Below are 42,780 nucleotides of genomic sequence, written 5' to 3' on the forward strand. Positions count from 1 at the left end.
CGACCTCTCACACCACCGTACGTACCGTTCGGTATACGGCGGTTCCATTAAGTTTGACGCAGAAATTCATATCGATTATATAAACTTTTCAACCCTCGGTGACTCCAATACAAGTTATTGAGGGTTTTGTGTAAGATTGGACTACAGGCTATTCTCCAATATTTCTTTCTGGAGTTTCCCCATTCATATGCCTTTTGGTCAGGGACACCTAGACCTTTGAGTTTTCTTACTCTTGTCCTCGGTTTCTTCCATTGTTTCCATTCAAGCATACGGAGTCTCCGTCTAATCCACTCATCAAATTCTTTAAATTTACTTGGTGTATCAGCCAATGCAAAATATCCACACCATCCCGTTAGATATTGATTTAGTTTCTCGATTCTAACTTCCATAGGAATTTGTTTAGAACGGGAGGTTAACTCCCGTATTTTAGCCTTAAACCTTTTAATACTTTCATTGGCTATTCGAACCTTCGGTTTCTTATTGACCGTAAAGCTAAAGCCAAGAAACTTTCGTTTCCACGGGCGATCAACTGCTGACTTTTCTCTATTTACTTTGAGCTTTAATTTCTGCTCAATAAAGCATGTAATTGAGTTCATCACTCGTTCTCCAGCTTTCTTCGATTTCATGTAAATATTACAATCATCGGCGTAGCGGACAAACTTGTGACCTCTCCTTTCTAACTCTTTATCAAGTTTATCCAAAAGGATATTCGAAAGAAGGGGGCTCAGTGGACCTCCTTGTGGTGTTCCTTCTTCTGCATCATAGACTACACCATTCATCATAATTCCTGCTTGGAGATATTTCCGTATAAGTTTCAAGACCAGCCGGTCTTGGATTCTACTTGCTAATATCCCCATTAACTTATCATGATTGACTCTATCAAAGAATTTCTCCAAGTCCATGTCAATCACCCATCTATAACCTTCACTTATATATTCCCTTGCTTTACGAACCGCATCATGACCTCTTCTATTTGGTCTAAACCCATAACTATGTTCTGAGAAGGTTGGGTCAAGAAGTGGGGTTAGAACTTGGGCGATAGCCTGTTGAATGAACCGGTCTGTCACGGTAGGTATTCCTAGTAATCTTACTCCACCGTTCGGTTTCGGGATTTCGACTCGACGGACTGGGTTAGGTTGATAGGTACCTTCCCTTAATGAATCACAAAGAGTTTCCCAGTTCTCATAGAGATGTCTTCGTAGGGATTTTACGGACATTCCATCTATGCCGTGACTCCCTTTGTTCTTCTCCACACGTTTAAGTGCTTCTATTAAGTTTTCCCGTGACAGAATCAGATCCATTAACATGTGATATTTCCTTTCGACGTGAACGTAGAAATCTAATTATGTTATTCCTGCTCCACCCTCATGAAGTCCCCTGTGGAATTCACCACTTCCTCCTTCAAGTAAGTCCTTTCGGATTGTCTGCTTCTATACAGGAATTATATGCCTAGTTCTCGTTCTTCCTAATAGTTCAGTCCTTCCCATTCCATCTCGAGTTGGAATGGTACTATGACCTCGGCTGACTTCTGATTGTTCAGCTGTCCATCGCTGGATAGGTTACCAAGGGAACTTGGCGTTCCAATCAGACCTCCCCGGGTAAGAGTACAGTCTTTCCCTCCATCTATCTGCTTCATTTACTCTGTACCACCTTCGGCAGTAAGGACTTCGTTTTGTTGTGCAAACTCATCCAATGGTACCTAGCCTTATATGAAGTTCGTGTTCCTCAGACCGGAGGTTTGCCGCTCGCTTCCTTCAGATTCTGCGTCACCACAGACACCCTTGCGTTAAGCTAACCATTACTACTGCCTTCATGGTTCGGGACTCTCACCCTATAGACTGCACCCATGCCGGGCGCACACAAAAGGCAATGCCCTTTTTCAAGCATTGCCTGCCATGATTCATCGTTAAAAACAGGTGAACGAAGCAATTCTTCTTGTATCAATACCGAAGATCGTCCAGAACCTGCCGTTCCATCTGAACCCGGCAACAGACCTTGGTCCGACGAAAATAGGATAAAACCAAAAGCTTTGGCCATTGTTGAGCCAAATATACGTATTACGGAACTGGCACAGTCTGATGCCTCCCGGATCTACAGCAAAGGGCGAAGCCGTTGCCTGCTGAGGAACAAAAGATGGAGGAGGAGCTGTCGGGGCCTGCGCATTTGGCGATCCGGGGAATCCTGGCCCTGGAGATCCCGGACCAGGTAATCCCGGCTGACCTGGAAAGCCTGGGAAACCCGGGAATAATCCCGGCGGACCCGGAAGCGAAGGATTTAGAAAGTCTGGGAATTGACGCATCATCTCATAATACATGTAAAAACACACCGCCTTATCTTAATCAACTTCTAACATATTAGTATGTTGACCCTTTCTTTTATGAAGCTTATCCTCCGCGAATTACTGGCCTCTAGTTTTTTCTTTTATGGGCACCTGCACAATCCTGTAGGTGTTTACCTACATATTGTTATACAAAGCAGTCTGCCTTTAAGCAATGGAGGTATCAAGATGAATTTTATTTCTTTTCACGGCACAGTCACAAGGATCAGCGATTTTCCCAGCGGGCAAAACGGAGAAAATGAGGGCTGTTATCAATTAATGTCTGTACAAAACAGCTCAGGAGAAACCGTCAATTTCGTCATCTCGCCCGCCACCTACTTTGTCGACCATTCCATCGTAACAGCAGGCGACAGGGTTACGGGATATTATGATGGAAATACATTCGCACCCCTTATCTACCCGCCGCAATTTCAAGCACTTGTTATCGTCAAAGAAAGCCCACATCAAAATGTAAAAGTAAGTTACTTTAATAATCAGCTGGAGAGCAGTGATGGACAATTGCGATTAAATCTCTCTCCCTATACCCAAATCGTTTTAACCAATGGGCAGCCCTTTTCAAGAACCCCTGCCAACCGAAATCTGATTGTCATCTATGGACCTGTCACAAAAAGCATCCCTGCCCAAACCACTCCCTATAGAATCATCGTTTTGTGCTGACCGAATACGCACACCCCCAGGAGTTACTCTCGGGGGTTGGTGCTGTTATTAAAAAGGCAGTTCGCCGATCCCTTACATATTTTTTCAAAAGCAGAGCCGCAGCCAAAAAGCACCGAGGAATAATTTGTTCGTTTACTATGGTAAAATTAAAGAGAAACTTGGCATCAACCCTTTTGTTCAAAAGCTAGGAGGCTTAAAAATGTCTAACTCTGAAAAGGCTCAACAATTGTATCTGGATTGTGAGAATACAAATCCAGAAGAAAATATGCTTATGCCCTACCGCTTATTCAGTCCGCAGGGACGTTCCATGTACTTCCCTTTCATTCTGGGACGCCTGGTGAATGAATATGCTAAAAACGAATATACAGATGATTGGATTCCGTATGTGCGGGAAGCCTTCTATCTCTCTGCAGGTGAAAAAGCACTGTGGAGCGAATACAAATCAGCCATTTACAAACTAGAGAAAAAAGGCTATTTAGAAACCAAAATGGAAAACAACGTGAACTTTATCCGGATTCACGAAGATGCTTCCGCCTTGTATGAATCGGACAACTATCGTCCAGCGGGAGATAAGGAATCTGCGGACCTAAACGAATAGCACTTTCTCAAAAACCACTCCCTTTAGAATAGGAAGTGGTTTTTTTGTTTACATCTCTATCGTCTTGCCATCGTTCATAGATTTTACGTCCAAGCAGAATTTGTCCTCCGCTCATATAGTGTATAGATTTCTATATCAGTATAAGGAGAGATAAAATGAAAAGCAGACAAAAATGGTGGCCAGGCGGACAAGGCTCTGGTGGGCACGGCTGGCCGGGTCAAGGCGGATTTGGCTCCGGCGGGCACGGCTGGCCAGGTCAAGGCGGGTCTGGCTCCGGCGGGCACGGCTGGCCAGGTCAAGGCGGGTCTGGCTCCGGCGCTCCGGCGGGCACGGCTGGCCGGGTCAAGGCGGGTTTGGTTCTGGCGGACACGGCGGACATGGACAAGGCGGGTCTGGCTCTGGCGGTCACGGCTGGCCGGGTCAAGGCGGGTCTGGCTCCGGCAGTCACGGCTGGCCGGGTCAGGGACCTTGGCCGCAATGGGGATCTTGGGGCGGCCAGGGCCGAAATGATTAGCCCATAAAAAAAGATGGACACGGCCATACAGATATTCAGGCAATAGTGAATATCATATGGAGCCATAAAAAAAACCTCCTGCCTAATGGGCGGGAGGTTTTTCGAAGAAGTGATCTTCCCCCTGTCTTGTAAACGGGAGCCAAACATTCTTCTTATGAAATGTTCTTGTCCTTGTCTTTCCGGGATTTTTCGTATCCATTTTTCCAGAAATCAGCATTCTTAATTTCATACGTAGATGAATTGAACTCTGGATCTTTCCCTTGCTTCAACTGATTTTCATAATCTTTTAGGGCAATACTGGCCGGTTTAAATAACAATAAAATTGCAATTAAGTTCAGCCAAACCATAATGCCGAGTCCGATATCCCCCATTGCCCATGCTGTAGTTGCCGTTTTTACTGATCCGTAGAAAGTAGCACCTATCAGGATGAGTTTTAATACAACAAAAGCCTTTGCTCTGTGTTTGCCGCGTACTAGATAAGCTAGATTTGTTTCTGCAATATAGTAATAAGCATAAATTGTAGTAAAGGCAAAGAAGAAAAGGGCAATAGCAATAAATCCTGGTCCGAATCCCGGAAGTATTGTATCAACGGCCGCTTGAGTGAAGCCAGGTCCTGGCTCAACCCCTTTAAGATTTTCGGTTATAAAGGCCCCTGTTTTTTCATTTATTACATTGTATTTCGTTGTAAATAAAATCATCATGGCGGTCGATGTAACAACTAAAAATACATCTAAATAAATGGAAAACGCTTGGACAAGTCCTTGCTTTGCAGGATGGGAAACCTCAGCGGCTGCCGCCGGGTGGGCACCCGTACCCTGTCCCGCTTCATTTGCATAAAGACCGCGTTTTACTCCCCACATAATGGCTGATCCAATAATGCCGCCAAATACTTCTTCAGCTCCAAAAGCACTTTTAAATATAAGTCCAAATACTTCGGGGATTCTTTCAAAATTAATCAGAACGATTATAATTGCAATTAGCAGATAGCCAGCAGCCATAAAAGGAACGATAATTTCTGCCACTCTGGCAATGCGCTTTACACCGCCAAAAATCGTAAAACCGATGATGGCTGCAACGACTAGACCAGTAATGGTTTTGTTAATACCAAAAGCATTATACATACCGTCTGCAATTGCATTTGCCTGTATTCCCGGCATTAAAACGGACATGGCAAGCAGGGTAGCGATAGCAAAAACAACAGCGAACCATTTCCAGCCAAGCCCCTTTTCTATGTAGAATGCCGGACCTCCCCGATACTCTCCATCCTGCTTTTCTTTATAGATTTGAGCAAGAGTTGACTCCACAAAAGCGGAGGCTGCACCGACAAAGGTAATGACCCACATCCAAAACACGGAGCCTGGTCCCCCAAAGGCAATACCTGTTGCTGTTCCGGCAATATTTCCAACACCGATACGGCCGGATAAAGACATCGCTAATGCCTGGAACGAAGAAACTCCCTCATTGGAACTTTTTCCGGAAGCAAGCAATTTAACCATCTCTTTAATATGACGGATTTGCAGGAACCTAGTGCGAAAACTAAAATACAGACCGCAAAAAACAATGAACGCAACCAATACCGGGCTCCACAACCATCCGTTAATGGTATTTACAATTTGATCGATCATGAAAATCAATTCCCCCCCTATTAATGTTTTTTTTATAACTTATTTTGATTATAAATTATGAAAGAAAAATACACCAAGCATTTTTTAGTATAATGTGAATTTTTCTAACATTTATATAATTAAAATATTCTATCAATAAAAAAACGATAGATTTTCCATACCGCAGCGCCTGAATTATACGGAGATGCCGACAAAAACACCCTCCAAATTGAAGGGTGTTTTTCAATGAATAGCAGGATTCCATCCTTTTAAAATTTAAACACCCTTTACTAACAGTTCGCCTTCTTTTTCTAATGTCCGGTGCAGCACTTCACTAATCCGCTTCATGCCCTCTCTGATTTTGTCTTTCGGCATGTTCGAGTAATTCAAACGGAACGCATGGTTGTTTGTGCCGTTCGGGAAAAATGGAGTGCCGGGCACAAACGCCACATTATTTTCCAGACATTTTGCGAATAATTCCCTCGAATCCACAGACTCGGGGAGCTCCACCCAAATGAATAATCCGCCTTCCGGCTTGCTGCAGGTAATATTTTTCGGAAAATAGGCCTCGATGCAGTCAAGCATCACTGCGCATCTTTCTTTATACACCGCTTTAATGGTCTGAATGTGCGTTTCGATATCGTACAGCTCCATATACTTTGCTGTGATTTTTTGAGCAAAACTGTCCGTATGTAAGTCAGCCGTTTGCTTAAAAGCCACATACTTTTCAATGAAAGGCAGATCTGCACAGATCCAGCCAATCCGAAGACCCGGCGTGAAAATCTTAGAGAAGGTGCTGAGGTAAATGACTCGCCCTTCGGTGTCAAAGTGCTTCAAAGGCGGCAGTGCCTCTCCGGCAAAACGCACCGCTCCGTAAGGATTATCCTCCACAATCAGGACATCATATTGATTCGCAAGCTCAATCATTCTTTTTCGTCTTTCAAGCGCTAACGTCCGGCCTGTCGGGTTTTGAAAATCTGGAATCGTATAGATGAATTTTGCGTCAGGATGCTCTTGCAGCGTTCTCTCCAGTTCTTCCATCACCATCCCGTCCTCATCCATCGCCACTTCTGCAAATCTGGCATTATAGGACTTGAATACATTAATGGCCGCAAGATAAGTCGGACTTTCACAAATAATCGTATCTCCCTCATCGATAAATAATCTTCCGGTAAGATCGATTGCCTGCTGGGACCCCGTTGTGATCAGAACATTCTCCAGAGCCGCTTGGATGCCGACCCCTTTCATTCTCTGAATAATCGCTTCTCTTAAAGGACGATAGCCTTCCGTCGTGCTGTATTGCAGCGAGGCCGCTCCATCCTCCTCCAATACCGCATTGCATACCGTTTTCAGTTCCTCAATTGGAAACAGCTCCGGCGCCGGCAGACCTCCCGCAAAAGAAATAACCTCCGGCCTTTCCGTTACTTTTAAGATTTCTCGTGTTTCAGAAGCTTTTACTAAACGAGCTCGCTCCGCAAATTTGTCATTCATCTATAACCCTTCTTTTTTTATTATTTGTATAAATTATAGCACGATCTATTTTTCCTGCATGCCGATTTCACAGCTGGAATCAGCTGCCAGCCCTTTTACATCCTCCTTATGTCACCCGATTCCCCCTCCATTCAGATGAATTTAAACCATCATAACACGCACAAAAAAGACCATACAATAACAGAATTGTATGGCAAATGATTTAATTGAATTTTCTATTAATTTATCCAAGTCTTATCATTGCTGCATCGCAGGACTTATAAGAGGCATTTGAATCTCTCAATGTAAAAGAATACTTACTATTTCATTATGGGACCCAACCCGCATCGGCATCCCCCAGGTTCCAGCACCAGAAGTCACGATAACATTCGGACTGTCTGCATCCTTACGGTAGTATCCATAGTCAACATCAAATATGGCATTGGTGATGATGCTGCCCGGAAATATCTGCCCTCTGTGTGTATGGCCGCCAAGAACCAAATCAACCTCTTTACCATACTGTTCAAGGTTGACAGGTGTATGATCCATGACCACGATCGGCAAATGCGTATCAAGTGAAGCCAAAATTTCGGTAATATCTTTTCTTTTCATTCCGCCAAAACCGCCAATAGGAGAAGGGTCTACTCGCCCAAACAGCACGAGCCGCCCGTCAATCATGGCATACTCATCATTAAGGAGCTTAATATTGCTTCGCTCGAGAAAGGCAATCATATCGTCAAATGTTTCTCCGCCATCATGATTTCCAAGGCTGCCATATACTCCATATGTCGCCGAAATACTTTTCAATAGATGCACTGCTCTTTCCGGATCTTTTACATCATTATAATCATCGTTAAAAATATCTCCCGCAATACAAACAACATCAGGCTCTTGTTTATTTATATTTTCCACGATGCTTTCAAGGCGTTTCTCGGAATTCACAGCCCCCAAATGCAAATCGCTGATGAGGATGATTTTCATCCCCCCCATTGTTGCTTTTGTCTCAATATCATAGGAAACATTTTTGATTTGAGTGGCGTTATAGATGCCGTAACTGACAAAACTGACCGTTAACACGATGACAGCCAAGCCTGCAAAAAAGTGAATGCGCCGAGGGATCGGAGAAGGAATCATTTTCACACTGCGACCAAGTAAAAGGACCAAGTCCGCAACGAGAAAGAAAAGGAACAAATAGATAAAAATCCCCATCCAGTATGAGCTAATCCAGCTCACTACACCTTCAAGAGCAGCCGGAAGCGGCAGAAAAGCCATAATCAACGACAAGCTGAAAATACTATAAATGACGGTAATAATTATTCCATTTATCTTGGGGAAAAGGAATGCAGTCCATCGAACGATTTTTCTTCCAATATAAAAACTTATTCCCCCGTACACACATAAAAAAAGGATTACACCTAAGATCATGCCGGCTTTGCTCATTCTCTCCCTCCAAATTCTTTGCAGTTAATTCGCTCAATGTTTTCCGAAGCGTTTATCCTAGAAACCTTGCCGGCTTTTCGTTACTTTGATCCTTCGTTTTATAGTATTTATTTAATAAATCCATTAAGAAATTGATATAACTCTTCTAATTCACCCTCTTTTGCGACAATACAGTTTGGATATTGTTTTATTTCCGCCACACTGGATAATTTAAAATCATTGGGAGTCGGCAAGCCTGAAGCACAAATCATTAAATAGTCTGCAAAATGAATGATCCCTGTGATTGCTGATGTTTTTATGGTCATTTGCCCCATTGCTCTCCCTGCAAATAGCCCTTTCATGGCACTTTTCCCGCCAGTTCTTTCTATTACTATTCTACTTTCATCTATTATTACTTTTGTTCCCGATTTTAAATCAAATGTTTTCATCTTTTCAGCCCCCTGCGTATCTCCTGATTAACTATATCTTTTAAAAAGAGAGTAAAGCATTTTCATTAGCAATCCCTTGAAACTTGTCCTTTACTTCCATATGGCAATTCCTAGTATAGATGTAACCCAAGAAGCGATATTTACTCTTCAAAGAAATCCAAATCAATTTTTTTCGTAACGAAAACTTCTTCATCACTGACCCCAACATTATATTTTAACATTAAATCCGTTAACTGCTGGCCATCAATCAGTATTACTCGCTTATCAATAGAAATAGCGTACTCAATTGCACCCTGAGAAAATTTGGCAGTAGTTATAAAAATACCTTTTGATGCTTGTTTACCTACGAGGCTGCCAACAAAGGTTTGAATGTCCGGTCTCGATACAGTAGATTCTTTTTTCCATCTCTTAGCCTGCAGATATATCATATCCAGCCCTAAAACATCTTCCTTTATAATACCGTCTATGCCCTCATCTCCAGCTTTCCCAATAGCTCTTCCTGCATCTTTGACAGACCCGCCGTATCCCATTGATACAATCAATTCAACAATTAATCTTTCAAAAAAGCCAGGTGAACAACTAAGTATTTTTTCTAAAAGCAAATCTTGAATTTCACTTTTTAATAGATTAAAGTTCTCCCCAATTATTTCTAAAGGTGTCTTCTCTTCTGTGTCTTTAAAATCTGAGTCATTCTTTTCTTTAGAAGCAGAATTAATAAATTCATTAAAACTTTCATATTTAGTCAAAAATTTTCGATTGATCTTAGTTATACTTGGATCATTAAGTACTCTTAGTCCTTCATCAGTTATTTGAAAAACAGCTCTTCTAACAGTTTTTATCAATCCTGCTTTATTTAGATATGTCCTTGCCCAACCTACCCGGTTAACCAATAGGGTTTGTTTACCGCTAGGAAGCATCTCTGCAGTATCCTCTTCACTCAAACTGAAATACCGTGCTAGAATTGTATATAAATCTTGTAACCGATACTCTTGCCCATTTTCCAACTGCTTTAAAAACGGATACATAAAATCTTGGTATCCTGGTACCGCCATATGCTCAACCCCTTAATATTATCCTACATTCAATATAACAAAAACTGGTTTTATTATCGCTATTCTTTAGAAACAGAGCAACAGACTTATCTCAAGAAAAGATACTAGCCCTAAATAGTTCTTCATATTCCAAAAACCTCCCACCATATTGGTGAGAGGTTTATATATATATCTTGAAATAAGAATTAACTACTATTTAAATATCTTTTAAAATATTTGATATTTAAAAATCCTTATAAATTTTCCTATATCTAAGTTCTTAATTACTAATTCTTGTAGAATATCTCTGGAAAAGACAGTTAGCTTTCGATTCCAACTTGAAATGCTAAACAGGTATCTAAAAACCTATAATATCCTTCAATAAAAAAATTTATTTATTTTGTTTTTTAAAGATGATAATGGATCCTGCTGTAAACACAATCATTGTGATGATAATCATCCATATACTATATGTTGTGCTGACAAGCTTACTGTTCATTTCATATACAATTCCATAGTGCTTTTTATATTCCAGGATTTGTTCTGGTGTCGCATGGTCAAATGCTGTCTGAACCGAATCCGTCATTAAGACTTTTCTCAATAGAACAGCCGTATGGCTAACAGGAAAGTACATAATAATATTTTGAACAAAATTAGGAACGCCACCAATAGGGACATAGACACCACATAAAAATCCAATGGCTGTCCCCACAATTGTGCTTAGTGTCGAAAAGGCATTTTGTGTGTTAATAAAAAGAACTAAGAATAAGTTAATGGAACTTGATAAGGCAACTGAGAGAATAATAATGCCTACCACTTTTACCAAATCAGCGCCACTCAATATTTCACTGCCTGCTAAGACAAGAAACAGTTCACATCCAACAAATGCTAATAACGAGAAAATAAGGCCAATCACAAATGAGTTAATAACATAACTTAACTGTATCGTGGCTCTTGATAATGGAGCTGTTAATAAATCATAGGTTTTTTTACTTTCTTTATCCTTAACCATAATACCGAATGCACCTAGGGTAGTTGTTACAGCAGTGATAGATAATAACCCTGCAACCATCCATTCGTTCACCATTGCTTTGGATGCATCTGTCGTGCCGACAAGCTGTTCAATTGTATCAATTTGGGTTTGCTGCAAAAACACTGCATACAGCAAAATTACAATAAACACAGATAATAATGACAGAAGCAATAAGGTTCGATCACGACGGTATATTTTATTATTCCTGCTAACCAAATAAAGTAAAGATTTCACTGTGCGGTGCTCCCTTTTTCAATAATATTGATAAAGACGTCATCCATATTTCCTTTTATAACCTCAAAAGATTCTATTTTCCCCTCTAATTCTTTTAAAATATCATATGCATCTAAAGTTGAAGTTAAACGCAAGATATAAATGGAGTTTTTCAATGTATAGGTTAATTTTTTCTCTTTAAGCCACAACTCCGGATTAAAAGCACCCTTGAATGTTAAATGCAAACTATCAAAAGCATGCTTATCCTTTAATTGACTAGGAGTCCCTTCTGCAATCAAACGTCCTTCTTTAATCACCACGACATTATCAGCCACTGCTGCTTCTTCCATATAATGCGTTGTTAAAAAAATGGTCATATTTGTTTCTTCTTGTAACCTCTTAATCGCATTCCAAACAAATAGTCTTGTTTGTGGATCTAAGCCTGTTGTTGGCTCATCCAGAAATAAGATACTGGGTTTATGGATTAGAGCACGCGCAATATCCGCCCGTCTTTTTTGCCCACCCGATAAAGCACCATATCTTTTATCTTTAATATCATAAAGATTTAAATATTCTGACACAAAATGATAGTTTTCCTGAATTTCATGTTTACTTAAATGATAATATTGGCCCCGACTAAGAATATTCTCATAGACCGTTAAGCGTTCATCTAATACACTCTCCTGGAATACAACGCCAATCTTTTCTCGGATATTATTGTTACCTTTTCCTTCGCCAAGAGTATAACCATCGATTATAACCTCTCCCGATGTTTTTTTAAGCAGCGTACATAGAATATCAATAGTGGTAGATTTACCTGCCCCATTTGTCCCCAGAAAAGCAAACAATTCTCCTTTTTTCACGGAAAATGATATCCCTTTTACAGCCTCAACTTCACCATATTTTTTTCGCAAATTTGTGACTTTGATAATCACTTGTTCCTCTAACATTTATTTCACCTCGATAAATAGTCAGCAGGCTAGATTTATATGTATAGCAGAATCATCGATAAAGATGTTCGATCCTTTATTCAATACACCTAATGTTTTTTTATGTTCGATTATAATTCCTTAAAATACTTTTAACTCACTTACACCTTTCTTTGCATAGTTTCGCTGCGATATGATATTCTCCCTATCGTCCTTTTAATTTATCATTAATGCTCCTTACTTCCTGTAAAGTCATCCAATAAATAACTCCGAATATAACAAGATAAATAGCCAGATGAATGGCAAAGAACACAATAAATGCTCCAGGGTTCTCAAGTGGAGCCTCATACCATTTGCCTATTAATCCGCAAATAAAGACAAGTACTAAAGAAATAACATAATGAATACCTAGCTTAGTAACAATTGACCATCGTTCAATGTAAAATATCAATAATGCTACACCGCAGCCAACTCCAAGAGTAATAGCTAAAAAAAATTCTAATAATAGCTTCTGCCCATTAATTGTGTGAGTTGGATTTTGTAATAAAATAATTGTAATAATTGTATATGAAGTGCTTAAACCAATAGAGGCACCCAATAGTGCAGTTTTTATAATATTTTTCATTATGTATCTCTCCCAATTCCTAATCGCTTCTTCAACCCTTTTAAATACATTCGACTTGCATGGGCAGTTGTATCATTATCCATTAAAATTTGCATAATGCCCATTTTTTCCATCTTCATAGATGAAATTTTCGAAACGTTTACAAGTGTAGACTTATTCAGGCGCACAAAATCTTTCTCTAATAACTCCTCGAGCTCATATAACTTACGTTTTGATTCGTATTCATTCTCATCCGTTTGAAAATATACCTTAGCTCCTTGTGAATACACAAAGTAAATATCTTCAATCTTCAACATATAAATATCCTGCTTTAAATAGCCATCAATCACATCAGTACTGGTAGAATTCAAAAACTTCATGAATTGTTCTATTTGCTCGCTATATGCATTTGCATGAATATATACTTCAGGTTCGATGTATTTTTCATCGATATTTAGCTTAATTTGCATAAGTATCCTCCAATTCTTAAACAAAATATAACATAGAATTTTCCAAAATATTAAATCTCCCTATAAGCAGTCAAAAACCAACCATAAGTTGCTAAAAATCAATCATAAGATTTTTATAAATAAGATAAGATACTCCTATTCCACCATCTTATTAGAAACTATTATTTAATAATCAATCCGACCTCCTTAGTCCGGTAACCGCACACAATCACCCTATAACCCCCTTAATAATTTCGGCTCTATACACTAATTGTTTGCATGAAAAATACACTTCTTATACTTGATTTGACTAGAAACAAGCAAAATTTTAACATGTATATTTTTGGACTAAAAGAGGTCCTCGTTGAAAGTGGAATACACGAAGGAAAATTATGAAGATTTACTTGTTGATTCTTTTATCAAGATTACGAAAAACTTACACCACCACATAATCAAAGAAATGAAAAAAGAGGCTTCCCACAATTTGAGAAACCTCTTAGAAAAGAAACACGGCATCATTCCGCTCTCCCCACAAAAAACCCCCCACCAAATTGGTGAGAGGTTTTCTGCGGAGTGGCGATGATTACATCATGCCGCCCATTCATTTTTATATTTAATAGCAAGAAACTGGTTGAAAATATCCTTATTTAATAAGGTTTCGGCAATCTGCTTAATAATAATGTTAAACAGTATCAAAATAAGACGAGGACAAACAAGAGGACAGAGAAGGAGTTACACTTTTATTGACGAATCTCCATATTTAAGTTCTATTTTCAGAATGGAGATGTGAACCTTTTGCGAAAAAACCTTTTGATTGTTAGAAGAGAAAGTCGACTCACCCAAGAAAAAGTAGCTGCTGTTATTAACATTTCTGCTCAAAGCTATTACCTAAAAGAAAATGGCAAACGTGATTTCAGTCTTACAGAAGCTCAATTATTGGCTAAATACTTTAACACAACAGTGGATGAATTATTTGAACAATAAAAAATAAGTACATCATGACAATAAAAAAGATCTTTTTCAGCATTAATTTCTTAAATGTTTAATTTTTGATGACACTCATTCATTGGGTGTTTTTTTACCTTTATAAGTAAGATAAATACGCAAACTTCCATTTTCAAGAACGACTTTTCTTTCATAGTCTTTTAAGGGATCTTCCTCCTCCTCTTCTTCCACTTCTGTGCCTGGTACTTCATATACCCATGCTCCTGCATTGTTAAGTAGTTCAGATAATCCAGGAGGAACTGGTATTTCATAACCATTTAAGGAAATGCCCGTTACGATAACATCAAAATCAACTTTTTTCTTCAACTACAATCACCACTCACGAGGAAACTTTTCCTCATTAATTGTCACATTTCCTGCTGTTAAATCCTTGTACTTGATTTCCATCCCATATTTTCTCGAAAGGATGCTTTCAAAAATAGGCTTTAAAGCAAGAACGGTTTCCTCGGTCAGTTTATAATTTTCAAAACCCATGCATTTCCTCCTTCGTTTATAGTATGTTGCCTTCTTAATTAGCCGGCTGCTCTTTTATCCACATTAGGAGAAAATTTTCAGTTTCAAGAGCTGGGAAGTACCACTTCCCTCCTACCCTTCGTTTTGGAAATCTCTCATCATAAAAGAATTTTTCCTTTATGTTATTTTCACTCATACAAGTCTGTCTACAAAGTTCTTTCATATCCCAGAATGTAAGATGTCTATCCAATTGATCAAGGTGCTTTCTTAATTCCTCTAAAAAAAGCCGCTCTGCCATATCCTCATTAATTTTAACTGTTATCATTTTATACACCCCAAAAATCTTCATAGCTTACTTTATATCCAGCCTCATTTAAAACCTTAACAAGTCGAATTCCATTCTTCATATTAGGTGTATAGTCTCCTTGTTGACACAGTCTGCTGATTGTACTTTTACTAACTCCACTCTGATCCGCAAGTACCTTTTGAGATATAGAATTTATATCTATGAACTTTCCAAATTTGGAACGTGGCTTTCCTAATCCTTTTTCTGTCATATCTGCACCTCACCATTACGAAATATTTCTATACGCCTGTCTAAAAATCCTACAGGTAATTTTTTTTTTATTTGTAGGAAACTTGGACAAGCAGCTGCACATAGGCTTTAGCAAGGTAGCTGATTTGGCAGCTGGCAAAAAGCAATCAAGATTGCGACCAAAGTATCTATCAAGGTATAGCTGCCAAGGTAATGGATGGATAACGCTATATATATCAAGGAAAGTAAAAAGTGTTTAGAAGGAGCCGGGAGGCGAGTGGATAGGGGGAGAGCGCGAGAGGGGTAAAATTAAAATTCCACACTACAAAGGAGAGGAACAGCATGAAATTCTTCAGGAGTATGCAGAGTGCCAGAATAGAGGTCATCCCTTTTAATTCCTTTATAAACAACGAACAATTGGAGAAAAAACCAATTTCTAAGCCATTTCCCCTCTTTTCCTTTATCCCCCTTCATCAGGCCGCCATGATTGATCCGGTCTTTATAGGGATAGCTGCAGGTATTCTCCTGCTGGCCTTAATCGAAAAAGGATTAGCGGATACTGGGAACATTTCCATCGCCGCTTTCATATCCGCATTCCTTAGAATCTCTTTTCCTGCAGCTGGCTTAGGGGCTATCTGGTACCTGGTCAATGATTTGAAGTTTCTCTTCTGGTAGTGACAGACACTTTTGTCCTTAACTGTTAATAAATTAGTTTTCGTCATTTTGACTCAAACTAATTTACATGGGTGGCCCAAAAATGTCTTACCCTTTGGATAAACTAATTCGCCTACCAAAAAGGTAACCCAAAAATGTCCCACCTATAGCCCCGAACCAAAAAAGACCAATAGCTTAGGTTTCTCGGAAAAATCCGATAAACCATGGTTTTTCACTTTTTTGTGAGAAAGGATGATTGGATGAAAACTTGGTTAGCTAAACAGCGTGTGAAGGCTTCTGTTATGAAAGTGTTCCGAAATGGAGGGATTGGTATCCATTACTCTTACAGCTCAAACAGTGGTATCGTGTATCCTTCCATACTATGCATTCGTTTCAATTACTCTGGAATGTCCCTTGATGTTGTCTTTTCCCTTCCGACTGGCATGGATCCGAAAGAGGTTCTAAAAAAAGAGTATTGTTTCAAACAGGTTTTTGGGGAACGTATTGACCTTAAAGGGGATCATAAGCATTTCACATTGACCGTTTATACCGCTGATTCTATCAAGCTGCTCCCTTACTCCTTTGAAAAGTTCGAACCCTTCCTAAAAGGTTCTATCCCTATTATTTGCGGCAAAAGTTCCACTGGAAAAACCGTAGCCTATGACATGGTAAGTCATCCTCACCTGCTTATAGCTGGGGAAACAGGTTCCGGAAAGTCCACTCAGTTGCGGTCAATTTTGACCGGGTTGATTCAGAACTTGCCTTCCGAAAGACTACACTTGTATTTATGTGACTTGAAACGTTCTGAATTTCATGTGTTTCGAAATATAAAGCACGTCCAAGGGGTATACGTATCCCCGGCTGATATCCTCCCGATGTTACTGTATCTACAAGAAGAAACTCGGAACAGAGGCGATTTACTGGATAGTTACGAGGTAGCCCACATTGATGACCTGCCGGACCCGCCTCCCTATATCATCCTTTGTATAGATGAAGTGGCCTTACTGAAGAAGCAGAAAGCCCTCCTAGAGGTTCTGGAAGAGATTAGCTCTATTGGAAGAGCTTTAGGTGTCTTTCTTATTTTGTCCATGCAGAGACCGGACTCAAAGCTTCTGGAAGGTGCTTTAAAAAACAACATGACTGTTCGAATGGGGTTTAAATGCGCGGACCGGATTAACTCCAAGATCATTGGTACTCCGGGTAGTGAAAAGTTGAAAGGGGATGGAATAATGCTACTTAAATTGCAAGGGCAAGAGAAATTAAAGGAGATACAGGCGCCCTATCTGTCCATTGAGGAAGCAAAAAGCATACTGGCTCCCTATAAGTCTCCTACGAACCAGAAGTCCTTTAAACAACCTGAAAAAGACTCTGAGATTATAGACGCCATATTTGAGGTGTTAGACTGATGAGAAAAAGAGACCTGGCCATTGTAAAAGATTTAGAGCGATTCCGCTGCATGACACGTGATGACATTATTGATTTGCATTTTCAAGGCCTGAAGAACCCTGTTACTTGCTGTAATACAGTTCTGAAGAGGTTACGAAGAGACGGCAATATAGAAGTGAACACAGCCCAGCAGCCTTATATCTACTTCCCTTCTCCTTCTCCCATAAAAAAAGACTCAGCAAAAATCCCTCACTTCGTAAAGATCCTTGAATTTTACAAGTGTATAAAAGTTTACGCTTGTCCAGACACATTTATCGTTGAGCCAAAGTACGGAAAAGGTTATATGGAACCTGATGCCTTCATGATATGGAAGCGGGCCCCTTTCTTTGTGGAAATTCAACGGTCCATCTATTCCGAAAAGGTTATGAATGAGAAGTTCGCAAGATATGTATCTTACTTTCAAAGTTGCGAATGGCAACAAGAATCCTGGCAACCAGATCATAAGAACGTCTTTCCTAAAATTTTATTGATTACGGATACAAGATACAATCTACCGCGGCATTCCTCTGTCCAGTTCTTTCAGGTACAAAACTTGGAGCAGTTTCTAACATTTGCAACAAGAGGGTTAGAGACTAAAAAGTCTCTAACTACTGATGGAATCAAGGTTAATATCGGGTATTAAATAAAATTATATATAACTCCTAATTAACCCGTTTTTATATAATTTTAGTTATAAAGAAAAGTTAGAGACCATACACTGTATCATATAAAATAAAAAAGGAAGCGCCCGGTAGCGCTTCAAAGAACAAAAATTCAGATGAGAAAATCAAGTATACTGCAAATAATCGATAAAGATACTTGAATTAATTTTATCCATTCCATAAAATCCCCCCCTTTTTATAACCCTATTAATTGGATGTTAGTTTTATTACACGTGTTAGTCTTTAAGCCAAAAAGAGCCTCCCCCTTAATAAAGGGGAGGCTCTTTTTAATTCCATTTATAAGATTTTTTTAACTTATTTAATTTTGTAGGATATTTAACATAACCATCACGTTGCAAACGGCCTAATACACAACCCGGTGAAATGCCAACTTTATGTGAAAAATCAATTATTGCTGATTCAGAAAAATCTTCTTTGGCAGTAAAATTCGAATACGACCTTTGGGGTATTAAAGTTTGTGCCGCGAAAGCATTTGCCTCTTCTTCCAATTGATCACGATTATCGCTGTATTCTAAAAAGGTAGTTTTTTTACTGTGTTTTAAAATATGAGCAGCTTCATGGAAGAAAGAAAACCAAAAATGGTCATTCGTTCCATGCCGAAAACATAGTTGGATTATTGGTTTTTTTCCAACCCAGGTAGCAGCCCCACTAACACGACTTTTAGGCGGATCTGGTATCAATAAAAATACAACACCTGCTTTACCACATAAATCAGTCAACTTAGGTAAAAATAATGCAGGATCTTCATCTGTAAGTTTTCTGATTTCTTTTAGCGTTTCTTTAAACAATTTTTCATTATAAGGAGGGTATTGCTTTTGCAGAGCTTCGATTTCCCCTTTTCTTAACCAGGCAGCTACAGACTCCGCATTCGCAGGAAAAGCTTCGGATTGGCGAAAGGCTGCATCAGGTTGGGAAAACGTCTCTTTCCATACATTTTTCCATGCCTCAAAACTAGCAACCCCAAAAAAATTCAATACTTCTTGTAATTGCAAAGTCTTATTAGAACATTCCTTTATCCAGTTATTTTGAATCATAAACTTCAAAGGGAACTGTTTTAAATGAGATATATCATCATTAAGATCGTCTTCATGCTTTTTTTTTGCAAGTAAATGCCTGTAGTTACTTTCTAAATTATTCCAGAATTCAGCTGAAACACCAAAAACACTTTCAAACTCTATGGCAGTTTCTTGAGTAATAGGAGCTTTCCCTTTAATTATTTCATTTATATTCTTCGCTGATCTTCCAGTTCTTTCGGCAAGTTCAACTTGTGACATATCATAATGATCCAATAGCTCTTGTATAGTATCTCCAGGAGGGATAATGTAATTTGGATTAAATTCATTGTTTTGGTTATCTACCATGATAATCAACCCCAACTTCTAAAATTTTTATGGCAGTAACTAAAGTACGGTCTAAACCACCATCATCTTTTCTGGGAATTGGACTGTGATCAGGTTCAAAAACCAATCTAAAGGGATGATGTAAATCGATAGCTAATTGCCCTGTTCTGTCCCCATATAATTCATGTAACCGGGGAGGGGGTAAATGACTTATCTGCTCAAGAGTAGGTGCAGCATGAAGTTCTAATAGTCGCTGCTGAAGTTTTTTTGCTGACTGTCTTTCTAATTGTTTATTCATTTCTTTATAATCATTGCACAATTTCTGGACTTTTTTATTCTTGAAAGATATATTCATCAAATACCCCATTTATGAAAAGTATTAACGTAATCGGTTAATTAATACCTATAATTAATATATTCTTTTTATCAAATTTTGTAAATGGAAATCGCTTATAAATTATTTTACAAAATAATTTGAATTATTTATAGAATTTATTATATATTTTCAAAAAAGCACCTTTTATATTTTCAAATCCAATCCCTCTACTTCGCCGTAATCTTTTCCTTTTTTAAACTAGATAATTTTATTCCTGTAGTGCCTCCTATTAAAGATGACTTCCGCAAAATAAAAAGCACCATAGGTGCTTAATCACCAAAATTTATCTTTAATTTTTCTCTCATGATGAGTACAGTTTGATCCTCTTTTGGTTCAATCGGAATTAACCCATATTCCTTTTTGACAGTATTATTAGAAGTGTTTATCTCACTAACTATATAATAGTCCTTATATAAGGCAACAACCCAATACTGGTTCTCATTCGTTTTTAATATGGTTTGATAGCCACCCTTCTTTAAACTGAAATCACTTAAACAATATCCAACTATTCCTGGAGCAGTCAGACCAACAAGCATAAAAAATATTAAAAATACTGGTTGTTTTGTTATCTCGTTTTTACTTAGAACTAAGAAAACCCCAAACAGACCCAAAAAAAGCGTTAGAATTATTAGCCCCTATATAGATTTTCAAAAACCAACTAACTACTAGTAAAATTATTATCATAACCAACAAAGTAATCTTATGTTGCTTTAGCATTGCTTCAGATGCTTGTATCACTAAACTACTAGTGTTTAAAAGTAACACTCCCAATATAATAAGACCACTGGATAAAGTAGTAATATTTAATTCTATAAAGAAAGATGGTATACCTTTATAAAAGTATTCACCTAGATAAAACGAAAACACCATACCATATGATATTACAGTTAATATTAATACAATATCAATCTTAGAAAATATTTGTTTAATAAAATTCATACCTTCCCCTCCTCCTCTAATCCTTTATCTATCCAATAAAAAGGCACCTTCTAAGGTGCCGTTACTTTTGCTCTGACAATATCCGATAAAGATCTTGTATCGCCTTTATATATTCATCATTCCAATGATTGTTTGAATCTCCCTTACTATTAAATTTCAATACAACTTCTCCGTTGTTGCAAATTTTAAAGTCCACACCATCATTATCATATTCAGGAATAGATAAAGATAATTCAACACTATCAAGATTAAAAGGAATTGTATCAACCTTGTACATTTCCTTACTTTCAATAGTAACAAGAGCAAAATGCTTTTCAAACAAAATAATTAATTCTTTATTTCCTTCTCCATTATATATATTTCTTGCGTAGAACCATCTTACGTTATCCTTGTTAATATAATGAGTGATTTTTTTGAGAAACTTTTTATAAGTCAAAGTCTGATTTTCAAATAGGCCACTATTTACTTCATCCTGAAATTTTTGGAATGAATTAACCAACGTTCTTCCTCCTTTTATTAAAAATTTTCTTCGTAATTTAGTTTTTGAATATCAGTCGATATGTAAGGATTTCGTTATTGTCGTCTAGAAATGTTAGATCCTCCTCTGATAATTCCTCGCCAGCCGCAAGCCTTTTTTTTAATCTTCTAATTTCCTCTAAATTTTCTCGTTGAAGGCAGTGTAAGTAATATTTAGCACCGTCAGGATACCTAGTATTTGTGTTAAACTCAACATCTTGAATATCCGGAAAGCTATATGTGTATTCTTCATTTGTTTCCGAATTTCTAACATCAATTAACAACAAGTAACCTGTTTTTGTTTCAAGGACCTGACTCCCTAAAACAAAATGGAGAATTATTTCATCAGGACCAGGTATATTCGGAGAATAACTTAATTGAATACATTTAAATTTCTTTAAGTCTGACTCCAAAAATGGATCAAAAAGTTTCATTTTCTATTTCTCCTTTGCGATTTTTTCAAGCGATATTTATATCGGATTTAATCGGAAACTTTCAACCTATTATTTTACATAAAAAAGCACCCAACTTAATGGATGCTCTTTAAGTATCACCAACCTCTGGCTGCTGATACTCTTCCTACAGATGTAACTTTAATAACATTTATTTTTTCAAAATTGATATAAACTAGATTCCCATTAGAGTCCGTTATCCATTGATTATTTTTTATAACATGATTATCTCTAACATCTATTGGATCTTTACCTTCCACACTTTGCTTTACTGTTTGATCATTTAGATGATAATAAATATTAAATTTTGCCATTATTTCACCCCCCTCAGTCCCTCTCATTCGACAAAAGAAGATGGTTTCCTGCAAGAAAAAGCACTCCAAATGGAATGCTTCCTCTCTCTGTATTAAGTATTAAAGTAACTGCTGACTTTTCTTAATTCATCTGCTTCTTCTTGCAATTTCTGCAACTTAGGTAAAAGAAACAGATTTTCTTTTTCATCCAATAAATCCATAATCGCAATTTGATCCTTATAATTTTCCTTCAACTTGTTTATTATAACGCCATGATTTTCATATATGTTCATAGCCAACCTCCCTTCTGCTCTAACCATTCGACAAAAGAAATCTTGTCCCTTCAAGATACCTCTTTCAGCAGCACTTTTGTTAGAAAGCCCCGTTTTCCATCCAGTGCCGTTAAAATACCTCTCACAAGATAAAGCTGATCATTTACATATATCCCTTTACCAAAGACCGGTATACGATGTTCATTTAACGACATCTTCTCTTCCCTAATCATCTTGCCTTCACAGAAAAACCTGAATAACATGTTCATTCCCCCTTAAAAAGAAATTCGATGCATTCAGGTTTTTATCCTGTTTATACTGTTACCTTACCAGGATCTAAATCCTTACTCCCAAGGCACGTTAGTTCATTTCATCCACATATGTTGCATCATATAATATCTTCTTTAATCAATTTCAATAATTTCACCTATACAACGTGGATCTAATACATATTCAACAATATTGACTTCTTCAGAAACAGGACCATAGGATGGGTCTGCTTCTAATATGGCCAATATAATCTCTGAATCAGCAATGGTCTTATAAATCGCTGTATCGCCATCTTCATTCCATTTATTTTTAAAATATAGGGCAGTTTCCAAGTCAGATGTCCACGGCATACCTCTTTTGCTTTTAAAGGGTGCCCCTCTGTACAAAACGGTTTTATTCTTTGGCCTCTCTAAACCACAATTTGAGAAGAAGCCGACCTCTTTGAAATAAGGTAGCCAAAAGTGATAACCTTCAATCATAGCAAAACCGGCATTTATCCACGCCTCGGTGAGAAACTTCACTTTTTTATTGGCGGGAATATTATCCCAAAATTTCTGCAACACATAACCTTTATCAAAATACGGTGCAGCTCTTAAAGCTTTAAAAGCATCTGGTTCATTAAGCATTCTATTCCGTGCTGCTCTTACACTTCTCATTTCAAAGAAAGTTAAAGTATTTAGATACTCCTGGATCATCCATTTTCTATTCGACAATTTCCTTCCATCAAGTTCAATGTTATGCCCATAAACACTTGCAAGCTCATTCATTAAAGTCATAGCCTTCTCTTCATCTATATTCATAGCCAGAGCGATATCTGAAATCCCCCCACACTTGTTTCTTATTAAGTCCGACACTGCCTGATGCTCTTCAGGTAACACTACTTTATCTCCCGACATATGTTCCTCCTTAATCTGATTTGTCAATTTGCAAACGGTTAATAAAAAACACAAAGCCGCCTACAAAAGCAGCAATTTTAAACCTTTGCTTTTACATATCCTGACTGCAGGATTCCCGATAAAAGTTTTTTAGTATTCTATTGTCATACCACAATTCAAAAAAGGGACAGACTACTTGGTCCATCCCCTCTGTCTATTTATGCACCTGCAGGCTCTTCAGTAATTGCAAGGTCCAAATCATAAACTTGTACTGCTTGATTATCTTTAGGCTTTCCAGTAGCAAACTGTTTGGCGATATATAGGGTTGCATCGTCCATGGCTAATGTTTGATCAAACTTCTTAACTTCCATTTCTCCACCAATTGCCGCGAGGTATTCCCCTTTTACAAAGAATAATACTTTACCTTGAGGAACAAACATAGATTCCGTAAAGATTGGGCTGAATGGAAGGCTGGATACATAGGATCCTGCAGCATTTTGAACTGTTGAATTTGCTTTAATACCAAAGCTGTCAAATGGATTAGTAACCATTACAACTTTTCCGGCAATATTTCTGACTCGATCCTCGCTTCCCACAGTGTGAATAGATAGTTTTTCTACCACGCCTTTTAGCTCATTGATCGTAGTGCGTCCAGGTTTGAAGGTTAAAGTACCTGCAGAAGTTTTATCAGGGTATACCATTACCCCATTTTCTACTGATCCATTTAAATCCTTCAGCAAACCAATAGGTTGATTATCTCCAGTTCCTTCGACAAAACCACGTTCTAAGCCAACTGACATTGCTTCCACAATCATTGTACGAACATAACGTTCAACCCATACTGGCCCTAGCTTCAACATATCATTAGAGATGGGAATAAATGCAGTCAATTTAAGTTGACTGATAGATTCTTTTCGGAAAGTAGCATTTAGTTGTCCTTTAATATCCCCAAAGATCGGACCCCAGACAGCTGCACCTTCTGGATTACCATAAATGAATTCGGTAACAGCTCCAAGGTTTTGAATCCCAATTTGCTGCAGTAATGGATGACTTTGTTGTAAATCTTCAAAAACACGTTCTTGTGTTTCTACAGGAAGAGTTTCATTGTCTTTAAAACCACCTTCTTGAATTACTGCGTTGAAAAACCTTATTTCTTGTCCAGATAATTGATTTGCTCCATGTGATCCAGTATACATTTCTGCCTGAACTTCTTTTCGTATGTTGTTTGTTACCTCTCTTTGTAGTTCATCGAAGTAATTTGTAAAAGCTTCTGTTTGCTGTGATTCGGTACTTTCTGTGTTTGATAATACTTCTGTCAATTTTTTCTTTGCATCGTTCATTTCATTTTTATTATTAAATCTCATTACCATAGTTAACACACTCCTGAATTTTTATAGTTTATTAGAGTAACTGTTTAAAAACGCTCTTGCGATAGAACTTAAACCTGCTTTTTCTTCACTTTTTTTCTCATTCATAACTTTATTTCTGATACCATCAATAACCTTTTGTGGAATCATACTTGGCATAGCACTGTAAGCAGCGATTTTGACGGTATTATCCATGAACATGATTTCATCAACAAAGCCGTTCTCTAATGCCTGCTGAGGATCCATCCATGTTTCTTCGGCCATCATATCTAGCAATTCCTCTTCTGTTTTTCCCGTTTTTAGCATATATGCATTTACGATAGTTTTGTCTGTAACCTTTAACCGCTCTGCAGTTTTAGTCATATCACGATGATCACCATAACCAACTGTGGCAGCATTATGAACCATAATTTGACCAGTAGGCGTAATTCGAACTTTGTTCGTACCTGTTGCAATAAAAGATGCTGCGCTTGCTGCTAACCCTACAATTTGAGATTCAGTATCGCCTGGATAGTTTTTTAATGCCGTATAAATTTCTGATCCATCCCACACGTATCCACCGGGGCTATTGATAGAAACAATTACATCTTCACCTTTTGCATTCTCGAGTTCTTGTATGACTTTACGAGGCCAGGTGGCATCCATTTCGAACATTTCATAAATCCAAGCCTCATCGTTTGAAATTATTGGCCCTTTAACTTCGATTTTGTACGTCATTTTGTTTTTTTCACCTCCTTTTATTGCATTATTTGAAAGGTTCTCTAAGCTCTAAAACTTTGTCATTATTGACTTTTCTGTCCTAACCCCCCCTATACGCGTGAGAAAAGCAGAAAAATTTGGGGAGTAGAGACCCCTGCCCGGTCCCCGGGTTAAAAAATTTCAGTGAAACCTTTTAGGGGGGGATGTTCATCATTCCATAGAATCACTCCTTTCAAGGGAATTTAAATAATTCCTAATGCCGTTGCGAATAACCGGATTGCTTGTTTCTTCTGATCATAAAATTGGTTTTTGGATAGTCCTAAATCCATGCAAATTGTTAAATCATTGACTGCTATATTACCCAGGTACTTTTTTTCTAGGATCATACGTTGCGTGTCATCCAAAACCTCATTTAAAACTCGATTTACATGCTTATACTTTAGTTCCTTTACGCTATCCCTACTGATCATTTCAGGAAAGACTCTACCTACCCCAGTTTCTTTAAGCTCTTTGTTATTCTTCACCAATACTTTTAAGGCTTTATAGAACTTCAATTCTTCAGCAACAATCCTTTTTAATTCGCGATCATTTATAACCTTTGGCTGAATCTCCTGGCCACAATTAATGCTATATAGTTCCTGTTCCATAGCCCTCACCCTTGTGTTATAATTTAGGTGAATTAAGAATTAATTACTTTCGACTAAGTTTTTTTAATGACACCTTTGCTATTGCCGTAGCAGAGGTGTTTCTTTTATTACTTGACTTGTCTTCTATTAATCTATTAACTATTTCATCCAGGTCCTTTAGAGTAACCACACCAGCCCCCTTCAACTTCCCCAGAAGATAAACAAAATACAAGGCCCACATTGAATCACTGTTTTTACTTTCTTCTCTGAATATGTGTTTGATTAAAAATCTTTCTGCATATTTAGGAGAATATTGCTTTCCTAGACGCGTCCGAAGTTGAATATAATCTGTAATTTTTTTCTTTGATTTTGCCATTTAATATCACTCCCATTATTTTTTATAAATATTATGAATTAATTGGTTACTGTTAATCACTCCAATTGAAGGACTCAGGATCCCCTCCTGCAGCTATCCATCTTTGAAACTCAATATCTTTACTTCTTGGATCCTTATTTACAGTCGCTTCCAACTTCTGATTTAATTTGCTTATAGCCTCATCCACCTTTATATTTCGAATAATCCCTAAGGTATAATTTTCTTTTTTTGAATGAAATGCTGAGTTTTCAAGATGTGTTTTAACTCCATACTCCACACGCTTTTCAGGATACTTGTCCCAATCTTGATACATTTTTAAAATGACAGAATCAGATATCTTCCCACTACTTCTGGTATGTCGAATCATTTCTAAGTAATCATCAATGATTTTTAATTGACTGTTAGAATACCTGTGACGCAAATTTTCAATTTGTGAAGGTATATGTGTTTTCTTTTCATTCTTTACTTCTTTATATTCTTGTTTGTGGTCAACTGTTGGTTCATTTGATGGTCTTTTGTTGGTCATTTGTTGGTCAACTTCTTGATATCGAGACCAATTATTTATTGTTACCACGCTGTATTTGGTAGTTTTATTGATGGTCAAATACCCGAGCTTTTCTAGTCTTTCTAGCCACCTATAAACGGTCTTAGGTTCTTTCACCCTGTCTCCCTGTTTTAAGCCATTATTGTACATGTCGAATAGAGTAAACCTGCCTGTTACAAATTGCCCTGGCAGTAAATGAACCATCTGGCGATCCACGACCTGATCTCGTTCTTTATGGGTGGCTTCAGTTAAACAGATAATCCACAATCTAAAAAACTTGTGATCATTAAAAATAGGATTATCTCTAATTTTCCGATGTAGCTTGATCCATCCTTGCATAATCACCTCACCTACTTGCCTATTAACCTCTTTGTATCGAGGCTCAAAATGCTGTTTATAACTTCATTACCAGAAATTTTTTTGGATTTTATTTCAGCTAAAAGCCTCTCCATAATATCTTCTTTATCTACAATTTCCTCTTCACAAAAATGATTCAGATGTACTTTTACGAAGGCATCCTGATAGTATGATTTGCCTTTGCCAACGAGTATCGTATTCAGAACATCATAAATGGTAACTTGTTCACCAAACACTTCAATCAAATCTTGATTGTTTAATTGCATTTCAGAAATGCGGCCTTTTACTTCATGATATAAAACAACTATCCCCTCTTTACTAGCCCCCCAATGAACATCAAGCCGACCTTTTATCGTATTTTCATACATTTTTTACATCCCCTCTTTTTCAGATGACCAACGATCGATATAAGCTTCAACCTGTTTGCGATGAAAGAGCCATTTTGCACCTACCCGAAATTTAGGGAAATTAGGATCTGAAATGAAAAGCTTCTGAACAGTCGGCCAAGATAAAGAAAGCATTTTGCAAAGTTGCTTAGTATCCATAAGCAAAGCCTCTAATTCAATTTGATCTAAGCGTTTTTGAATTTCATCCAGATATAAAGCTTTCAATTCTTCTTGGTTTACTTTTATGTCAATCAATTAAATTCACTCCTTTTAATCAAACTGATGCCTCAATTTCGAAAATATCGTCAAACTCGACTTCTAAAGCATCAACAATTTTTTTTGCTATTGGAGGACTTGGTTTTCTGTTACCATTACAAACTTGAATTGCAGTAACTTCACCGATTTCAGCAACTTTTGCCAAAGCGCGTTTAGTAAAACCTTTTCTAATAAGTGCCCTATGAATTTCTTCAATTTTAGGATTTATTTTCATTCTTTACCCTCCTTTATATTGCTAATAGCAATATTTATATTTAGATACTACATCAAAATATATCAATTTGCAATACTAATAGTAATAAATATTCCAATTTGCTATATTTATTATATAAAGTTATCTAAAGGAGCGATATAAAATGGGAAATGAAGAATTTGGTTTACATCTTCGAAATCTTAGAAAGAAAAAAGGGTTAACTCTTGAAGAACTAGGAAAGTTATCAGATTTATCACAGCCTTACCTTTCGCAAATTGAAAATGGGAAAAGGGCAATCCCCTCACCAGAAATACTTTATAAATTATCTAAACCATTAGGCGTCGATCATGTTCATTTAATGATAAAAGCTGGGCATCTTCAGGGGGAAGAAAATGATTATTTGGAAAGCCCACTTGAAACAGAATTAAGAAAATTAGAAGATGGAAAACTAAAAGAAAAAATGCAAAAAATACAAAATGCTGAAAATGATATCATAAATATCCTTTTTCGACCAAATATTCACTATAGAGGAGTTATTCTTACTAAAGAAGATAGAAGAAAACTCGCAGATATGATAGATATAATGTTACGCAATAAAGAGGAATAAAGGAGGAATAAAAATGTCCAAGTTTAAACAACGAGGAAAATCCTGGAGTTATCATATTTATTTAGGTATAGACCCTTTAACAAAAAAGAGGATGGAAATATCTAAAGGTGGATTTAAAACTAAAAAGGAAGCCCAAGCTGCAGCCCGGCTTGTGGAAATAGAAAAACAAAATGGTACCCTGATTAAAGAGTCGCGGATGTCATTTGAAGAATTTGCTAAGGACTGGCTTAAGTCATACAGCCGCAGCGGGGTAAAAGTAAGCAGCGTAAGAGCCCGAGAAAAAGAAATGAAGCACTTTATAAGTGTTTGGGGTCCCTACCCTATAAGCAAAATCACAAAAAAAATGTACCAGGACAGGATACTCGATTTATTTGAGCGCTATAGCCAAAATTATATGGATGGCATTCACGCATGTGGAAGAATGATTTTTAGGCAGGCAGTAGAACTAGGGTTAATGAAAATCAATCCTACAGAAAATTTCAGGCTCCCTAAGAAGCAACAAACTGTTGAAGAACTTGAGAAAGAAGAAGAGGAAATAAATTTTTTGGAGAAAGAAGAGCTTGCACATTTCCTTAAGTTAGCTCAATCTGATGGCCTGGAAATGGATCATTTAGTCTTTACTGTCCTTTCCTATACCGGATTAAGAATAGGCGAACTATTAGCTCTAAAATGGACGGACTTTAATGCAAAACAAGCAACTTTACGTATAACAAAAACTATTTATAACCCAACTAATAATTTTGAAAAGTATCAGCTACTTACACCCAAAACAGTGGGTTCGAAACGCACAATCGAAATTGATGATATGTTGGTGAAAATGCTGAAAAAACACGAAATCAAACAAAAGGAAATAAAGCTTAAAAACAAACCTATATACAAAGATAATGGATTTATTTTTGCCCGAGATGATGGCCATCCACAATTAAGAAAAGTATTTGAAACAAGACTTCATCGTCTGCTAAAAAAAGCGGAAATACACAAGAATATAACTCCTCACTCGTTCCGGCATACTCATGCATCATTAATGTTTGAAGCTGGTGCAACAATTAAAGAAGTGATGGAGCGTCTGGGACATACTGATCCAAAGACGACAACAGTTATTTATACTCACGTTACCCAAAGCACAAAAGAAAAGACCTCCCACCAGTTCAGCAAACTGATGAAAGGCCTTCTCCATTAGGGTGATCTTTGTCTATTTACGAGGACAAAGACGAGGACATATTTAGTCAATTACCCTCATAAACGTTGATAATTCAACATTTATAAGTGTGTCTTACATCATGCCGCCCATTCCACCCATGCCGCCCATGTCAGGCATTCCGGCAGGAGCTGCGTTTTCTTCTGGCTTGTCAGCTACGACTGCTTCTGTTGTCAGGAACATAGCCGCAACAGATCCAGCGTTTTGAAGGGCAGAGCGTGTAACCTTAGTTGGATCCACGATACCAGCTTCGATCATGTTTACCCATTCGCCAGTGGCAGCGTTGAAGCCTGTGCCGACGCCTTCGCCTTTAAGGCGTTCAACGATGACAGATCCTTCAAGGCCTGCGTTGTGAGCGATTTGGCGGACTGGCTCTTCGATCGCACGAAGAACGATTTTCACGCCTGTTGCTTCGTCGCCTTCAGCCGTTAGCTCGGCAACTTTGTTGTATACGTTAAGAAGCGCAGTACCGCCGCCGGCTACGATACCTTCTTCAACTGCAGCGCGAGTTGAGTTCAAGGCGTCTTCGATGCGGAGTTTGCGTTCTTTCAATTCTGTTTCAGTAGCAGCACCGACTTTGATTACCGCTACGCCGCCAGCCAATTTCGCAAGGCGTTCTTGTAATTTTTCGCGGTCGAATTCAGAAGTTGTTTCTTCCATTTGAACGCGGATTTGGTTCACACGGCCTTGGATAGCAGCTGTGTCTCCAGCGCCTTCAACGATTGTAGTGTTCTCTTTAGTAACGACGATTTTAGCCGCACGTCCAAGAGAATCGATTGTTGCAGATTTAAGGTCAAGACCGACTTCTTCTGTGATGACTTCGCCGCCAGTAAGTGCTGCGATGTCTTCAAGCATTGCTTTACGGCGGTCACCGAATCCAGGAGCTTTAACAGCTACTACATTGAATGTTCCGCGAAGTTTGTTCAGTACAAGTGTTGCTAATGCTTCGCCTTCTACGTCTTCAGCGATGATCAATAGCGGCTTGCCTTGCTGAACCACTTGCTCAAGAACAGGAAGGATTTCTTGGATGTTGCCGATTTTCTTGTCAGTGATCAAGATGTATGGGTTGTCTAGGACAGCTTCCATCTTGTCAGAATCAGTTACCATGTAAGGAGATGCATATCCGCGGTCGAACTGCATACCTTCTACAACGTCAAGCTCAGTTGTGAATCCTTTAGATTCTTCGATAGTGATAACACCGTCGTTGCCTACGCGCTCCATTGCTTCAGCGATCAATTGACCGACTTCTTCGTCAGCTGCAGAGATTGCCGCAACTTGTGCGATGGATTCTTTGTTTTCAACTGGTTTAGAGATAGCTTTCAATTCTTCGATAGCAGCGTTCACTGCTTTTTCGATTCCTTTGCGGATTCCCATTGGGTTCGCACCGGCAGTTACGTTTTTCAATCCTTCGCGGATCATCGCTTGTGCAAGAACAGTGGCAGTTGTTGTTCCGTCCCCTGCTACATCGTTCGTTTTGCTTGCTACTTCAGCAACCAATTTCGCACCCATGTTTTCGAAAGCATCTTCAAGCTCGATTTCTTTCGCGATAGTTACACCGTCGTTTGTGATCAGCGGTGAACCGAATTTCTTTTCAAGTACGACGTTGCGTCCTTTTGGTCCAAGCGTTACTTTTACTGCGTTTGCAAGAGCGTCCACACCGCGAAGCATGGAACGGCGAGCTTCTTCACTAAATTTAATTTCTTTAGCCATAATATATAGTACCTCCCTAATCATTTTAGATAAAATTTTCGTTCAGTTAAGTATTTGTTAAGATTAACCGATGATAGCCAAAATGTCGCTTTCACGGAGAATTAAGTATTCAGTACCTTCATATTTTACTTCAGTACCTGCATATTTTGAGAAGATAATGCGATCGCCTTGGGCAACCTCTAAATTAACACGTTCGCCGTTTTCAAGAACACGGCCTGTACCGACTGCGACCACTTTGCCTTCTTGCGGCTTTTCTTTCGCTGTGTCCGGTAAAACAATACCGCTTGCCGTTTTTTCTTCAGATTCAACTAGTTCAATAATAACGCGATCACCTAATGGTTTTAACAAGTGAAACGACCTCCTCAAATTTCGTTTAAATAATTGCTATGATTATTAGCACTCAACTCCAACGAGTGCTAACACAATTATTATATTAAATAAATCGTCTCTATTTTGCAAGTATCTTCCTCATTTTTTTCGCAGATTTTTTTATAAAAATCAGGCAGGCTTCAGGAATAAATCGACGGCTTTTGGAATAGGATTTTTCGCTCTCAATAATTGGTGTTCTCCGCTGATTTTTGGTACCCTATTCTAATAGAGCATATTGTTTGGCACTTTAGGAAATTGAGCTTAAAGGGGATTTCGGTATTGAAAAAAGAATATTGGTTTGTCATGATCGTTTACATCATTGCGCAGCTGTCCAGCATTGTCGGAGTACCAATTCTGCTGGTGGCATTTGACATGGGCATTGCGCAGGCCACTGCCTGGTGGATCTTTGGAAGCTTCGCTGTGGCTGTGCTGCTGACTCTTCTCCTTTTGAGGAAGGAGATGACGGAGAAGAAGCGGGATCTGCAGGCGCCAATCGGGATTTCTCTGTTTTGGGCGATTGCCGGGATTTTTCTTGCCTTCTTCGCACAGACGGCTTCCGGGATGATCGAGCAGGCCATCGGCATCGATCCTGGCTCGGAAAATACCCAGCACATTACAAGCCTGATTGAACAGGCGCCTATGATGATTGTGGCCACCGCTTTATTCGGGCCTATATTGGAAGAAATCATTTTCCGGAAAATCATCTTCGGTTCATTATATAAGCGGTTCAATTTCTTCCTGTCCGCTTTAATCAGTTCAGCCATATTCGGGCTGGCGCATTTTGAGTTGGAACACCTTCTGTTATACACAGCAATGGGTCTGACCTTCGCTTTTCTGTACGTTCGGACAAAACGGATCTGGGTCTCGATTGTTGCGCACGTCGCCATGAATTCAATCGTCGTTCTTATGCAGGTTGTATTCAAAGATGAAATTGAAGAAATGCTCGAACATGCACCGGCCTTTATCGGAGGTTTTTTATGAGACGGTCACCTTTAACAATGGGCATGATCTACGTCGGCCTTGGCGTGCTTTTCACGTTCATGGCCATCCAGCGGGTCTCGAATTCGGGATGGGGCTTCTTCGCCTACCTGCTTATTGTGATTGCTACACTTGATTTTGGCTCAGGCATCAGAATGCTTCTGCTGCACCTCAAAATCAAGTCGATTAAAAAGAATCAGAAGAAATAACAAAAGAACGCTGCCGCCTGAAGTGAACCCAAAAAGTTAGACACTTTATTTAGTTAGGCAACCTTGAGGGCATGAACTCGGTAATCAACCGGGCTCATGCCTTTTAATTTCGTTTTAATACGTTGGTGATTGTAATAATGGATATACTCCTCTAGTTCTTGTTTGAAATGCTCCATGCTGTCGAACTCTTGTAAATAAAGTAATTCAGATTTTAGTAGCCCAAAGAAATTTTCTATAACGGCGTTATCGAGACAATTTCCCTTTCGGGACATACTTTGTGTAATGCCATGTGTCTTCAAGGATTGGGAATAGGATTTCATTTGATAATGCCAACCTTGATCTGAATGGAGAATGGGTGTATCTCCTGATTCTAAATGCTTGATGGCTTGGTCCAACATCTTGTGGACTAACGAATAGGTAGGACGTGACTCTATTTGGTAGGCGATGATTTCTCCATTAAATAAATCAAGGATGGGAAATAGGTGCAATTTTTCACCATATAAATGGAATTCCGTCACGTCCGTCACCCATTTTTCATGAGGCTTGGTGGCCTTAAAATCCCTTTGGAGTAGATTAGGTGCAACCTTTCCCACCTTGCCTTTGTAAGAACGATATTTCTTCATCCTTACCATACATTTTAACCCCAGCTTATTCATTAACCGAAGCACTGTTTTATGGTTCAACTTAATCCCCCGATTACGCAATTCTAAAGTAATTCGTCGATATCCATACCTTCCTCTATGTGAATGAAAGATTTCTTCAATGACAGGCTTGATCTCTGCGTATTTATCCTGACGCCGAAAGGCGTTTATCCAATAATAATAAGTGCTCCTTGCGATATTTGCGACAGATAGAAGTAGCTTTAAGTTACATTCTGCCCTTAGTTCGTGTACAGCTTGTGTTTTCTGTCGTGCTGTAAATTTAGCCATATAAAAAACTGCACCTCCAATTGTTAGATGTGTCTAACAATTGGGGTGCAGTTCACGCCGCAGCGTTTTTTGTTTGCCTGTAAAAACGAAAACCCTTAAAAAAATGAACTCACAATAGTGACGATTTGATTCAGGGCCGCCAAGACGAAAAAGCCGCATACGGCGAAGAAAAACATCGTCCGCAGGAATTTCTCCTCGGCAAAAGCAATAAATAAAGCGATTCCGCTTCTGACGGCACACAGCAGGAAAAAAAAGAAAGCGGCAATCGAAGAGTCAGCAATCACACTGAGTAAAGCAAACAGAACAATCAGGATCCAAAGTACCTGTAAGAATTTTTTATATGCTTTTTCCATCCTCTGCTCCTTTTTTACTCTATCTTATCAAAGGAACCGCCTGTAAAATAGAAATTTTTGAAGAAACAAAAAGCACTGGTACAAGGACTGCCAAATGAGTATAACAGCCTTCCCGGCAGTGCATGGAGGGGCAAAATCAGGAGGTACCTGCGTGTTGGAAGGAGAGGAAATTAAACGTCCATTTAAAGCAGAATGGGCTGTTCATTGCCTATGTGGCAAAAGGAACATTAAGCTTGAATCTCCTGACTGCTTTCCGGCTTCCGAATGGAGACGGCTATATAAGATATCGAAAATGAAACGATTGTCAAAATGATATTCCAAATTGTAAAACTCACTTCTTCTCCAGGATAATAATAGAGGGAATACCCGATTTCATAGAGAAGATTCAGGCCCAATGTAATCAATGGTCCAATCACTGTCTTTTTCGTCAGGACAGACGATAACACACCTAATCCAATCACAACGAGCGGTACGATGACTAACTGCATCACAAAAGAATCAACCGACTCATATAATCCCATACTATTCCTCCTCTATATTTGGAAAGTATACCATACCGCTGATAAAAAAGACTAATTTTTCTGAAAATATATTTTATAGAGAATCTGACCCGTTTCCTCTACTGATTCGCCAATCAATTGAACCGCCCATGTGAAGCTGTCTCCTATTAATCAAACCAAAACGAAAAAAACGTCCCGAGATCAGCTCCCGGAACGTTTCGATGAAAGGCTCCGCCCATGAGCGGCCCCACTCTGTTAATCCTTCACCAATTTCTCCTCTTCGGCGACAATTGGGTAATGCTTTAAGAAATAAATCAATGACTGCAGCTCCACAGCCAGATCGATATGATGAATCCGGATTTGCGCCGGAACGGTCAGTCGGGCCGGCGTGAAGTTAAGGATTCCCTTAATATCGGCCTTAACCAGCCTGTCTGTAATCGATTGGGCCACCTGGGCAGGAACCGTCAGAATGGCCACGGTAATCCCGTTTTCCCGGATCTTCGTTTCGATTTCTTCCATATGATAAATCGGAACGTCGGCAATCTTTGTTCCCACCTTGGCTTCGTCTACCTCAAAGGCCATTTCGATTTTCGTATTGTTATTTTTAATAAAATTATAGTTCAGGAAGGCTGTCCCTAAGTTCCCTACCCCTATCAAGGCCACTTTGGTCAGTTCGTCCTGGTCGAGCGTCTTTCGGAAGAAGCTGAGCAGATAATTTACATTATAGCCGTACCCCTTCTTTCCCAATGCTCCAAAATAAGAAAAATCCCTGCGAATGGTGGCTGAGTCCACTTTCACCGCTTCACTCAATTCAGCAGAGGATACCCGCTGCTTCCCTGAAGAATGAAGGTTTTTAATAAATCGGTAATACAAAGGCAGCCGTTTCGCCGTTGCCTGCGGAATCTTCATTTGTTCGTGCATATTTTCTCCCCGCTTCCCGCTGACTTTCCATTTTTATTATCTATTCTTCTTTTTGCTGGAAAGTCCTTTTATAATCTGAACTGGATACGCCTCCTGTCTTCTCGACCAGGAAGGTTGGCCCGATGATCATTCCCTTATCAACAGCCTTGCACATATCATAAACAGTAAGAGCTGCGGCGGAAGCAGCTGTTAACGCTTCCATTTCCACACCTGTACTCCCTTTGGTCTTGACATCTACTTTTATCTTGAGTCTGTATCCCTCTTCTTCTTTTTCCCAATCAAAAGCAATATTGATTCCTTGAAGGGAGATTGGATGGCACATCGGAATAATGTTGGCGGTATTTTTCCCTGCCATGATGCCTGCCACCTGTGCAACCGCTAGCACATCTCCTTTTTTCATCTCATTGTTGGCGATTTTCCCGTAAATGGTCTCATTCACCAGGATGCTGGATTGGGCCGTTGCTGTGCGGACGGTTTCTGGCTTGTCGCTGACATCAACCATTTTCGCTCTTCCCTGTTCATTAAAATGCGTGAGTTTATCCATTACTATTTTCCTCCTCTAAATAATACACCATAATTACTTTTTATGTAACAGCTTGTTTTTCTCTTCCGAATTCAACATGATTGCCGATAAGATCCTTAATACGGTACACTGTCTATAACGCTATGAGGTGAATCAAAATGATGCTATTACAAATTAATCAGCTCTCCAAATATTATGGGGCTGAACTCATTTTATCAAATATGAAGCTTGAAATTCAAAACAAAGACCGAATTGCCCTCGTCGGCCGGAATGGTGCCGGCAAATCCACCCTGTTAAAGATCATCGCCGGGCAGCTGTCGCATGACGGCGGGGAAATCATCAAGCCCAAGGATGTAACCATCGGCTATATGGCCCAGGACACGGGTCTTGAGTCCGAACTGTCGATGTGGGATGAGATGCTGACCGTCTTTGAAGACTTGATCTCCCAGGAAAAAGAACTGCGCCGGCTGGAGACAAGCATGGCCGACCCGGCCGTTTTCGAGAATGATGCCGTCTACCAGCGGATCCTTGAGGAATATGACTCCCTGCAGGTTTCGTTCAAAGAAAAAGGCGGCTACCAGTATGAAGCGGATATCCGCTCTGTCCTGCATGGCCTCCAGTTCAGCGATTTCGACTATTCCACCCGGATTTCCACGCTGAGCGGCGGACAAAAAACAAGGCTCGCACTCGGCAAACTGCTTTTGAAGCGTCCGGATATCCTGATTCTCGATGAACCGACGAACCATCTGGATATTGAGACCCTTTCCTGGCTCGAACAATATTTGCAGGGCTACCAGGGAGCCGTGCTGATTGTGTCCCATGACCGCTACTTCCTCGACAAGGTCGTCAACCAGGTGTATGAGGTTTCCCGCAAGTCGATCAAGAAATACCACGGGAACTACAGCTCTTATATTGAGAAGAAGGCCGAGGATTATGAGCGGGACATGAAGCTCTATGAAAAGCAGCAGGAAGAAATGGAAAAGCTGCGTGACTTCGTCCAGAAGAATATCACCCGCGCTTCCACGACCAAGCGGGCCCAGAGCAGGCGGAAGCAGCTCGAGAAAATGGATGTGATGGACAGGCCGCAGGGCGATGAGAAATCCGCCTCCTTCTCCTTCCAGATTGAAAAGCAGAGCGGCAATGAAGTGCTGAACGTCAAGGACCTTGCCATCGGCTACGGGGACGAAACCGTTTCACAGAACATTTCAGCACGGGTCACTCGGGGCGAGAGCATCGCCTTGGTCGGTCCGAACGGAGTCGGCAAATCAACGCTCCTGAAGACAATCATCGGCAAGCTCCCTAAACGGGACGGAAGCTTCCAGTTCGGCACAAATGTCCAGGTCAGCTATTATGACCAGGAGCAGGCTAACCTTGTCTCTAACAAACGGGTGCTGAATGAATTATGGAACGAGCATCCGCTTCTGCCTGAGAAGGACATCCGCACCGTGCTTGGCAATTTCCTGTTTTCTGGAGACGATGTCCTGAAAACCGTCCATACATTAAGCGGCGGGGAAAAAGCACGGCTTGCCCTCTCCAAGATCATGATGCAAAAAGGGAATTTCCTGATTCTCGATGAACCGACGAACCATCTCGATCTCGATAGCAAGCTTGTCCTCGAGAATTCGCTGATTGATTATCCGGGAACGATCCTCTTCGTGTCCCATGACCGTTATTTCATCAACCGGATCGCCACCAAGGTCATTGAGCTCTCCAAAGACGGAACCGAAGAATTCCTCGGCGACTATGACTATTATGTAGAGAAGAAACAGGAACAGGCCGAGCATGCCGCTTTTGACCTGCAGGAAAAAGGGCTCCCGGACAAACCGGCTGCCGACCAGGCCGAGAAGTCTTCTTATAAAATTGATAAAGAAGCGAAAAAGGCCGAACGCCAGCGGCAGCGCCGGATTGAAGAAATTGAAAATACGATGGAAAAACTGGAAGCCGAAATCAAGGACTATAACGAAATTCTCTGTGATCCTGATGTCTTTCAGGACCATGAGAAAGTGCTTGAAATCCAGTCCAGCCTCGACCTTGCCCAGTCCAAGCTTGATGAACTTCTGGAAGAATGGACAGAGCTTGCGGAATAATGCATGCAGCCGGAACAGATACCTGTTCCGGTTTTTTTCGGCAGCGGCAAGGATCCATCAACAGCGGCGGTATTTAGACGGGAAAAGAGAAAGATAGTTATACACAACGTTATCCCTGTTACCCACATTTTTATGCACATAACAAACAGCCTTCTTATCGTATTTTTTAAACTTATGCACATTATCCACAAATAAATCCTTTGTTATCCACAAAACAGTCCTTTATTAACAGAAAATTATCTATTATTCGTCATTTTATCCACAGACCGGAGAAAGATGTTCTATCATCTCAAACAAAATAAAGTTATCCACAAAAAAAGGACCCCCACTGGGATCCTTTACATCGTTTCAATGTCTAAGCCTGGATTTCCGTTCATACTTAAATCGGATACTCTTCCTTTTTCAAACAGGACGCTGCCGGCCGCTCCAATCATCGCGGCATTATCTGTACAGAGAGAAAGCGGCGGAATCACGAGCTGCACATCCGGCAATTCGGTAAAAGCCTCCGTCAAAGCGGTACGCAGTCCCTTATTGGCCGCAACTCCTCCGGCAAGCAGCACCTGCTCTACGCCATATTCTTTGGCAGCCTTAACCGTTTTAGTGACGAGCACTTCAATGACGCTCGCCTGAAAACTTGCGGCAAGGTCCGCCGGCTCAATTGTCTCTCCTCTTTGCTCCGCATTATGCAGTGTGTTGATGACCGCCGACTTCAGGCCGCTGAAGCTGAAATCATAGCTTCCTTCAAGCCAGGCCCGCGGAAGATCAAGCGTCGGGCTTCCTTCATGGGCAAGCCGGTCAATATGCGGGCCGCCCGGATAAGGCATGTTCAATGTCCTCGCTACCTTATCATAAGCTTCCCCGGCAGCATCATCCCTTGTTTCGCCAATCACCTTGAAGACACCGGGAGCCTCGACGAGCACAAGCTCAGTATGGCCTCCGGATACAACAAGCGAAAGGGCTGGATAATGAATTTCTTCGATGAGCCGGTTCGCATAAATATGCCCGGCAATATGATGCACCCCGACCAATGGCAGTCCGTGCGCGAACGCCACCGCCTTGGCTGCATTGACACCGATCAGCAGCGCTCCGACCAGTCCCGGTCCTTCTGTGACCGCAACGGCATCAAGATCCTCATAGCCGATTCCGGCCTGGGACAGGGCTTCTTCCAGTACAAGCGTAATCTGCTCCACATGATGCCTGGACGCAATCTCCGGCACCACGCCGCCAAACCGCTTATGGCTTTCAATTTGGGATGCGACTACATTGCTGACAATCTCTTTTCCGTTCTTAATGACGGCTGCGGCTGTTTCATCGCAGCTTGTTTCTATACCTAATATCAATTGATCTTTTTTCACGTAAAATTCACCCACATTACATATGCATCTTCTCGGTTGTCCGTATAGTAATTTTTGCGTATGCCGCCCTTTTGAAAGCCAAGCTTTTCATAAAGCGAAATCGCTACATGATTGCTGACACGGACCTCCAATGTCATTTTAATAGATCCCATGCTGAGAGAAACCTCAATCATTTTCCTCAGCAGGGCTTCCCCAAGCTTCTTTCCCCGATACTCCGGCAATATCGCGATATTGGTGATATGGGTCTCATCCAGGACGATCCACGCACCGCAATATCCGGCAATCTTGCCTTCATCTTCAAGGACCAGATAGACCGCATATTGATTATTTGTCAGTTCATTATAAAAGGCATCCTTGCTCCACGGCAGTGTGAACGAATGTCTTTCCACTTCCAGAACCTGATCTATATCTTCTACTTTCATCAGTCGGAACGTCATCGTTTTACTCATCGTATCGTTCGCTTTCTATTTATTTATTTTTTTCTGCCTGCTGCTCGAGCCATTTTGTCTCGGCTTCCGCCATACGGATATAATTCGGCACAAAATGATGAATATCCTCTTCCGGTCTCTCACTGCCGATCAGCGCCAGCTCTCCCGGACGCGGATTGAATAAAGAAGCAGGTGCGAAAAAGGCCTGATCGCCCATCGCTTCCGTGAGCGCTTCCCGGTGCAAGTCCATATCCTGGCCGACAAACAGCACAGGCTTTCCAAGCTCATGAAGCTGCTTTCCCCATTCTGAAGATAACATATTGCAGTCTTCCATCACTGTCTGAATCGTGCCATCTTCCGAAAACGCATAAAGGCCGGTATACACCTGCCCCCTTCTTGCATCAAACAAAGGCGAAATCATCCCTTGAAAATGTCGGCCATTCGCTGCCAGAACTTCCAGGCTGGATACAGCTGAAAGCGGGATCTTCAGCGTCCACGCCAGCGTCTTGGCAATCGTCACGCCAATACGGACCCCTGTATAAGATCCCGGACCTTTGGCAACCACAATCCTGTCCAAATCCTCCGGCTTCGTATCACAGTCCTTCAGCAAAGTCTGAATCGCCGGCATCACCCTTACAGAATGGTTCTTTTTTAAGTTCGTAATATACTCGCCGACCACCTGTCCCCGATCGGCCAAGGCAATCCCCAATGTGAAATTGGAGGTATCTATTGCTAAAACCTTCATTCCATAATCTCCTTACATATCTTCAAATACCGTTCTCCCCGGGCCTGAATCACAAGTCTGCGGCTGAAATCCCCGACCCGGTAAATCTGAATGGCCAGACGCTCCTCAGGCAGCTGCTCCTCAATTAAATGCGCCCACTCCACAATCGTCACGCCGGACCCTTCAAAGTATTCATCAAAGCCTAAATCCTCTTCCGAATCGCCTACCCGGTACACATCCATATGGTAAACCGGGAGCCGCCCCTGATACTCCTTAATAATCGTGAAGGTCGGGCTGCTGACAGTCCTGGTTACACCAAGAGCTTTAGCCAGTCCTTTTGAAAAAGCCGTCTTGCCAGCACCCAAATCACCTTCCAGCGTAATCACTTCCCCGCCGTGAAGCTGATCCGCAAGCTTCGCCGCAAATAATACGGTCTCTTCCTCACTATGGGAGATCCACTCAAACTCCTGCATATAATCACCTTTATCTTATAATTCGCACTCCCCAGCCTTCTAGCAAAAGCCGAATCAAAAAAACCTTAGATCAGCCTAAGGATTATGCTCTATTTGTAGTTTACCTTTTTTCAAAACAAGAAACAAATAAGAAAGAAAAAAGGCATGACCCTCACTTCTGCTTTTACAGTAAGAGAATGGAAGGTGCCCTTCCTGCATAGCTATAGTGAAAGAGTCATTATAAAGGGGAGATACAATGAATCAGCAGCATATGGGACATCAGCCGATAAAACAGCTTCCCGTTGACCAGCCAAGTTATCTCAATCAGACGCCGGTCCATCATACGCCGATTTATCCAATAGAGGGCGTACCGCAGCCAAACCAGTACATCACGCAGCTGGACCCTGTTTTCGTTCAGCACTTAAGCAGGCATCAAGGACAGAAAATGGCTGTCATGACCACCGTGGGAAGAATCGAAGGAATTCTGGCAGGTGTCGCAGTCGATCATATCCAAATCAACCTTGAAGACCGTTCCCTTCATATTCGCATTCCCCACATCGTCTACTTTGAAGGACCGTTGGCCTCCTATCGATGAATCGTTTCTAAAAGAAAGCAAAAAAAAACGAAACCAACGTTTCGTTTTTCTCGATTGCGGGGGCAGGATTTGAACCTGCGACCTTCGGGTTATGAGCCCGACGAGCTACCGGACTGCTCCACCCCGCGACGGTATAAATGATACTATTTTGTTTATGCACCAAGTTTGAGTAAAGACTGTTTCTTCCTTTTTAGCTGAATCAATGAAGTGAATTCGTCGAAACAACTCGATGCTTTTTCACGGATGCTTTGCTTGTTGCTCCACCCCGCGACGGTATAAATGATACTATCATTAGTATATCCTTTGTAAGGAAAATATACAATGAATCTGCTTGGCAGCGTCCTACTCTCACAGGGGGAAACCCCCAACTACCATCGGCGCTGAAGAGCTTAACTTCCGTGTTCGGAATGGGAACGGGTGTGACCTCTTCGCTATCGCCACCAAACAGATAAAGGAATTATTCCTTCAAAACTAGATAATGGGAAGGCATGAATCGTTTCAAGCAATGTGGTTAAGTCCTCGACCGATTAGTATCAGTCAGCTCCACGTGTCGCCACGCTTCCACCTCTGACCTATCAACCTGATCATCTTTCAGGGGTCTTACTAGCTTGCGCTATGGGAA

Annotated in this window: 55 protein-coding genes, 1 tRNA gene, 2 rRNA genes and 2 pseudogenes; 13 read left to right on the top strand and 47 right to left on the bottom strand. The window is 40.1% G+C overall.

Annotated features, from left to right (window positions below; translation table 11 throughout):
- Positions 1-47: 47 nt before the first annotated feature.
- From ltrA to BQ4305_RS05360, 3 genes are all read right to left on the bottom strand, one after another.
- Positions 48-1,307, bottom strand: a complete 1,260-nt coding sequence (ltrA, locus tag BQ4305_RS05350) for a group II intron reverse transcriptase/maturase (protein ID WP_110926134.1) — start codon at positions 1,305-1,307, stop codon at positions 48-50.
- A gap of 158 nt (positions 1,308-1,465) precedes the next feature.
- Entirely contained in the window at positions 1,466-1,636 is a 171-nt protein-coding gene (locus BQ4305_RS21330; protein ID WP_199880500.1) for a hypothetical protein, read from the bottom strand.
- A gap of 270 nt (positions 1,637-1,906) precedes the next feature.
- Positions 1,907-2,302: a collagen-like protein gene (locus BQ4305_RS05360; RefSeq protein WP_234396883.1), complete on the bottom strand. Its 396-nt coding sequence runs from the start codon at positions 2,300-2,302 to the stop codon at positions 1,907-1,909.
- Positions 2,303-2,506: 204 nt separating this feature from the next.
- Between BQ4305_RS05360 and BQ4305_RS05365 the strand changes: the two genes are divergently transcribed.
- Both BQ4305_RS05365 and BQ4305_RS05370 read left to right on the top strand, forming a co-directional pair.
- Positions 2,507-2,995, top strand: coding sequence for a hypothetical protein (locus BQ4305_RS05365; RefSeq protein ID WP_110926806.1), 489 nt, complete (start codon positions 2,507-2,509; stop codon positions 2,993-2,995).
- A gap of 199 nt (positions 2,996-3,194) precedes the next feature.
- Complete coding sequence (locus BQ4305_RS05370) at positions 3,195-3,593, top strand: hypothetical protein (RefSeq protein ID WP_110926807.1); 399 nt, start codon at positions 3,195-3,197, stop codon at positions 3,591-3,593.
- Positions 3,594-4,259: 666 nt separating this feature from the next.
- Here the strand turns inward: BQ4305_RS05370 and BQ4305_RS05380 are convergent.
- The 9 genes from BQ4305_RS05380 to BQ4305_RS05420 all read right to left on the bottom strand — a co-directional run bounded on the left by BQ4305_RS05380 (position 4,260) and on the right by BQ4305_RS05420 (position 13,329).
- Positions 4,260-5,732, bottom strand: coding sequence for an alanine/glycine:cation symporter family protein (locus BQ4305_RS05380; protein WP_110926809.1), 1,473 nt, complete (start codon positions 5,730-5,732; stop codon positions 4,260-4,262).
- 255 nt (positions 5,733-5,987) lie between these two features.
- Positions 5,988-7,202, bottom strand: a complete 1,215-nt coding sequence (locus BQ4305_RS05385; RefSeq protein ID WP_110926810.1) for an aminotransferase-like domain-containing protein — start codon at positions 7,200-7,202, stop codon at positions 5,988-5,990.
- A gap of 279 nt (positions 7,203-7,481) precedes the next feature.
- A complete protein-coding gene (locus BQ4305_RS05390) occupies positions 7,482-8,621 on the bottom strand; it encodes a metallophosphoesterase (RefSeq protein ID WP_110926811.1) in 1,140 nt (379 codons plus the stop codon).
- A gap of 107 nt (positions 8,622-8,728) precedes the next feature.
- Entirely contained in the window at positions 8,729-9,049 is a 321-nt protein-coding gene (locus BQ4305_RS05395; protein ID WP_110926812.1) for a hypothetical protein, read from the bottom strand.
- A 140-nt stretch (positions 9,050-9,189) separates the two neighbouring features.
- Positions 9,190-10,101 carry a restriction endonuclease gene (locus BQ4305_RS05400; protein WP_110926813.1) on the bottom strand — a complete coding sequence of 304 codons (912 nt, stop codon included), beginning with the start codon at positions 10,099-10,101 and terminating at the stop codon, positions 9,190-9,192.
- A 370-nt stretch (positions 10,102-10,471) separates the two neighbouring features.
- Positions 10,472-11,347 (bottom strand): ABC transporter permease, encoded by an 876-nt coding sequence (locus BQ4305_RS05405; protein ID WP_110926814.1) that lies wholly within the window; start codon positions 11,345-11,347, stop codon positions 10,472-10,474.
- Positions 11,344-12,276, bottom strand: coding sequence for an ABC transporter ATP-binding protein (locus BQ4305_RS05410; protein ID WP_110926815.1), 933 nt, complete (start codon positions 12,274-12,276; stop codon positions 11,344-11,346). The genes BQ4305_RS05405 and BQ4305_RS05410 overlap by 4 nt, the downstream gene beginning before the upstream one ends.
- A 184-nt stretch (positions 12,277-12,460) precedes the next feature.
- Positions 12,461-12,880: a DUF3021 domain-containing protein gene (locus tag BQ4305_RS05415; protein WP_110926816.1), complete on the bottom strand. Its 420-nt coding sequence runs from the start codon at positions 12,878-12,880 to the stop codon at positions 12,461-12,463.
- Complete coding sequence (locus BQ4305_RS05420) at positions 12,880-13,329, bottom strand: LytTR family DNA-binding domain-containing protein (RefSeq protein WP_110926817.1); 450 nt, start codon at positions 13,327-13,329, stop codon at positions 12,880-12,882. Before BQ4305_RS05420 ends, BQ4305_RS05415 begins: the two co-directional genes overlap by 1 nt.
- A 343-nt stretch (positions 13,330-13,672) precedes the next feature.
- On the opposite strand from BQ4305_RS05420, the gene BQ4305_RS05425 reads away from it, so the two are divergent.
- Both BQ4305_RS05425 and BQ4305_RS05430 read left to right on the top strand, forming a co-directional pair.
- The gene (locus BQ4305_RS05425) at positions 13,673-13,891 is read left to right on the top strand and encodes a hypothetical protein (protein ID WP_110926818.1); all 219 of its coding nucleotides are present in this window, start codon (positions 13,673-13,675) and stop codon (positions 13,889-13,891) included.
- A gap of 212 nt (positions 13,892-14,103) precedes the next feature.
- A complete protein-coding gene (locus BQ4305_RS05430; RefSeq protein ID WP_110926819.1) occupies positions 14,104-14,292 on the top strand; it encodes a helix-turn-helix transcriptional regulator in 189 nt (62 codons plus the stop codon).
- Positions 14,293-14,367: 75 nt separating this feature from the next.
- On the opposite strand, the gene BQ4305_RS05435 is transcribed toward BQ4305_RS05430, so the two are convergent.
- The 4 genes from BQ4305_RS05435 to BQ4305_RS05445 are packed head-to-tail and all read right to left on the bottom strand — an operon-like array spanning position 14,368 to position 15,323.
- Complete coding sequence (locus BQ4305_RS05435; protein ID WP_110926820.1) at positions 14,368-14,619, bottom strand: hypothetical protein; 252 nt, start codon at positions 14,617-14,619, stop codon at positions 14,368-14,370.
- Between the two features lie 6 nt (positions 14,620-14,625).
- Entirely contained in the window at positions 14,626-14,787 is a 162-nt protein-coding gene (locus BQ4305_RS21335; protein WP_199880573.1) for a hypothetical protein, read from the bottom strand.
- A gap of 34 nt (positions 14,788-14,821) precedes the next feature.
- Positions 14,822-15,091: a hypothetical protein gene (locus BQ4305_RS05440; RefSeq protein WP_110926821.1), complete on the bottom strand. Its 270-nt coding sequence runs from the start codon at positions 15,089-15,091 to the stop codon at positions 14,822-14,824.
- A gap of 1 nt (position 15,092) precedes the next feature.
- The gene (locus tag BQ4305_RS05445) at positions 15,093-15,323 is read right to left on the bottom strand and encodes a helix-turn-helix transcriptional regulator (RefSeq protein ID WP_110926822.1); all 231 of its coding nucleotides are present in this window, start codon (positions 15,321-15,323) and stop codon (positions 15,093-15,095) included.
- A gap of 320 nt (positions 15,324-15,643) precedes the next feature.
- Between BQ4305_RS05445 and BQ4305_RS05450 the strand changes: the two genes are divergently transcribed.
- From BQ4305_RS05450 to BQ4305_RS05460, 3 genes are all read left to right on the top strand, one after another.
- Positions 15,644-15,976, top strand: a complete 333-nt coding sequence (locus BQ4305_RS05450; protein WP_110926823.1) for a hypothetical protein — start codon at positions 15,644-15,646, stop codon at positions 15,974-15,976.
- A gap of 239 nt (positions 15,977-16,215) precedes the next feature.
- A complete protein-coding gene (locus BQ4305_RS05455) occupies positions 16,216-17,361 on the top strand; it encodes an FtsK/SpoIIIE domain-containing protein (protein WP_199880574.1) in 1,146 nt (381 codons plus the stop codon).
- Complete coding sequence (locus tag BQ4305_RS05460) at positions 17,361-18,023, top strand: hypothetical protein (protein ID WP_110926825.1); 663 nt, start codon at positions 17,361-17,363, stop codon at positions 18,021-18,023. Before BQ4305_RS05455 ends, BQ4305_RS05460 begins: the two co-directional genes overlap by 1 nt.
- Before the next feature lie 306 nt (positions 18,024-18,329).
- On the opposite strand, the gene BQ4305_RS05465 is transcribed toward BQ4305_RS05460, so the two are convergent.
- The 17 genes and pseudogenes from BQ4305_RS05465 to BQ4305_RS05550 all read right to left on the bottom strand — a co-directional run bounded on the left by BQ4305_RS05465 (position 18,330) and on the right by BQ4305_RS05550 (position 28,241).
- Positions 18,330-19,424 (bottom strand): HigA family addiction module antitoxin, encoded by a 1,095-nt coding sequence (locus BQ4305_RS05465; protein ID WP_110926826.1) that lies wholly within the window; start codon positions 19,422-19,424, stop codon positions 18,330-18,332.
- The gene (locus BQ4305_RS05470; RefSeq protein ID WP_110926827.1) at positions 19,414-19,758 is read right to left on the bottom strand and encodes a type II toxin-antitoxin system RelE/ParE family toxin; all 345 of its coding nucleotides are present in this window, start codon (positions 19,756-19,758) and stop codon (positions 19,414-19,416) included. The genes BQ4305_RS05465 and BQ4305_RS05470 overlap by 11 nt, the downstream gene beginning before the upstream one ends.
- 597 nt (positions 19,759-20,355) lie before the next feature.
- Positions 20,356-20,718, bottom strand: coding sequence for a hypothetical protein (locus tag BQ4305_RS05480; RefSeq protein WP_110926829.1), 363 nt, complete (start codon positions 20,716-20,718; stop codon positions 20,356-20,358).
- Between the two features lie 61 nt (positions 20,719-20,779).
- Entirely contained in the window at positions 20,780-21,217 is a 438-nt protein-coding gene (locus BQ4305_RS05485) for a DUF3908 family protein (RefSeq protein ID WP_199880575.1), read from the bottom strand.
- Positions 21,218-21,254: 37 nt separating this feature from the next.
- Positions 21,255-21,668 (bottom strand): hypothetical protein, encoded by a 414-nt coding sequence (locus BQ4305_RS05490; protein ID WP_199880576.1) that lies wholly within the window; start codon positions 21,666-21,668, stop codon positions 21,255-21,257.
- A 116-nt stretch (positions 21,669-21,784) separates the two neighbouring features.
- The gene (locus tag BQ4305_RS05495; protein ID WP_110926831.1) at positions 21,785-22,000 is read right to left on the bottom strand and encodes a hypothetical protein; all 216 of its coding nucleotides are present in this window, start codon (positions 21,998-22,000) and stop codon (positions 21,785-21,787) included.
- A gap of 92 nt (positions 22,001-22,092) precedes the next feature.
- Complete coding sequence (locus tag BQ4305_RS05500) at positions 22,093-22,272, bottom strand: hypothetical protein (RefSeq protein ID WP_110926832.1); 180 nt, start codon at positions 22,270-22,272, stop codon at positions 22,093-22,095.
- Positions 22,273-22,322: 50 nt separating this feature from the next.
- Positions 22,323-22,514, bottom strand: coding sequence for a hypothetical protein (locus tag BQ4305_RS05505; protein WP_110926833.1), 192 nt, complete (start codon positions 22,512-22,514; stop codon positions 22,323-22,325).
- 141 nt (positions 22,515-22,655) lie between these two features.
- The gene (locus BQ4305_RS05510) at positions 22,656-23,417 is read right to left on the bottom strand and encodes a hypothetical protein (protein WP_110926834.1); all 762 of its coding nucleotides are present in this window, start codon (positions 23,415-23,417) and stop codon (positions 22,656-22,658) included.
- Positions 23,418-23,614: 197 nt separating this feature from the next.
- Positions 23,615-24,766, bottom strand: coding sequence for a phage major capsid protein (locus tag BQ4305_RS05515; protein WP_234396879.1), 1,152 nt, complete (start codon positions 24,764-24,766; stop codon positions 23,615-23,617).
- Positions 24,767-24,865: 99 nt separating this feature from the next.
- A pseudogene (locus tag BQ4305_RS05520) lies at positions 24,866-25,480 on the bottom strand (head maturation protease, ClpP-related); the annotation flags it as partial.
- Positions 25,481-25,704: 224 nt separating this feature from the next.
- Positions 25,705-26,109, bottom strand: coding sequence for an ArpU family phage packaging/lysis transcriptional regulator (locus tag BQ4305_RS05525; RefSeq protein ID WP_110926836.1), 405 nt, complete (start codon positions 26,107-26,109; stop codon positions 25,705-25,707).
- A 43-nt stretch (positions 26,110-26,152) separates the two neighbouring features.
- The gene (locus tag BQ4305_RS05530; protein ID WP_110926837.1) at positions 26,153-26,464 is read right to left on the bottom strand and encodes a hypothetical protein; all 312 of its coding nucleotides are present in this window, start codon (positions 26,462-26,464) and stop codon (positions 26,153-26,155) included.
- Between the two features lie 52 nt (positions 26,465-26,516).
- The gene (locus BQ4305_RS05535; RefSeq protein ID WP_110926838.1) at positions 26,517-27,347 is read right to left on the bottom strand and encodes a hypothetical protein; all 831 of its coding nucleotides are present in this window, start codon (positions 27,345-27,347) and stop codon (positions 26,517-26,519) included.
- Positions 27,348-27,358: 11 nt separating this feature from the next.
- Positions 27,359-27,733 carry a hypothetical protein gene (locus tag BQ4305_RS05540; protein ID WP_110926839.1) on the bottom strand — a complete coding sequence of 125 codons (375 nt, stop codon included), beginning with the start codon at positions 27,731-27,733 and terminating at the stop codon, positions 27,359-27,361.
- A 3-nt stretch (positions 27,734-27,736) separates the two neighbouring features.
- Complete coding sequence (locus BQ4305_RS05545) at positions 27,737-28,006, bottom strand: helix-turn-helix domain-containing protein (protein ID WP_110926840.1); 270 nt, start codon at positions 28,004-28,006, stop codon at positions 27,737-27,739.
- A 19-nt stretch (positions 28,007-28,025) separates the two neighbouring features.
- Positions 28,026-28,241 (bottom strand): helix-turn-helix transcriptional regulator, encoded by a 216-nt coding sequence (locus BQ4305_RS05550; RefSeq protein WP_110926841.1) that lies wholly within the window; start codon positions 28,239-28,241, stop codon positions 28,026-28,028.
- 142 nt (positions 28,242-28,383) lie between these two features.
- On the opposite strand from BQ4305_RS05550, the gene BQ4305_RS05555 reads away from it, so the two are divergent.
- Both BQ4305_RS05555 and BQ4305_RS05560 read left to right on the top strand, forming a co-directional pair.
- Positions 28,384-28,827, top strand: a complete 444-nt coding sequence (locus BQ4305_RS05555) for a helix-turn-helix domain-containing protein (protein WP_110926842.1) — start codon at positions 28,384-28,386, stop codon at positions 28,825-28,827.
- Positions 28,828-28,840: 13 nt separating this feature from the next.
- Positions 28,841-30,007 carry a site-specific integrase gene (locus tag BQ4305_RS05560; RefSeq protein WP_110926843.1) on the top strand — a complete coding sequence of 389 codons (1,167 nt, stop codon included), beginning with the start codon at positions 28,841-28,843 and terminating at the stop codon, positions 30,005-30,007.
- A gap of 93 nt (positions 30,008-30,100) precedes the next feature.
- On the opposite strand, the gene groL is transcribed toward BQ4305_RS05560, so the two are convergent.
- The gene (groL, locus tag BQ4305_RS05565; RefSeq protein WP_110926844.1) at positions 30,101-31,735 is read right to left on the bottom strand and encodes a chaperonin GroEL; all 1,635 of its coding nucleotides are present in this window, start codon (positions 31,733-31,735) and stop codon (positions 30,101-30,103) included.
- A 63-nt stretch (positions 31,736-31,798) separates the two neighbouring features.
- Positions 31,799-32,083 carry a co-chaperone GroES gene (groES, locus tag BQ4305_RS05570; protein ID WP_110926845.1) on the bottom strand — a complete coding sequence of 95 codons (285 nt, stop codon included), beginning with the start codon at positions 32,081-32,083 and terminating at the stop codon, positions 31,799-31,801.
- A gap of 300 nt (positions 32,084-32,383) precedes the next feature.
- On the opposite strand from groES, the gene BQ4305_RS05575 reads away from it, so the two are divergent.
- A complete protein-coding gene (locus BQ4305_RS05575) occupies positions 32,384-33,085 on the top strand; it encodes a CPBP family intramembrane glutamic endopeptidase (protein WP_110926846.1) in 702 nt (233 codons plus the stop codon).
- Entirely contained in the window at positions 33,082-33,291 is a 210-nt protein-coding gene (locus BQ4305_RS05580) for a YdiK family protein (protein ID WP_110926847.1), read from the top strand. Before BQ4305_RS05575 ends, BQ4305_RS05580 begins: the two co-directional genes overlap by 4 nt.
- 53 nt (positions 33,292-33,344) lie before the next feature.
- On the opposite strand, the pseudogene BQ4305_RS05585 reads toward BQ4305_RS05580, so the two are convergent.
- The 5 genes and pseudogenes from BQ4305_RS05585 to moaC form a co-directional block, all read right to left on the bottom strand.
- Positions 33,345-34,208 (bottom strand): annotated as a pseudogene (locus tag BQ4305_RS05585) (IS3 family transposase); the annotation flags it as partial.
- 107 nt (positions 34,209-34,315) lie between these two features.
- Positions 34,316-34,573 carry a hypothetical protein gene (locus tag BQ4305_RS05590; RefSeq protein WP_110926848.1) on the bottom strand — a complete coding sequence of 86 codons (258 nt, stop codon included), beginning with the start codon at positions 34,571-34,573 and terminating at the stop codon, positions 34,316-34,318.
- Positions 34,574-34,800: 227 nt separating this feature from the next.
- Positions 34,801-35,094, bottom strand: a complete 294-nt coding sequence (locus BQ4305_RS05595) for a DUF2651 family protein (protein WP_110926849.1) — start codon at positions 35,092-35,094, stop codon at positions 34,801-34,803.
- A gap of 234 nt (positions 35,095-35,328) precedes the next feature.
- Positions 35,329-35,994 (bottom strand): redox-sensing transcriptional repressor Rex, encoded by a 666-nt coding sequence (locus BQ4305_RS05600; RefSeq protein WP_110926850.1) that lies wholly within the window; start codon positions 35,992-35,994, stop codon positions 35,329-35,331.
- A gap of 40 nt (positions 35,995-36,034) precedes the next feature.
- Positions 36,035-36,538, bottom strand: a complete 504-nt coding sequence (gene moaC / locus BQ4305_RS05605; RefSeq protein ID WP_110926851.1) for a cyclic pyranopterin monophosphate synthase MoaC — start codon at positions 36,536-36,538, stop codon at positions 36,035-36,037.
- A 137-nt stretch (positions 36,539-36,675) separates the two neighbouring features.
- On the opposite strand from moaC, the gene BQ4305_RS05610 reads away from it, so the two are divergent.
- A complete protein-coding gene (locus tag BQ4305_RS05610; RefSeq protein WP_110926852.1) occupies positions 36,676-38,604 on the top strand; it encodes an ABC-F family ATP-binding cassette domain-containing protein in 1,929 nt (642 codons plus the stop codon).
- A 338-nt stretch (positions 38,605-38,942) separates the two neighbouring features.
- On the opposite strand, the gene tsaD is transcribed toward BQ4305_RS05610, so the two are convergent.
- From tsaD to tsaE, 4 genes are read right to left on the bottom strand one after another with little or no spacing between them, the layout of a single operon-like run.
- Complete coding sequence (gene tsaD / locus BQ4305_RS05620) at positions 38,943-39,959, bottom strand: tRNA (adenosine(37)-N6)-threonylcarbamoyltransferase complex transferase subunit TsaD (protein WP_110926854.1); 1,017 nt, start codon at positions 39,957-39,959, stop codon at positions 38,943-38,945.
- Complete coding sequence (rimI, locus tag BQ4305_RS05625) at positions 39,956-40,408, bottom strand: ribosomal protein S18-alanine N-acetyltransferase (RefSeq protein WP_110926855.1); 453 nt, start codon at positions 40,406-40,408, stop codon at positions 39,956-39,958. Before rimI ends, tsaD begins: the two co-directional genes overlap by 4 nt.
- 19 nt (positions 40,409-40,427) lie before the next feature.
- Positions 40,428-41,132, bottom strand: a complete 705-nt coding sequence (gene tsaB, locus BQ4305_RS05630) for a tRNA (adenosine(37)-N6)-threonylcarbamoyltransferase complex dimerization subunit type 1 TsaB (protein WP_110926856.1) — start codon at positions 41,130-41,132, stop codon at positions 40,428-40,430.
- A complete protein-coding gene (gene tsaE, locus BQ4305_RS05635; RefSeq protein WP_110926857.1) occupies positions 41,129-41,584 on the bottom strand; it encodes a tRNA (adenosine(37)-N6)-threonylcarbamoyltransferase complex ATPase subunit type 1 TsaE in 456 nt (151 codons plus the stop codon). Before tsaE ends, tsaB begins: the two co-directional genes overlap by 4 nt.
- Before the next feature lie 235 nt (positions 41,585-41,819).
- Between tsaE and BQ4305_RS05640 the strand changes: the two genes are divergently transcribed.
- Entirely contained in the window at positions 41,820-42,158 is a 339-nt protein-coding gene (locus BQ4305_RS05640; RefSeq protein WP_110926858.1) for a DUF2642 domain-containing protein, read from the top strand.
- 54 nt (positions 42,159-42,212) lie between these two features.
- On the opposite strand, the gene BQ4305_RS05645 is transcribed toward BQ4305_RS05640, so the two are convergent.
- The 3 genes from BQ4305_RS05645 to BQ4305_RS05655 all read right to left on the bottom strand — a co-directional run.
- Positions 42,213-42,286 (bottom strand) — tRNA-Met (locus BQ4305_RS05645).
- Between the two features lie 201 nt (positions 42,287-42,487).
- Positions 42,488-42,603 (bottom strand): 5S ribosomal RNA (gene rrf / locus BQ4305_RS05650).
- A gap of 62 nt (positions 42,604-42,665) precedes the next feature.
- Positions 42,666-42,780 (bottom strand): 23S ribosomal RNA (locus BQ4305_RS05655); the annotation flags it as partial.

It is taken from the genome of Bacillus massiliglaciei (genome assembly GCF_900098925.1).
GTDB lineage: Bacteria > Bacillota > Bacilli > Bacillales > DSM-1321 > Peribacillus > Peribacillus massiliglaciei.

Bases quoted from the DNA above. Each gene is read 5' to 3' on its own strand.
- ltrA (WP_110926134.1), bottom strand. From the start codon at position 1,307: ATGTTAATGGATCTGATTCTGTCACGGGAAAACTTAATAGAAGCACTT.
- BQ4305_RS21330 (WP_199880500.1), bottom strand. From the start codon at position 1,636: ATGAAGCAGATAGATGGAGGGAAAGACTGTACTCTTACCCGGGGAGGT.
- BQ4305_RS05360 (WP_234396883.1), bottom strand. From the start codon at position 2,302: ATGATGCGTCAATTCCCAGACTTTCTAAATCCTTCGCTTCCGGGTCCG.
- BQ4305_RS05365 (WP_110926806.1), top strand. From the start codon at position 2,507: ATGAATTTTATTTCTTTTCACGGCACAGTCACAAGGATCAGCGATTTT.
- BQ4305_RS05370 (WP_110926807.1), top strand. From the start codon at position 3,195: ATGTCTAACTCTGAAAAGGCTCAACAATTGTATCTGGATTGTGAGAAT.
- BQ4305_RS05380 (WP_110926809.1), bottom strand. From the start codon at position 5,732: ATGATCGATCAAATTGTAAATACCATTAACGGATGGTTGTGGAGCCCG.
- BQ4305_RS05385 (WP_110926810.1), bottom strand. From the start codon at position 7,202: ATGAATGACAAATTTGCGGAGCGAGCTCGTTTAGTAAAAGCTTCTGAA.
- BQ4305_RS05390 (WP_110926811.1), bottom strand. From the start codon at position 8,621: ATGAGCAAAGCCGGCATGATCTTAGGTGTAATCCTTTTTTTATGTGTG.
- BQ4305_RS05395 (WP_110926812.1), bottom strand. From the start codon at position 9,049: ATGAAAACATTTGATTTAAAATCGGGAACAAAAGTAATAATAGATGAA.
- BQ4305_RS05400 (WP_110926813.1), bottom strand. From the start codon at position 10,101: ATGGCGGTACCAGGATACCAAGATTTTATGTATCCGTTTTTAAAGCAG.
- BQ4305_RS05410 (WP_110926815.1), bottom strand. From the start codon at position 12,276: ATGTTAGAGGAACAAGTGATTATCAAAGTCACAAATTTGCGAAAAAAA.
- BQ4305_RS05415 (WP_110926816.1), bottom strand. From the start codon at position 12,880: ATGAAAAATATTATAAAAACTGCACTATTGGGTGCCTCTATTGGTTTA.
- BQ4305_RS05420 (WP_110926817.1), bottom strand. From the start codon at position 13,329: ATGCAAATTAAGCTAAATATCGATGAAAAATACATCGAACCTGAAGTA.
- BQ4305_RS21335 (WP_199880573.1), bottom strand. From the start codon at position 14,787: ATGGGTTTTGAAAATTATAAACTGACCGAGGAAACCGTTCTTGCTTTA.
- BQ4305_RS05440 (WP_110926821.1), bottom strand. From the start codon at position 15,091: ATGATAACAGTTAAAATTAATGAGGATATGGCAGAGCGGCTTTTTTTA.
- BQ4305_RS05445 (WP_110926822.1), bottom strand. From the start codon at position 15,323: ATGACAGAAAAAGGATTAGGAAAGCCACGTTCCAAATTTGGAAAGTTC.
- BQ4305_RS05450 (WP_110926823.1), top strand. From the start codon at position 15,644: ATGAAATTCTTCAGGAGTATGCAGAGTGCCAGAATAGAGGTCATCCCT.
- BQ4305_RS05455 (WP_199880574.1), top strand. From the start codon at position 16,216: ATGAAAACTTGGTTAGCTAAACAGCGTGTGAAGGCTTCTGTTATGAAA.
- BQ4305_RS05460 (WP_110926825.1), top strand. From the start codon at position 17,361: ATGAGAAAAAGAGACCTGGCCATTGTAAAAGATTTAGAGCGATTCCGC.
- BQ4305_RS05465 (WP_110926826.1), bottom strand. From the start codon at position 19,424: ATGGTAGATAACCAAAACAATGAATTTAATCCAAATTACATTATCCCT.
- BQ4305_RS05470 (WP_110926827.1), bottom strand. From the start codon at position 19,758: ATGAATATATCTTTCAAGAATAAAAAAGTCCAGAAATTGTGCAATGAT.
- BQ4305_RS05480 (WP_110926829.1), bottom strand. From the start codon at position 20,718: ATGAATTTTATTAAACAAATATTTTCTAAGATTGATATTGTATTAATA.
- BQ4305_RS05490 (WP_199880576.1), bottom strand. From the start codon at position 21,668: ATGAAACTTTTTGATCCATTTTTGGAGTCAGACTTAAAGAAATTTAAA.
- BQ4305_RS05495 (WP_110926831.1), bottom strand. From the start codon at position 22,000: ATGGCAAAATTTAATATTTATTATCATCTAAATGATCAAACAGTAAAG.
- BQ4305_RS05500 (WP_110926832.1), bottom strand. From the start codon at position 22,272: ATGAACATATATGAAAATCATGGCGTTATAATAAACAAGTTGAAGGAA.
- BQ4305_RS05505 (WP_110926833.1), bottom strand. From the start codon at position 22,514: ATGTTATTCAGGTTTTTCTGTGAAGGCAAGATGATTAGGGAAGAGAAG.
- BQ4305_RS05510 (WP_110926834.1), bottom strand. From the start codon at position 23,417: ATGTCGGGAGATAAAGTAGTGTTACCTGAAGAGCATCAGGCAGTGTCG.
- BQ4305_RS05515 (WP_234396879.1), bottom strand. From the start codon at position 24,766: ATGGTAATGAGATTTAATAATAAAAATGAAATGAACGATGCAAAGAAA.
- BQ4305_RS05525 (WP_110926836.1), bottom strand. From the start codon at position 26,109: ATGGAACAGGAACTATATAGCATTAATTGTGGCCAGGAGATTCAGCCA.
- BQ4305_RS05530 (WP_110926837.1), bottom strand. From the start codon at position 26,464: ATGGCAAAATCAAAGAAAAAAATTACAGATTATATTCAACTTCGGACG.
- BQ4305_RS05535 (WP_110926838.1), bottom strand. From the start codon at position 27,347: ATGCAAGGATGGATCAAGCTACATCGGAAAATTAGAGATAATCCTATT.
- BQ4305_RS05540 (WP_110926839.1), bottom strand. From the start codon at position 27,733: ATGTATGAAAATACGATAAAAGGTCGGCTTGATGTTCATTGGGGGGCT.
- BQ4305_RS05550 (WP_110926841.1), bottom strand. From the start codon at position 28,241: ATGAAAATAAATCCTAAAATTGAAGAAATTCATAGGGCACTTATTAGA.
- BQ4305_RS05555 (WP_110926842.1), top strand. From the start codon at position 28,384: ATGGGAAATGAAGAATTTGGTTTACATCTTCGAAATCTTAGAAAGAAA.
- BQ4305_RS05560 (WP_110926843.1), top strand. From the start codon at position 28,841: ATGTCCAAGTTTAAACAACGAGGAAAATCCTGGAGTTATCATATTTAT.
- groL (WP_110926844.1), bottom strand. From the start codon at position 31,735: ATGGCTAAAGAAATTAAATTTAGTGAAGAAGCTCGCCGTTCCATGCTT.
- BQ4305_RS05580 (WP_110926847.1), top strand. From the start codon at position 33,082: ATGAGACGGTCACCTTTAACAATGGGCATGATCTACGTCGGCCTTGGC.
- BQ4305_RS05590 (WP_110926848.1), bottom strand. From the start codon at position 34,573: ATGGAAAAAGCATATAAAAAATTCTTACAGGTACTTTGGATCCTGATT.
- BQ4305_RS05595 (WP_110926849.1), bottom strand. From the start codon at position 35,094: ATGGGATTATATGAGTCGGTTGATTCTTTTGTGATGCAGTTAGTCATC.
- BQ4305_RS05600 (WP_110926850.1), bottom strand. From the start codon at position 35,994: ATGCACGAACAAATGAAGATTCCGCAGGCAACGGCGAAACGGCTGCCT.
- moaC (WP_110926851.1), bottom strand. From the start codon at position 36,538: ATGGATAAACTCACGCATTTTAATGAACAGGGAAGAGCGAAAATGGTT.
- BQ4305_RS05610 (WP_110926852.1), top strand. From the start codon at position 36,676: ATGATGCTATTACAAATTAATCAGCTCTCCAAATATTATGGGGCTGAA.
- rimI (WP_110926855.1), bottom strand. From the start codon at position 40,408: ATGAGTAAAACGATGACGTTCCGACTGATGAAAGTAGAAGATATAGAT.
- tsaB (WP_110926856.1), bottom strand. From the start codon at position 41,132: ATGAAGGTTTTAGCAATAGATACCTCCAATTTCACATTGGGGATTGCC.
- tsaE (WP_110926857.1), bottom strand. From the start codon at position 41,584: ATGCAGGAGTTTGAGTGGATCTCCCATAGTGAGGAAGAGACCGTATTA.
- BQ4305_RS05640 (WP_110926858.1), top strand. From the start codon at position 41,820: ATGAATCAGCAGCATATGGGACATCAGCCGATAAAACAGCTTCCCGTT.